The sequence below is a fragment of the Dyella japonica DSM 16301 genome, assembly GCF_001010355.1.
Classification (GTDB): domain Bacteria; phylum Pseudomonadota; class Gammaproteobacteria; order Xanthomonadales; family Rhodanobacteraceae; genus Dyella; species Dyella japonica.
The window spans coordinates 57,031-114,701 of record NZ_JPLA01000030.1 but is presented as its reverse complement, the minus strand read 5'-3'; the positions used below and the strand labels follow the sequence as shown (position 1 = coordinate 114,701).

At 63.4% G+C, this 57,671-nt stretch carries 49 protein-coding genes, 1 tRNA gene and 1 riboswitch (2 of these 51 only partly in view); of the genes, 17 read left to right on the top strand and 33 right to left on the bottom strand.

Features of this window, described 5'->3' with window-relative positions:
• On the top strand, nucleotides 1-337 hold the final stretch of the coding sequence (locus tag Y882_RS12305; RefSeq protein ID WP_244466334.1) for an alpha/beta hydrolase. The gene continues 518 nt to the left of window position 1, outside the view; 337 of the gene's 855 nt are visible here — the last part of the coding sequence; its start codon lies off the left edge, out of view; the stop codon is at nucleotides 335-337.
• 85 nt (nucleotides 338-422) lie between these two features.
• Nucleotides 423-1,244, top strand: a complete 822-nt coding sequence (locus Y882_RS12300) for a class I SAM-dependent methyltransferase (RefSeq protein WP_046972285.1) — start codon at nucleotides 423-425, stop codon at nucleotides 1,242-1,244.
• Between the two features lie 10 nt (nucleotides 1,245-1,254).
• Here the strand turns inward: Y882_RS12300 and Y882_RS12295 are convergent, their stop codons facing one another.
• On the bottom strand, nucleotides 1,255-1,980 hold the full coding sequence (locus Y882_RS12295; RefSeq protein WP_046972213.1) for a hypothetical protein: 726 nt from the start codon (nucleotides 1,978-1,980) through the stop codon (nucleotides 1,255-1,257).
• Between the two features lie 92 nt (nucleotides 1,981-2,072).
• The gene (locus Y882_RS12290) at nucleotides 2,073-2,768 is read right to left on the bottom strand and encodes an SGNH/GDSL hydrolase family protein (protein WP_046972212.1); all 696 of its coding nucleotides are present in this window, start codon (nucleotides 2,766-2,768) and stop codon (nucleotides 2,073-2,075) included.
• 210 nt (nucleotides 2,769-2,978) lie between these two features.
• On the opposite strand from Y882_RS12290, the gene Y882_RS12285 reads away from it, so the two are divergent.
• Together Y882_RS12285 and metK are read left to right on the top strand one after the other, a co-directional pair.
• Entirely contained in the window at nucleotides 2,979-4,799 is a 1,821-nt protein-coding gene (locus Y882_RS12285; RefSeq protein WP_046972211.1) for an FAD-dependent oxidoreductase, read from the top strand.
• A 267-nt stretch (nucleotides 4,800-5,066) separates the two neighbouring features.
• On the top strand, nucleotides 5,067-6,266 hold the full coding sequence (gene metK, locus Y882_RS12280) for a methionine adenosyltransferase (RefSeq protein ID WP_046972210.1): 1,200 nt from the start codon (nucleotides 5,067-5,069) through the stop codon (nucleotides 6,264-6,266).
• Nucleotides 6,267-6,340: 74 nt separating this feature from the next.
• On the opposite strand, the gene Y882_RS12275 is transcribed toward metK, so the two are convergent.
• Together Y882_RS12275 and Y882_RS20885 are read right to left on the bottom strand one after the other, a co-directional pair.
• Nucleotides 6,341-6,862 carry a hypothetical protein gene (locus tag Y882_RS12275; RefSeq protein ID WP_052949963.1) on the bottom strand — a complete coding sequence of 174 codons (522 nt, stop codon included), beginning with the start codon at nucleotides 6,860-6,862 and terminating at the stop codon, nucleotides 6,341-6,343.
• 172 nt (nucleotides 6,863-7,034) lie between these two features.
• Complete coding sequence (locus Y882_RS20885) at nucleotides 7,035-8,156, bottom strand: D-alanyl-D-alanine carboxypeptidase family protein (protein ID WP_046972209.1); 1,122 nt, start codon at nucleotides 8,154-8,156, stop codon at nucleotides 7,035-7,037.
• A 399-nt stretch (nucleotides 8,157-8,555) separates the two neighbouring features.
• Here Y882_RS20885 and Y882_RS12265 point away from each other — a divergent pair, with 399 nt between their 5' ends.
• A complete protein-coding gene (locus Y882_RS12265) occupies nucleotides 8,556-10,424 on the top strand; it encodes an ATP-binding cassette domain-containing protein (protein WP_046972208.1) in 1,869 nt (622 codons plus the stop codon).
• Nucleotides 10,425-10,513: 89 nt separating this feature from the next.
• On the opposite strand, the gene ppc is transcribed toward Y882_RS12265, so the two are convergent.
• Complete coding sequence (ppc, locus tag Y882_RS12260) at nucleotides 10,514-13,219, bottom strand: phosphoenolpyruvate carboxylase (protein WP_046972207.1); 2,706 nt, start codon at nucleotides 13,217-13,219, stop codon at nucleotides 10,514-10,516.
• Between the two features lie 138 nt (nucleotides 13,220-13,357).
• Nucleotides 13,358-15,853 (bottom strand): S9 family peptidase, encoded by a 2,496-nt coding sequence (locus Y882_RS12255; RefSeq protein ID WP_046972206.1) that lies wholly within the window; start codon nucleotides 15,851-15,853, stop codon nucleotides 13,358-13,360.
• 140 nt (nucleotides 15,854-15,993) lie between these two features.
• A riboswitch (S-adenosyl-L-homocysteine riboswitch) is annotated at nucleotides 15,994-16,095 on the top strand.
• 41 nt (nucleotides 16,096-16,136) lie between these two features.
• Here Y882_RS12255 and ahcY point away from each other — a divergent pair.
• Complete coding sequence (gene ahcY / locus Y882_RS12250; protein WP_046972205.1) at nucleotides 16,137-17,570, top strand: adenosylhomocysteinase; 1,434 nt, start codon at nucleotides 16,137-16,139, stop codon at nucleotides 17,568-17,570.
• 140 nt (nucleotides 17,571-17,710) lie between these two features.
• On the opposite strand, the gene Y882_RS12245 is transcribed toward ahcY, so the two are convergent.
• The 10 genes from Y882_RS12245 to ccoN are packed head-to-tail and all read right to left on the bottom strand — an operon-like array spanning nucleotide 17,711 to nucleotide 26,539.
• Nucleotides 17,711-18,433, bottom strand: coding sequence for a sulfite exporter TauE/SafE family protein (locus Y882_RS12245; RefSeq protein WP_046972204.1), 723 nt, complete (start codon nucleotides 18,431-18,433; stop codon nucleotides 17,711-17,713).
• Nucleotides 18,423-18,629 (bottom strand): cbb3-type cytochrome oxidase assembly protein CcoS, encoded by a 207-nt coding sequence (gene ccoS, locus Y882_RS12240; protein ID WP_046972203.1) that lies wholly within the window; start codon nucleotides 18,627-18,629, stop codon nucleotides 18,423-18,425. The genes Y882_RS12245 and ccoS overlap by 11 nt, the downstream gene beginning before the upstream one ends.
• Complete coding sequence (locus Y882_RS12235) at nucleotides 18,626-21,031, bottom strand: heavy metal translocating P-type ATPase (RefSeq protein WP_052949980.1); 2,406 nt, start codon at nucleotides 21,029-21,031, stop codon at nucleotides 18,626-18,628. The genes ccoS and Y882_RS12235 overlap by 4 nt, the downstream gene beginning before the upstream one ends.
• A gap of 2 nt (nucleotides 21,032-21,033) precedes the next feature.
• Nucleotides 21,034-21,516, bottom strand: a complete 483-nt coding sequence (locus tag Y882_RS12230; RefSeq protein ID WP_046972202.1) for a hypothetical protein — start codon at nucleotides 21,514-21,516, stop codon at nucleotides 21,034-21,036.
• Nucleotides 21,513-23,066, bottom strand: a complete 1,554-nt coding sequence (locus Y882_RS12225) for a 4Fe-4S dicluster domain-containing protein (protein WP_046972201.1) — start codon at nucleotides 23,064-23,066, stop codon at nucleotides 21,513-21,515. Before Y882_RS12225 ends, Y882_RS12230 begins: the two co-directional genes overlap by 4 nt.
• Nucleotides 23,063-23,371: a hypothetical protein gene (locus Y882_RS12220; protein WP_046972200.1), complete on the bottom strand. Its 309-nt coding sequence runs from the start codon at nucleotides 23,369-23,371 to the stop codon at nucleotides 23,063-23,065. Before Y882_RS12220 ends, Y882_RS12225 begins: the two co-directional genes overlap by 4 nt.
• A complete protein-coding gene (gene ccoP, locus Y882_RS12215) occupies nucleotides 23,368-24,303 on the bottom strand; it encodes a cytochrome-c oxidase, cbb3-type subunit III (protein WP_046972199.1) in 936 nt (311 codons plus the stop codon). Before ccoP ends, Y882_RS12220 begins: the two co-directional genes overlap by 4 nt.
• Nucleotides 24,300-24,440 (bottom strand): cbb3-type cytochrome c oxidase subunit 3, encoded by a 141-nt coding sequence (locus Y882_RS19345; RefSeq protein WP_082121094.1) that lies wholly within the window; start codon nucleotides 24,438-24,440, stop codon nucleotides 24,300-24,302. The genes ccoP and Y882_RS19345 overlap by 4 nt, the downstream gene beginning before the upstream one ends.
• A gap of 1 nt (nucleotide 24,441) precedes the next feature.
• Nucleotides 24,442-25,083, bottom strand: coding sequence for a cytochrome-c oxidase, cbb3-type subunit II (gene ccoO, locus Y882_RS12210; protein ID WP_046972198.1), 642 nt, complete (start codon nucleotides 25,081-25,083; stop codon nucleotides 24,442-24,444).
• A 10-nt stretch (nucleotides 25,084-25,093) separates the two neighbouring features.
• A complete protein-coding gene (ccoN, locus tag Y882_RS12205; RefSeq protein ID WP_046972197.1) occupies nucleotides 25,094-26,539 on the bottom strand; it encodes a cytochrome-c oxidase, cbb3-type subunit I in 1,446 nt (481 codons plus the stop codon).
• Between the two features lie 206 nt (nucleotides 26,540-26,745).
• Between ccoN and metF the strand changes: the two genes are divergently transcribed.
• The 3 genes from metF to Y882_RS12190 all read left to right on the top strand — a co-directional run bounded on the left by metF (nucleotide 26,746) and on the right by Y882_RS12190 (nucleotide 29,205).
• Nucleotides 26,746-27,573 (top strand): methylenetetrahydrofolate reductase [NAD(P)H], encoded by an 828-nt coding sequence (metF, locus tag Y882_RS12200; protein ID WP_046972196.1) that lies wholly within the window; start codon nucleotides 26,746-26,748, stop codon nucleotides 27,571-27,573.
• 28 nt (nucleotides 27,574-27,601) lie between these two features.
• A complete protein-coding gene (locus tag Y882_RS12195) occupies nucleotides 27,602-28,210 on the top strand; it encodes a hypothetical protein (RefSeq protein ID WP_046972195.1) in 609 nt (202 codons plus the stop codon).
• A 77-nt stretch (nucleotides 28,211-28,287) separates the two neighbouring features.
• Nucleotides 28,288-29,205 (top strand): branched-chain amino acid transaminase, encoded by a 918-nt coding sequence (locus Y882_RS12190; RefSeq protein ID WP_046972194.1) that lies wholly within the window; start codon nucleotides 28,288-28,290, stop codon nucleotides 29,203-29,205.
• A gap of 103 nt (nucleotides 29,206-29,308) precedes the next feature.
• Here Y882_RS12190 and Y882_RS12185 read toward each other — a convergent pair whose 3' ends face one another.
• The 6 genes from Y882_RS12185 to Y882_RS12160 form a co-directional block, all read right to left on the bottom strand.
• Nucleotides 29,309-30,595, bottom strand: a complete 1,287-nt coding sequence (locus Y882_RS12185; protein ID WP_046972193.1) for a sensor histidine kinase — start codon at nucleotides 30,593-30,595, stop codon at nucleotides 29,309-29,311.
• Nucleotides 30,579-31,265, bottom strand: coding sequence for a response regulator transcription factor (locus Y882_RS12180; protein ID WP_046972192.1), 687 nt, complete (start codon nucleotides 31,263-31,265; stop codon nucleotides 30,579-30,581). Before Y882_RS12180 ends, Y882_RS12185 begins: the two co-directional genes overlap by 17 nt.
• 292 nt (nucleotides 31,266-31,557) lie before the next feature.
• Nucleotides 31,558-32,043, bottom strand: a complete 486-nt coding sequence (locus Y882_RS12175) for a hypothetical protein (protein ID WP_046972191.1) — start codon at nucleotides 32,041-32,043, stop codon at nucleotides 31,558-31,560.
• A gap of 116 nt (nucleotides 32,044-32,159) precedes the next feature.
• On the bottom strand, nucleotides 32,160-33,077 hold the full coding sequence (rimK, locus tag Y882_RS12170; protein WP_046972190.1) for a 30S ribosomal protein S6--L-glutamate ligase: 918 nt from the start codon (nucleotides 33,075-33,077) through the stop codon (nucleotides 32,160-32,162).
• Nucleotides 33,074-33,529, bottom strand: a complete 456-nt coding sequence (locus Y882_RS12165) for an ATP-dependent zinc protease family protein (RefSeq protein ID WP_046972282.1) — start codon at nucleotides 33,527-33,529, stop codon at nucleotides 33,074-33,076. The genes rimK and Y882_RS12165 overlap by 4 nt, the downstream gene beginning before the upstream one ends.
• Before the next feature lie 73 nt (nucleotides 33,530-33,602).
• Nucleotides 33,603-33,676, bottom strand: a tRNA-Gly gene (locus Y882_RS12160).
• A 332-nt stretch (nucleotides 33,677-34,008) separates the two neighbouring features.
• Between Y882_RS12160 and Y882_RS12155 the strand changes: the two genes are divergently transcribed.
• The 5 genes from Y882_RS12155 to Y882_RS12135 all read left to right on the top strand — a co-directional run bounded on the left by Y882_RS12155 (nucleotide 34,009) and on the right by Y882_RS12135 (nucleotide 40,433).
• Nucleotides 34,009-36,339: a FecR family protein gene (locus Y882_RS12155; RefSeq protein WP_046972189.1), complete on the top strand. Its 2,331-nt coding sequence runs from the start codon at nucleotides 34,009-34,011 to the stop codon at nucleotides 36,337-36,339.
• A 92-nt stretch (nucleotides 36,340-36,431) separates the two neighbouring features.
• Nucleotides 36,432-36,632: a sulfur carrier protein ThiS gene (thiS, locus tag Y882_RS12150; RefSeq protein ID WP_046972188.1), complete on the top strand. Its 201-nt coding sequence runs from the start codon at nucleotides 36,432-36,434 to the stop codon at nucleotides 36,630-36,632.
• A 60-nt stretch (nucleotides 36,633-36,692) separates the two neighbouring features.
• The gene (locus Y882_RS12145) at nucleotides 36,693-37,493 is read left to right on the top strand and encodes a thiazole synthase (RefSeq protein ID WP_046972187.1); all 801 of its coding nucleotides are present in this window, start codon (nucleotides 36,693-36,695) and stop codon (nucleotides 37,491-37,493) included.
• 2 nt (nucleotides 37,494-37,495) lie between these two features.
• Complete coding sequence (gene trmB / locus Y882_RS12140) at nucleotides 37,496-38,221, top strand: tRNA (guanosine(46)-N7)-methyltransferase TrmB (protein ID WP_046972186.1); 726 nt, start codon at nucleotides 37,496-37,498, stop codon at nucleotides 38,219-38,221.
• A gap of 394 nt (nucleotides 38,222-38,615) precedes the next feature.
• Nucleotides 38,616-40,433 (top strand): SLC13 family permease, encoded by a 1,818-nt coding sequence (locus Y882_RS12135; RefSeq protein ID WP_046972185.1) that lies wholly within the window; start codon nucleotides 38,616-38,618, stop codon nucleotides 40,431-40,433.
• A gap of 53 nt (nucleotides 40,434-40,486) precedes the next feature.
• Here Y882_RS12135 and Y882_RS12130 read toward each other — a convergent pair whose 3' ends face one another.
• From Y882_RS12130 to Y882_RS12080, 11 genes are all read right to left on the bottom strand, one after another.
• On the bottom strand, nucleotides 40,487-41,509 hold the full coding sequence (locus Y882_RS12130) for an NAD-dependent epimerase/dehydratase family protein (RefSeq protein WP_046972184.1): 1,023 nt from the start codon (nucleotides 41,507-41,509) through the stop codon (nucleotides 40,487-40,489).
• Between the two features lie 9 nt (nucleotides 41,510-41,518).
• On the bottom strand, nucleotides 41,519-42,451 hold the full coding sequence (locus Y882_RS12125; RefSeq protein WP_046972183.1) for a glycosyltransferase: 933 nt from the start codon (nucleotides 42,449-42,451) through the stop codon (nucleotides 41,519-41,521).
• A 24-nt stretch (nucleotides 42,452-42,475) separates the two neighbouring features.
• A complete protein-coding gene (locus Y882_RS12120; protein WP_046972182.1) occupies nucleotides 42,476-43,489 on the bottom strand; it encodes a glycosyltransferase family 4 protein in 1,014 nt (337 codons plus the stop codon).
• On the bottom strand, nucleotides 43,486-45,060 hold the full coding sequence (locus Y882_RS12115; protein ID WP_162207419.1) for a hypothetical protein: 1,575 nt from the start codon (nucleotides 45,058-45,060) through the stop codon (nucleotides 43,486-43,488). Before Y882_RS12115 ends, Y882_RS12120 begins: the two co-directional genes overlap by 4 nt.
• Nucleotides 45,057-46,430: a hypothetical protein gene (locus tag Y882_RS12110; RefSeq protein WP_162207418.1), complete on the bottom strand. Its 1,374-nt coding sequence runs from the start codon at nucleotides 46,428-46,430 to the stop codon at nucleotides 45,057-45,059. The genes Y882_RS12115 and Y882_RS12110 overlap by 4 nt, the downstream gene beginning before the upstream one ends.
• Before the next feature lie 52 nt (nucleotides 46,431-46,482).
• Nucleotides 46,483-47,697, bottom strand: coding sequence for a glycosyltransferase family 4 protein (locus tag Y882_RS12105; protein WP_046972179.1), 1,215 nt, complete (start codon nucleotides 47,695-47,697; stop codon nucleotides 46,483-46,485).
• A gap of 238 nt (nucleotides 47,698-47,935) precedes the next feature.
• Nucleotides 47,936-48,964 carry a glycosyltransferase gene (locus tag Y882_RS12100; RefSeq protein ID WP_046972178.1) on the bottom strand — a complete coding sequence of 343 codons (1,029 nt, stop codon included), beginning with the start codon at nucleotides 48,962-48,964 and terminating at the stop codon, nucleotides 47,936-47,938.
• Entirely contained in the window at nucleotides 48,957-50,408 is a 1,452-nt protein-coding gene (locus Y882_RS12095) for a flippase (RefSeq protein ID WP_052949959.1), read from the bottom strand. Before Y882_RS12095 ends, Y882_RS12100 begins: the two co-directional genes overlap by 8 nt.
• Before the next feature lie 318 nt (nucleotides 50,409-50,726).
• Complete coding sequence (locus Y882_RS12090) at nucleotides 50,727-52,163, bottom strand: undecaprenyl-phosphate glucose phosphotransferase (protein ID WP_046972177.1); 1,437 nt, start codon at nucleotides 52,161-52,163, stop codon at nucleotides 50,727-50,729.
• A gap of 260 nt (nucleotides 52,164-52,423) precedes the next feature.
• Entirely contained in the window at nucleotides 52,424-54,625 is a 2,202-nt protein-coding gene (locus Y882_RS12085) for a polysaccharide biosynthesis tyrosine autokinase (RefSeq protein ID WP_046972176.1), read from the bottom strand.
• Nucleotides 54,626-54,736: 111 nt separating this feature from the next.
• Nucleotides 54,737-55,177 carry a low molecular weight protein-tyrosine-phosphatase gene (locus Y882_RS12080; protein ID WP_046972280.1) on the bottom strand — a complete coding sequence of 147 codons (441 nt, stop codon included), beginning with the start codon at nucleotides 55,175-55,177 and terminating at the stop codon, nucleotides 54,737-54,739.
• A 311-nt stretch (nucleotides 55,178-55,488) separates the two neighbouring features.
• Here Y882_RS12080 and Y882_RS19340 point away from each other — a divergent pair, with 311 nt between their 5' ends.
• From Y882_RS19340 to Y882_RS12065, 3 genes are all read left to right on the top strand, one after another.
• Nucleotides 55,489-55,812: a hypothetical protein gene (locus tag Y882_RS19340; protein WP_156171453.1), complete on the top strand. Its 324-nt coding sequence runs from the start codon at nucleotides 55,489-55,491 to the stop codon at nucleotides 55,810-55,812.
• Between the two features lie 82 nt (nucleotides 55,813-55,894).
• A complete protein-coding gene (locus Y882_RS12070; RefSeq protein WP_046972174.1) occupies nucleotides 55,895-56,995 on the top strand; it encodes a polysaccharide biosynthesis/export family protein in 1,101 nt (366 codons plus the stop codon).
• Between the two features lie 113 nt (nucleotides 56,996-57,108).
• On the top strand, nucleotides 57,109-57,671 hold the 5' portion of the coding sequence (locus Y882_RS12065; RefSeq protein WP_052949957.1) for a YjbF family lipoprotein. 76 nt of this gene lie beyond the right edge of the window; 563 of the gene's 639 nt are visible here — the first part of the coding sequence; its start codon is at nucleotides 57,109-57,111; its stop codon lies beyond the right edge, outside the window.

Here is a 57,671-nt window from a genome sequence, read left to right as displayed (position 1 = left end):
GCAGGATGACGCCATCATGCTCGGTGTCTTCGGCCGCACGGTGGAACAGCAGCGCCGGGGACAACCCGTGTCCTACGTGCGCGGCGCGGAGCCGCCCATGTTGCTGTTGCAAGGCACCGACGACGGCGAAGTGGAACCGTCCAACGCCATCTCGCTGTACCGCGCCACCCAGGCCGTGCACGGCGACAGCACCCTGCGAACCTATCCCGGCGTGGGCCACGAGGCCTTGCTATTTGCGCTGTCGCGGCCGCTGCGCGGTGGTGCGCCGACCCTCAGCGACGTGCTTGCGTTTATCCAGTCGCATCCCCACGCGAAGCCGACCACAACGCCGCGCTGACGCGCTCGCGACACTTTCCCTCGACAGGCGCCGGCGTACCTTGAAAGCCTGCACTCCCCAACCAAGGGACAGGCTCGTGAACAGCATCGTCACCGGCGAGTTTCCCTATATCCACGGCTTTTCGTCCGAGGAACAGTCGCGGCTGACGCGCCAGGCGCGCATGTTCGAAAACATCCTGTTCAACCGCATCGACTTCAGCGAGGCCAAGCAGCTGCTGGAAGTCGGCTGCGGCGTGGGCGCGCAGACCGAGATTCTGTTGCGGCGCTTTCCGCACCTGGAACTGACCGGCGTGGATCGCTCCGAAGCGCAGCTGGCCGCGGCCGAGCGCAATCTTGCTCAGACGGCATGGTGCACCTCGCGCTACACGCTGCAGCAGGCCGATGCCACCGACCTGCCGTTCCCGGATCGCAGCTTCGACGCCGCCTATCTGTGCTGGGTGCTGGAACATATGCCCAGTCCCGCGCGCGTGCTCAGCGAAGTACGCCGCGTGTTGAGTCCGGGCGCGGTGGTCTACGTGACCGAGGTGCTCAATTCTTCGTTCTTCCTCGATCCGTATTCGCCGCATCTGCTGCGCTACTGGATGGCTTTCAACGACTACCAGTACGACAGCGGCGGCGACCCTTTCATCGGCGCGAAACTCGGCAACCTGCTGCTGGCGGGCGGCTATCGCGATGTGCAGACCGAGGTGAAGAGCTTCCACCTCGACAACCGCCAGCCCGGCAAGCGCAAGCAGATGATCGAATTCTGGCAGGAGGTGCTGTTGTCGGCAGCCGACCAGCTGGTGGCTGCCGACAAGGTCGATCCCGCCACGGTCGAAGGCATGCGCGGCGAGCTGCAGGCCGTGCGCAACGATCCGAACGCGGTGTTCTTCTTCGCCTTCGTGCAGGCGCGGGCCTTGGTCTACTGAGAGGAACGCATCAGCCGGCGAGCTTGGACGACTGCAGTTCCTCGGTATAACGCGACGAACGCACGCCCTTGCTGTCGTAATACTCCTCGACGGATTTGACGAAGCGCTTCTGCTCGGGCACGTACCAGAATGCCTTGTACATGCGGCCGCTGGCCGTGTGCGGACGGGTGATCTGGCTCTGCGACAGACTCACTGCCCCGTCTGCATCCACATGCCCGCGCGAATCGCTGTTGATCGACGGCGCCACCACCGCGCTCCACTGTCCCTGCGCCTCGATCTTCAGCGCCTTGAATGCGCCGGCCGGTACCTGCACGTCTTCCCAGCCCACCACGGTGTACTCGCTGCCGAAGGTTTCGCTGGTGTGCTGCCGGTTGGGATTGGCTTCGGTGTAATCCACGCGCCACTTCTTGCCCTGCGCGAGCGGAAACGCCAACGGCCGATTCACCACCAGCTGCTTGCCATTCACATCGCGCGAACGGCTCCAGTCCAGGCCGACCAGATGCTCGACCGCCGGCTGACTCGAGCCGTCCTGCTTGTTGGCGATCAGCACGCTGTCGCCTTCGATCCGCTCGACGGTGACGATTTCATTCTTGCGCGACCATCCTTGCGGTCCCGACTCCACCGTATCGACGTAGACCCAGCTGTCGCCCGCCTTCAATGCCGGCGCCTGCACCGACTGCGCGCACACCGTGCCGCACAGCAATCCCGCTGCCACAAACCACCACCGTCCGCTCATGACTTCCCCCTGTTGGTTGCTGGCGCAGGCTAGCCCAACACCCGAGCAGGTTCATGCGACGTGGACGCAGGAAGGTGTGCGCCGCCAGGGCATCAAGCGTGCGGTTTCACCACGAAGCCATACGCGGCCAGCACGGGCTTCAGTGTCGCAATCCACAACGCGTAACCGGCCGGCAGCATGTGCAGGCCATCGGGGCGGAACAGTTCGGGGCGTGGCTTGCCTTGCGCGTCGAGCATCTCGGGCGCGATATCCACGAAGCGCACGTTTTTCTGCGTGGCCGCCCAATCACGGATCTCGTCATTGGCCGTCTTCATGCGCGGCCACAGCGAAAGACGCGCGAGGCTGGGCTTGATCGAGATATAGACGATCGGCACGCCGGGCACGCCCTCACGCGCACGTGCGACGAACTGCTGGAACGAGGCGAGCACCTGTTCGGGCGTCGCGCCATCGTTGATGTCGTTGTCGCCCGCGTACATCACGATCAGCCTGGGCTGGTAAGGCCACACGATGCGGTCGGCGTAATAAGTCGAATCGGGCAGCGCCGAACCGCCGAAGCCGCGGTTGATCACCGGAACGCCAGGGAAATCCTGGGCCAGCGACTTCCAGAACTGGATCGAGGAGCTGCCGATGAACAGTACGCCATGCTGGGCCGGCGGATGCTCGTGGTCAGCGGCGACAAAGGCGGCGATATCCGGCTGCCAGTGCGAGGGCGGCGCGCTGTCCGCGTGCGTGCTGGCCGCAGCCAACAGGGAGATCAGGCCGAACGCCAGCCAGCTCAGTCGCTTCATTCGCTCGCTCCTACATCGGGTGGGGAGCGTTCGATTATGGATGTCTCGACAGCTATGTCCACCTTGGCTGCCCCAAGTCGGCGGTCGAGGGGACGATCCGGTCACGGCCAGCCCGCCGCTTGTCCCAACAGCGCCGCTATTGGTCACTCCACGCTTGTCCGGCATGCTCGCTGGGGCAAAGTGACGACATCCATCCCGCCGGAGTCCGCCATGCATCGTCGCGATCTGCTGAAGGCTGCCCTCGCCCTGCCCTTGCTGCCATGGGCGCTGTCGCCCTCGATCGCCACCGCGCGTGAGGCGCTCAAGGGCGTCACCCATCTGTATGCGCGCGTTCGTCCTGGCGATCCGGGCTGGCCCAGCGAAGCGCAGTGGGAGCAGCTCAAACATGCCGTGGGCGGTCGCCTGCAACGGCTGCAATCACCGTTCGAGCACTGCGAAGCCAGCGACGCCGCCTGCCAGGAAGCGCTAAAGCAGGTCAAAAACCCTTACTACCTCGGCGACACGCCCGCGCTCACCCAGACCAGCGGCTGGGTCGACGCCTGGACCTCACGTCCCAGCGCCTATGCGGTCGTCGCCGAACAGACCAGCGACGTCGTCGCGGCGGTGAACTTCGCCCGCGAACATCACCTGCGTCTGGTGGTGAAGGGCGGCGGCCACAGCTACCAGGGCACCTCGGACGCGCCGGACTCGTTGCTGATCTGGACGCGACATATGAACCACATCGCGCTGCATGACGCCTTCGTGCCGCAGGGCTGCGCCAGTTCGCAGGCGCCACGTCCCGCGGTGACGGTGGAAGCGGGCGCCATGTGGGTGGACGCATACACCGCGGTCACCACGGAAGGCGGGCGCTATGTGCAGGGCGGCGGCTGCCTGACGGTGGGCGTGGCCGGCCTGGTGCAGAGCGGCGGCTTCGGCGGCCTCTCCAAACGGTTTGGCACGGCCAGCAGCAACCTGCTGGAGGCCGAGGTGGTTACGGCCGACGGCAAGGTGCACGTGGTCAATGCCTGCCGCGAGCCGGAACTGTTCTGGGCCATCAAGGGCGGCGGTGGCGGCAGCATCGGCGTGCTGACCAGGCTAACCCTTCTCACGCACGATTTGCCCGACACCTTTGGCGCGGTGTTCGGCGCCATCCAGGCCGACTCCGATCAGGCGTTCCGCGAGCTGATCGGACAGACCATGCGCTTCTATCGCGACGCCTTGTTCAATCCGCACTGGGGCGAGCAGCTGAAGTTCCATGGCGGCAACACGCTGCATCTGTCGATGATCTTCCAGGGGCTCAGCCAGCAGGAGGCGGAGCAGGTCTGGGCGCCCTTCTTCGCCTGGATCAAGGCGCGCCCGGCCTATCGCTTCAAGGAAGACGTCCGCATCATCGCCCTGCCCGCGCGGCATTTCTGGGATGCGGAATTCTTCCGCCAGCACGCGCCGCAACTGATCGTGTCCGACAGCCGCCCAGACGCACCGCGCAATCACGTGCTGTGGGCCGGCGACGAAGGCCAGGTCGGCCAGTTCATCCACGGCTACCGCTCGGGATGGCTGCCCCAAGCCTTGCTGGATGATCAGCACATCGATGCGCTCGCCGACGCCATGTTCGAGGCAACGCGCCACTGGGGCTATTCGCTGCACTTCAACAAGGGCCTGGCCGGCGGCTCCGCCGATGCCATCGCCCGTTCACGCGACACCGCCATGAACCCCGGCGCGATGGACGCCTTCGCGCTCGCCATCACCGGCAGCGAAAGCGAGCCGGCCTTCCCCGGCATGCCGGGGGCCGCGCCCGACCTGGACAAGGCGCGGCGCGAGGCGGCCCGCATCGATCAGTCGATGGACGCCCTGCTCAAGGTCGCGCCGGGCGCCGGCTCCTACGTCTCGGAGAGCAACTACTTCGAGCGCGACTGGCAGCGCTCGTTCTGGGGTACCAACTACCCACGCCTGGCCGCCGCTAAACGCCGGTACGACCCCGATGGGCTGTTCTTCGTGCATCACGGCGTGGGCAGCGAAGACTGGAGCGACGACGGCTTCAGCCGCCGCCGTTGAGCGCAACCATCAGCGCCCCTGCCTGCACCCAGCCAGGGCCCCCTGCGACATCCTTGGAGTATTCTGAGGGCTTGCCCCACGCTCTTGGGGCGGCCCAGGCACGCCCGGGAATGCCCCCGGAATAAGCCGCAAAGCCGTCCAAATGGCTGAATCGGCATGAAATCGTCATGTCCCGGCGCCAAGCTGAGGCTGCAATCCCGGGGTAGGCCGTGTATCATGCGCCACCCCCTTTCATCTCTCTATCCGTAAGGAAGGATATATACCGCGATGAGCAACTTCCTCTTCACCTCCGAGTCGGTTTCTGAAGGCCACCCGGACAAAGTCGCCGACCAGATCTCCGATGCCGTCCTCGATGCGATCATCGCGCAGGATCCGCGTGCGCGCGTGGCCTGCGAAACGATGGTGAAGACGGGCGTGGCGATCGTCGCCGGCGAGATCACCACCAGCGCCTGGATCGACCTGGAAGCGCTGACCCGCAAGGTCATCGTCGACATCGGTTATGACTCCTCGGAAGTCGGCTTCGACGGCGAGACCTGCGGCGTGCTGAACCTGATCGGCAAGCAGTCGCCCGACATCAACCAGGGCGTGGACCGCAAGAAGCCGGAAGAACAGGGCGCTGGCGACCAGGGCCTGATGTTCGGCTACGCGACCAACGAAACCAAGGACTACATGCCGGCTGCGATCTACTACTCGCACCGTCTGGTCGAGCAGCAGGCCAAGGTCCGCAAGAAGAAGAACTCGCCGCTGCCGTGGCTGCGCCCGGACGCCAAGAGCCAGGTCACCCTGCGTTACGAAGACGGTGTCGCCACCGCCATCGACGCCGTGGTGCTGTCGACCCAGCACGATCCGAGCGTGAAGCAGAAGGATCTGATCGAAGCCGTGCGCGAGCACATCCTCAAGCCCGTGCTGCCGGCCAAGCTGCTGCACAAGGGCACCAAGTTCCACATCAACCCGACCGGCAAGTTCGTAATTGGCGGCCCGGTGGGCGATTGCGGCCTGACCGGTCGCAAGATCATCGTCGACACCTACGGCGGCTGGGCCCGTCACGGTGGTGGCGCGTTCTCGGGCAAGGATCCGTCCAAGGTCGACCGTTCGGCTGCCTACGCGGCGCGTTATGTCGCCAAGAACATCGTGGCTGCCGGCATCGCCGACCGTTGCGAAGTGCAGGTGAGCTACGCCATCGGCGTGGCCGAGCCGACCTCGATCTCGGTGACGACTTTTGGCACCGGCAAGATCGCCGACGAGAAGATCGAGAAGCTGATCCGCAAGCACTTCGACCTGCGCCCGTACGGCATCATCAAGATGCTCGACCTGGTGCACCCGATGTACCAGCAGACCGCCAGCTACGGTCACTTCGGCCGCACCCCGTACGAAGTGAAGGGTCCGGACGGCAAGACCTACACCGCATTCTCGTGGGAAAAGACCGATAAGGCCGAAGCGCTGCGCGCCGATGCCAAGCTGAAGTAAGCACGGCTTACTCTGCGATGAAAACGGGCCGCGAAAGCGGCCCGTTTTTTTTGCAACGTGTTTCGAAGCGGGACCTAGCGAACGCGCGTGAAGTAGTTCGTCTTCATCACGGGCATGCTGCCTTGCCCGGGATATACCGCCGTCTCGACCATCGTATGTCCATCGGGCAGCGTCGAATAAATACGCGTCGAAACCAGCACACCCTCCTTCTGCAGCGCCATGACCAGCACGTTCGGCGCCGGGTGTTTGAACGTCCCCGTATCTGCCTCGGGACTGTTGGTGATGACCGTGGATGATCCATCGAGCACCGGCGTGCTGATGGAGTGAACCTCCTGCCCCGGCGCATAGACGATATCGACGCTGACCTTCCAGGTGTTGTTGCCCGCATCGTCGAACGTAAAGCGCACGCTCGTCGGACGCTGCCCGGGCGGCACTGGCATGCGCGAGGTATCCAGTGACCAGCTGCCGAGCAGTGGCGCGTCGGGCGCGCGATGCGAGCTGACGTCCGTCGCAGCACCCAGCGGTGCAGCCACCGTCAGCGAGGACGCGAGGGCGACGACGGATGCAACGACCAAGGCCTTCGGGCTGAGCTTCATGTCCTGTCCCTTCCTTGTCAGGTTGGTGGGGTCGACACGCGCAGTGTCATTTAGCAACCTGGGCTGCGCCAAGCCCTAAGACCTGGCATGAGGTGGCGACGGCAGCCGTGCCCCAAAACAAAACGGGCCACCCGAAGGCAGCCCGCTTATCCGATCTGGTTTGAAGCAACGCTTACTTGTCCGGCGACCCACCCGCCGAGGCGACCTTCTGGCCGGCGGCGGCAGCGACCTTGGTGCTGCGGGCGGTGGTGGCGGGACAGGTGGCGCCTTTTTTCTTCTTCGAGCAGGTGGCTGCGGTGGCGACAGTGTCCGCCTTCGAACCGCGGCGATGGTGGCGGCGCGAGGCCGGCGTGGCGTCGGCCAGGGCCGTGCCCTTGGCGGCGACGCTGCCCTTGCCGCGACGGCTCTTGCCGCTGGCCAGGCCTGCCGGTGCTTCGCCAGCCTGCGCTACCAACTCGGACGGCGTTTCCTGGTTCTCGAAGCCGTCGTCGAGCAGGCGTGCCATCAGGCGGTCACGGGTGGCGGCGGTGCGACCGCCCATCACCACCGAGAACAGACGGCGGCCATCCTTGACGGCGGTGGAAGCGAGGTTGAAGCCCGAGGCATTGGTGAAGCCGGTCTTCAGGCCGTCCATGCCGGGATACTTGTCCATCAGGTTGTTGTGTCCGCGCACCAGGTGACCGCGGAACATGAAGTCCTTGGTCGAAAACAAGTGGGCGTACTGCGGGAAGTCGTGATACAGCGCCATGGCCAGCTTGCTCATGTCGCGGGCCGTGGTGGTGTCTTCCGGGTCGGGCAGGCCCGAGGCATTGGCAAAGCGCGTGTTGCTCATGCCCAGCAGTTGGGCCTGCGCGTTCATCATCTCGACGAAGTGACCTTCCGAACCGCCCAGGCCTTCAGCGACCACGGTGGCGGCATCGTTGGCGGACTTGGTGATCATGCCAAGCACGCAGTCTTCGACCGTGATGGTCTGGCCGTTGCGCAGATCAAGCTTGGTCGGCGCCTTGGCGGCAGCCCACGAGGAAACGGGAAGCTCCTGGTCCATCTTGAGCGTGCCGTTCTGGATCGCCTGGAAGGCGAGGTACATCGTCATCATCTTGGCCAGCGAGGCCGGATGGTTCGGTTCGTCCGCATTCACCGCGGTGATGACCTGGCCGTCGGTCTCATTGATGACGATGGCGGCATAGCCCGCATGAGCCACGCTCGCGAAACAGCCGGCGACGCCTACCAGCAGTGCCAGTAGACCTTGGCGCCAGGATGCTCCCCTGGCCAGCGTGTTGGACTTGATAGCCACCCCAGTTCCTCGCTCTCACCACCGCTTCAACCGGCGTTACAAACCCTGAACCGCAACACAGCGCCACGGGTCAAGACAATACTTGAATTAGATCACATAAGTCCATGTTTCCATGGACGATAAAACAGCGACGGCGCCCCGGCGCCGTCGTAACGTAAATTTCACCGTGAAAGCGATGTCTACGCGTCAAGGGAGTGTGCCCGCAAATGACGTATGGCGAAAGGCTTATTTGCGTGTAGGCGCCATCTTTTTTCGTTAAAAAACAATTACTCCGCCAGACGCCTGCCCCATCCAAGGACCACGGCTTTTTGCCCTCTAACTGTGCCTATCGGCAGACGTGCGTCGGTATTGAGCAGCAAAAGCGAACGATCGACACGATGCATCCCCTAAAATGGCGGGATGTCCCTAATCCAACTTCAGCGCGTCGACTTCAGCATCGGCGGCCCCCTCCTGCTCGAACATGTCGACCTCTCCATCGAGACGAACGAGCGCGTGTGCATCGTCGGTCGCAATGGCGAAGGCAAATCCACCTTGATGAAACTCATCGCCGGCGAACTCAAAGCCGACGATGGCGAAGTGCGTGTGCAAAACGGCGTGGTCGTTGCGCGCATGGCGCAGGAGGTGCCGCAAGACACCGCCGGCAGTGTGTTCGACGTGGTCGCGCAAGGCCTGGGCGATCTGGGCCAACTGCTCGCGCGCTATCACCACCTGCTCGCCGAGGGCGACATGGATGCGCTCGGCGATGTGCAATCGCAGATCGAAGCGCAGCATGGCTGGGATCTCGACCGACGCGTCACCGATGTACTGACGCGACTGGAGCTGCCCGGCGACACCGATTTCGCTGCGTTGTCGGGAGGCATGAAGCGTCGCGTGCTGCTCGCGCAGGCGCTGGTGCGCAAGCCTGATGTGCTGCTGCTCGACGAGCCCACCAACCATCTCGACATCGAAGCCATCGGCTGGCTCGAAGCGTTCCTGCGCCAGTTCGAAGGCAGCATCATCTTCATCACGCATGACCGTAGTTTTCTGCGCGCACTGGCCACGCGCATCGTCGAGATCGATCGCGGTCAGCTCACCGATTGGCCCGGCGACTACGACAACTACCTGCGCCGCCGCGAGGAACGCCTGCATGCCGAAGCCCAGGCGAATTCGCACTTCGACAAGAAGCTGGCGCAGGAAGAAGTGTGGATCCGCCAGGGCATCAAGGCGCGCCGCACGCGCAACGAAGGCCGTGTACGCGCCTTGAAGGCCTTGCGCGTGGAACGTTCGCAGCGCCGCGAACTGTCCGGCAACGTCAAGATGACGATGGCCAACGCGCAGGCCTCGGGCAAGAAGGTGATCGACCTGGAGCACGTGCACCAGAGTTACGGCGGCCGCGTGCTGATCGAAAACCTGAGCACCACCATCATGCGCGGCGACCGCGTGGGCATCATCGGACCCAACGGCGCCGGCAAGAGCACGCTGCTGAAGATCATGCTGGGCGAACTCAAGCCCGATCGTGGCCACGCCACGCTGGGTACCGGCATCCAGATCGCCTACTTCGACCAGCACCGCGTGCAGCTCAACGACCAGCTCAACGCGCTGGACAACGTGGCCGAAGGCCGCGAATTCATCGAACTCAACGGCTCGCGCAAGCACATCATCGGCTACCTGCAGGATTTCCTCTTTTCGCCGGAACGTGCGCGCGCGCCGATCACGCGCCTGTCGGGCGGCGAACGCAATCGCCTGCTGCTCGCCAAGCTGTTCGCGCAGCCGTCCAACCTGCTGGTGATGGACGAACCGACCAACGACCTGGACGTGGAAACGCTGGAGCTGCTGGAAGAACTGCTCACGCAATACCAGGGCACCTTGCTGCTGGTCTCGCATGACCGCGAATTCCTCGACAACGTGGTGTCGAGCACCCTGGTGCTCGAGGGGCAGGGCAAGATCGGCGAGTACGTCGGTGGTTACACCGATTGGATTCGCCAGCGCCCGTCGGCATTGGCGCCGTCGATCAAGTCGCTGGAAAGCAAATCCGTCGCCCCTGCTCCCGTAGCGCCCGTGGTAGAGGCCAAGCGCAAGCTCAGCTACAAGGATGCGCGCGAGCTGGAGCAGTTGCCCAAGCGGATTGAAACGCTGGAAGCGGACATCGCGGCGCGCAGCGAGGCGATGAATGATCCGGAGTTCTTCCGGCAGGACAGTGCGGCGCTTACCAAGGCGAATGAAGCGCTGTCCAAGTTGCAGGCGGAGCTGGATACGGCTTATGCGCGTTGGGCGGAGTTGGACGGCTGAGGTCGCGTGTGTCGCGCACAGGGTGCGCTCCCACAACGAGCGCTGCCCTTTGTGTTTGGGAGCGCACCCTGTGCGCGACTGCCTCAGTCTTAACCCGTGTTCTGCAACCCTTGCGACACACCATTCACGCAGGCCACCAACGCGGCGAGCAACGCATCATCGCTTTCGCCGCCTTCACGCCAGCGCCTGAGCAGATCCACCTGCAACAGGCTCATCGGATCCACATAGGGATTGCGCAGGTCGATCGAGGTCGCCAGCCTCGGCGCATTCTGCAGCAGGCTGTCGTTGCGCTTGAGCTGCATCAGCCAACGGCGGGTGCGCTCGAATTCCTCGCGGATCAAACCGAAGAACGGCTCGTGCAGCGGGCCGGCGAGTTGGGAGAAGGCCTCGGCGATGCCGAGGTCGCTCTTGGCCAGCACCATCGAGACGTCGTCGAGCATATTGGCGAAGAACGGCCAGTCATGCGCCATCTCTGACATCGCCTGCTCGCCGTACTGTGCAGCGCCAAACTCCAGTGCGGTGCCCAGTCCATACCAGCCCGGCAGGATCGAGCGGCACTGCGTCCATGCAAACACCCACGGAATCGCGCGCAGATCCTGCACGCCGCGCATGCTGCGGCGGCGCGCGGGGCGCGAACCCAGGGTCATGCGCTCGATCACGTCAATCGGCGTGGCCGAGCGGAAGTAATCGACGAAACCTTCGCGATCCACGAAGGCCCGGTAATGCTCGCGGCTGCGCGCGGCCAGCAGGCTCATGCGATCGCGCCAGGTGTCCTCGCGCGCCTCATGCGTGCGCGGACGCAGCGAGGCGCGCAACACGGCGCCCACGGTCTGTTCAAGATTGCGCAGGGCCAGCGCGCGTATCCCGTATTTGCGGTGGATCACCTCGCCCTGCTCGGTCACGCGCAGCACGCCGGCCACCGAACCGCGCGGCGACGACATCAGGGCGGGCGTGATGCGCGAACCACCACGACTGGCCGAGCCACCGCGACCGTGGAAGAACGACAGGCGGATATCGGCGTCCGCCGCCACCTCCAGCAACTCGACTTGCGCGCGCTGCAATCCCCAGCGCGACGCCAGCGTGCCGCCGTCCTTGCCGCTGTCGGAATAGCCGAGCATCACCCACTGGCGATTGCCGCGCGAGGCCAGATGATCGCGATAGACGGGATCATCGAGCAGCGCACGCAAGGTCGCCGGTGCATTGGTCAGGTCGTCCACCGTTTCGAACAGGGGCGCCACGTCCAGCGGCACGCGACCCTCCTTGCTGAGTCCGCCGTAACGCGCCAGCGCCAGTACCGCCAGCACGTCCGCGGCGGAGCGCGCCATGCTGATGATGTACAGGCCCAGCGAGTCCGCCCCGTAGCGAGCACGCGCCTCGCGCAGCGTGGCAAACACGTCGTGCAGTGAAGTGACGGTGGCGTCGTCACTCCCGGGCAGCGAGTCCTGACCGCCGGCGTACGGACGCAGACGCTCGGCGCGCTCCTGCGCATCGCGCGACGACCACTCCTCGTCTTTCAACAATTGGCCCAGCGCATCGTCGTGCACGCGCGAATCCTGCCGCACGTCCAGACGGGCGAGATGGAACCCAAACGTACGCACGCGCCAGATCAGGCGGCGCACGGCGTAGGCGCCGGCGTGCAGTCCATGATGATCGATCAGGCTCACGGCGATCAGGCGCAGGTCTTCCAGCAGTTCGTCCGCGCAGGTGTAGCCCTCGGGATGGTCGTCCTCGAGCGTGGCCTGCAAGCGCGCACCGATGATGGTGAGCAGGCTGCGGTAGGGCATGTCGGCATGGCGCGGCCGCACCTTGGCGGCGGCCTCGGGGAAACGCGTGCGATAGTCGAGCAGGCGGTTGGCCAGATCGTTGCCCACGTGGACGCGATCCTCCGTCTGGCTCAACAGGCGCGCGAGGCCGGCGATATCCTCGATGTAGTGTTCGAGTACATGCGCACGCTGGGTGGACAGGCTATTGGCGATGGTGGCGGCGCCGACATTCGGATTGCCATCCATGTCGCCGCCCACCCAGGTGGCGAAACTCAGCAGGCGCGGAATCGGCACGGCCACGCCGTAGACGGTCTGCAGCGCGTCGGCCAGGGATTCGTACAGCGCCGGCACGATGCGATAGATGGGATTGGCGAGATAGAAGCCGACGTGGTGATGCTCGTCCTGCACGGTCGGACTCACCGACGAGGCTTCGGCCGTCTGCCAACCGGCGCTCAAGGCCATGAAGATGCGGTCGTCGTCTTCCTTGCGTTCCTGCGGCGTGCGCGTGGGGTCGAAGTTTTCGACCAGGGCGCGCACGATGGACTGTTCCTTCTCCAGCAGCGAGCGACGCACGGCTTCGGTCGGGTGTGCGGTGAAAACTGGTTCCACCTGTAACCGTTCCAGCCATTCGATCAGCTCGCCCGCTTCCACGCCTTGCGCCTTCAGCCGCATCAGCACGTCGAGCAATGATTCGGGCTGCGGTGCGCCGCCTTCACGCTGGTAGTCGCGGCGGCGGCGGATGCGATGGATGCGTTCGGCGATATTCACCGCCTGGAAATAGGTGGCAAACGCGCGCGCCAGCGACTCGGCCTTGTCCGTGTCCAGCCCGGTAAGCAGGCTGCCCAGCTCATCCAGCGGCGCCTCTTCCACGCGGCGCTCGATGGCCGCGGTGCGGATACGCTCCACTTCCTCGAGGAAGGCCGGCGAGATCTGCTCGGCCAGCATATGGCCGACCAGGGTACCGAGGCGGCGGACGTCTTCGCGCAGAGGTGCGTCGTGCGGGGAGAACTCAGGACTGCGGTGCTGGTTCATCGATGCCACGTTGCGGATGTCTGGACGTCCAAGACTACCCCAAGCGGAGAACTTTTGTGCATTGCCACAAACGCGGTCGGCGACGTCAAGAAAGCGAGGCGGCGACACCGCCCCGCTCCCCTGTTCAAGCGTTACGGATTACGGCGCCGCCATGGCCTTGTCCGCAGGCTTGGCCTGTTTGACGTAGGTCTCCAGCCAGCTATTCATCTCCGCCAGCATCTGCATGATCGATTCGCGTGCGCGATAGGCATGCGCCTCGTTCGGCAACAGCACCAGGCGCGAGGTGCCGCCCAGGCCCTTGATGGCGGCATACATGCGCTCGCTCTGGATCGGGAAGGTGCCGGAGTTGTTGTCCTGCTCGCCGTGGATCATCAACAGCGCGTCCTTGATGTTCTCCGCGTAATTGAACGGCGACATCGTGTTGTAGACGTCCGTTGCCTGCCAGTAGTTGCGCTCTTCCGACTGGAAGCCGAACGGCGTCAGCGTGCGGTTATAGGCGCCGCTGCGTGCGATGCCCGCCTTGAACAGGCGCGTATGCGCGAGCAGGTTGGCCGTCATGAACGCGCCGTACGAGTGGCCGCCCACCGCGATGCGGTTGCGATCGGCCACACCGCGGCGCACGACTTCGTCCACCGCGGCTTCGGCGCTAGCGACAAGCTGCGGGATATACGTATCGTTGGGCTCCTTGCTGCCCTCACCCACGATGGGCACGGAGAAGTTGTCCAGCACCGTATAGCCCATGGTGAGGAACGCCTGCGGGCCCCAGTAGCTGATGCGGTTGAACCGGTACGGCGAGTCGGTGACCTGACCGGCCGCATCCGCCGATTTGAACTCGGCCGGATAAGCCCACATCAGCATCGGGCGCGGGCCATCCTTCTTCGGATCGTAGTTGGGCGGCAGATAGAGCGTGGCGGTAAGTTCCACGCCGTCCTTGCGCTTGTAACGAATCTGCTCCTTCTTCACGCCCTTCAACTGCGGCAGCGGATTGGGGAAATGGGTGAGCTCATGCAGCTTGCCGTTCGCCGCCAGGTCGCGCACGTAGTAATTGGTCGGCTCGGTCGGCGTTTCGCGCGAGGTGAGCGCACGCGTGCCTTCCGCATCGAGCAGGACCTGCGGGGCCTCGTAGTACGGCGCCTGCGACTGGAACAGTCGCGTGCTGTTGCCCGACTGCAGGTTCACGCGATCGATGAAGGGACGATCGCCTTCGGGCGAAGCGCCTTCGCCAAGGCGGTAGATGTTTTGGCCGTCGGCCGTGACCATGAGGCGCGATTGGCCGTGCTCATCGAGCATGGTCGCGGGCGTACCTGGATCGCGGTAACGATCTTCCGAGGAACCCTCGCGCACCAGGGCCGGCGCCTGCGCCGGATGATCGGGCGACACGCGCCATTGCTTTACGCGGCGGGTCTTCCACCAGAACTCATCGATCAGCGCCAGATCGCCGTTGGCCCAGTACGCACCCGCGTAGCGACTGCCAAGCTTGGCCAGCGTGACCGGTGCCTGATCGAACGGAGCCGCCTGCATCTGCACGAGGTCGCGGATGTCTGTCTTGCGTGCCGGATCGCCGCCGTCCTGCGCCTCGGCCCACACCAACGTGGCCGGTGCATCGGCGCGCCAGGTGATCTCGCGCACACCAGCGGGTACGGCGTCGTTGCCGGTGGGCAGGCCTTCCACCAGGGGCAGATGCGCGATCTCCTTCACCAGCTTGCCGTCGCGATCGAGCACTTCGATACGACGCGGGAAGCTGTCCACCGGAACAAGATAGGAGAAGGGACGCTCCACCCGCTCGCGCAGCAAATAGCGGCCATCAGGCGACGGTGCGAGTCCGAGCGTCAACGCGGGTTCGCCGAGCTTGGTGACCTTGCCGTCCAGCGACACCAGCGCGGACTGCGAGCGCAGGTAGTACTCGAACAACTTCGCGTCGTCTTCGTTGCGCAGCATGTCCTCGTAGGTGCGGATGGCCTTCACGCCACTGCCGGCCTGCGTCTGCTGCGTATCGGGACCCGTCGGTATGCTGCTGGCGACCGGCGCTGCGCCCTGCCCTTCCGGCTGCAGTTGCACCAGCAACTGCGAGCTGTCCGGCATCCAGCGGTAGCCGCGGCCCGCCACGGTGTTCAACGGCAGCGAGATCAGGCGACGGGCGGAGCGTGCGCCGATATCGACCACCCACAGCTCGTTGCTGCCGTCGCGCGCATTGACCTGGTTGAAGGCGAGATAGCGCTGATCCGGCGACCACGCGGAGGTCGCGATGGACAGCGGCTTGGGCAGGCCCTGCAGGCGGATTTCCTTGCCTGTGGCCACGTCCATCAGCCACAGGTCGCTGCCGAACACGAAGCGGCTCTGCGCATAGGTGCGTGGATTGATGCGCAGGCCGGCCAGCTTCAGTTCCGGCTGCGCCACCACGTCGATGCCCGGCAACGGCGGCGTCTGGGTGAGGGCCAGCAGATCGCGATGCGGGCTGATCGACAGCTGCGGCGGCCGCGGCGCATCCACCAGCGCCTGCAAGGGCGCGGGCGGTGTGAGATAGCCCGACGCCGGCGCGGTGGCAGGCGCGGGCGCCTTCGAATCGGCGAGCACGAGCGGTGAGGCGACCAGCAGCAAGCCGGCAAGAATGAAACGGCGCAGCGACCTATCCATACGAGGCAGTCCCCTGTGTCATGACTCCTGCGACATTAACCCCTGAGCGGCCGGCGGAACCAGGCCATCGGTCATGGTTCGGCTGAACCGGACGGACGCCGGCCACGAAACCATCATCGAGGGACGCTATACTCATGCGTCCCGTCGAGGGGCGCTGCGACCGCGGCTCCGTGCACACCTAAGCGTGTTCCACGAACCCGGCCAGGCTCGACGGATTTTTCCCGTAACGGCGCCCGGTTAACGATGCGACTCTTTTTTGTCGCAACACCCGGAGCTAAGCCAAATGAACGCAGTTACCAAGGATTCCGCCTCGCAGGACTTCAAGGTCCGCGATATGTCGCTCGCCGATCTCGGCCGCCGCCGCATCCGCATGGCCGAAGAGGAAATGCCGGGCCTGATGCAGATCCGCGCCCGCTACGCCAAGGACAAGCCGCTCAAGGGCGTGCGCCTGTCCGGCTCCCTGCACTGCACGAAGGAAACCGCCGTGCTCGCCGAAACCCTGCGTGAGCTTGGTGCCTCGGTCCGCTGGGCCTCGTGCAACATCTTCTCCACCCAGGACGACGTGGCCGCCGCACTGGCCGCCGGTGGCCTGCCGGTGTTCGCCTGGAAGGGCGAGACGCTGGAAGAGTATTGGGAATGCACGCTGGACATGCTGACCCACCCGGGTGAGCTCGGCCCGCAGCTGATCGTGGACGACGGCGGCGACGCCACGCTGTTCATCCACAAGGGTGTGGAGCTGGAAGACGGCAGCGACTGGGTCAACACGCCCAGCGGCAACCACGAAGAGCAGGTCATCAAGGATCTGGTCAAGCGCACCGCCGCCGCCCGTCCGGGCTGGTTCAAGAAGATCGCCGCCGAATGGAAGGGCGTCTCCGAAGAAACCACCACCGGCGTGCATCGCCTCTACCAGCTCGCCGAAGCCGGCAAGCTGCTGGTGCCGGCGATCAACGTCAACGACTCGGTGACCAAGAGCAAGTTCGACAACCTCTACGGCTGCCGCGAATCGCTGGCTGACGGCATCAAGCGCGCGACCGACCTGATGGTCGCCGGCAAGGTGGCCGTGGTGTGCGGCTACGGCGACGTGGGCAAGGGTTGCGCGCATTCGCTCAAGGGCTTCGGTGCCCGCGTGATCGTGACCGAGATCGACCCGATCAACGCCCTGCAGGCCGCGATGGAAGGCTTCCAGGTCACCACCATTGAAGACACCCTGGGCCTGGGCGACATCTACGTCACCACCACCGGCAACAAGGACATCATCACGCTCGAGCACATGGCGGCGATGAAGAACAACGCGCTGGTGTGCAACATCGGCCACTTCGACAACGAGATCCAGATGGATCGCCTGAACACCGCCAAGGGCGTGTCGCGCGAAACCATCAAGCCGCAGGTGGATCGCTACACCTTCGAGCAGACCGGCCGCAGCATCTACATGCTGGCCGAAGGCCGCCTGGTGAACCTGGGCTGCGCCCACGGCCACCCGAGCTTCGTGATGTCCAACAGCTTCTCCAACCAGACGCTGGCCCAGCTCGACCTGTGGGCGAACAAGGACTTCTACGACAAGACGGTCTATCGCCTGCCCAAGAAGCTGGACGAAGAAGTGGCTCGCCTGCACCTTGAGCAGATCGGCGTGAAGCTCACCAAGCTGACCCCGGACCAGGCTGCCTACATCGGCGTGCCGATCGATGGCCCGTACAAGCCGGATCATTATCGTTATTGATCGTTTGCCTTCGGGTAATGGAAGAGGCCGCCGAAAGGCGGCCTTTTTTTGTGGCGGTGAGGCGAACGGCGTCGCGCACAGGGTGCGCTCCCACAAGTTGGCGCGGCCGCACATCTGTGGGAGCGCACCCTGTGCGCGACTCAACGAAGCGGTCCGCACCCCAACCACCCCATGACCCCATGCAGCGAAGGCACCTGCATCAGCCACGGCCCCGCCATCGTCACCACACCCGCCAGCAGCACCAAAGCCGCCACACTGCATCGCGCCCCTGCACGTTGCAACCACCGCCCAACACGTGCACCCGACCATGTGAGCGGCACCATCACCAACCAAGTACCCAATCCAAAGGCAGCCATGGTGGCGCCACCATTCAACGCACTCGCCTGCAACCATGCCGCCGCCAGCATGGTGGCGCTGAGGCCGCAGGGCATCCATCCCCACAACACGCCGGCAACGATGCGACGCGGTGCCGTATGCGCGGGAAGCAGGCGTCGCTGCAACGGTTGCAGCCAGCGCCACAGATGCACGCCGGGGCGCTGCAGTAAGCGCAGGCGTCCCTGCTGATCCAGCAGGCGCAGCGCAGCGAATACCAGCACCAGGCCCATCGCCATGCGCGTGGCCATCGCCAGCGCATGCCACTCGAACAGTCGCAACACGCCGTCGCCGATACCGCCGACAAGTGCGCCGGCGAACACATAGCCCAGCACGCGACCTGCATTCAGCTGCACTGACGCGAGCAGCCCATGGCGCGGCGACCACATCGAAAACCCGGTCGCGATACCGCCGCACATCGCCGCGCAATGCACGCCGCCCAAGACGCCGGTCAATAGCGCCGCCGACACCGCGAGTAGATCAATCGACATCGGCGCCGACCTTCCTGGGGTCTTCCCTCTGCGACACGGCAGGCGGTGGATCAGCGTGAATGTCGTCGCGCAGGATATCCAGCGCCGGCGTATCCATATCGTCGAACTGCCCTTTGCGCACGGCCCACACGAAGGCGCCGATCGCAAACGCGAGCAACATCAGACTCAGTGGCACCAACATGAGCAGGATGATCACGACTTCATGCCCGCCTTCGGTGGCCGCACCAGGCGCAACGCGTTGAACGTCACGATCAGCGATGACATGGCCATGCCGAGCGCGGCCCATGCGGGCGTCACATGCCCGGTGATGGCCAGGGGCAACGCAAGCAGGTTGTAGCCCACCGCCCACGCAAAGTTCTGGCGGATGATGCGCTGCGTCCGCCGGGCAAGCGCGATGGCGGCAGGAATGCGCAGCAGCGATGGCGAAGTCAGCACCATATCGGCGGCGCGCTGCGCCAGCGAGGCGCCCTCGCCCATGGCGATCGACACATCGGCGCCGGCGAGCACCGGTGCATCATTGAGGCCGTCCCCCACCATCGCGACCAGACGTCCTTTCGCCTGCAACGCGCGCACCAATGCCAGCTTGTCTTCCGACGACTGGCGCGAATGTGCGTGGCCGATCCGCAACTCGCGCATCAGACGCTGCACGGCGACAGCTGCATCACCGCTGGCCAGATGGATCTCGATGCCCAGGGCGCGCAGCGCCGCGATGGTCTCCGTCGCATCGGGGCGCACGCTCTCGCGCAGACAAAACCTGGCGACCGCACGCTTGCCGTCGCCCAGCCAGAGTTGGCCGTCATCCTCGCGCGACGCAACGAACGAGGCGCGCCCAAGCCTCCATCGCTTACCGTCCAGATGACCCTCGACACCGTGCCCCGTGACCGTGCGCAGGTCATGCGCGTGCAGCGGGGTGGGCGTGCCGGCAAAGGCCTGCGCGATCGGGTGGCCACCGTCGCGCTCCAGCGCAGCCGCCATCTGCAAGGCGGTGACTGGCGGGATATCGGCAAACGTCTGCACCTCGCCCACGGCAAGCTGCACGCTGGTCAGCGTGCCGGTCTTGTCGAACACCAGGTCGCTGACCTTGGCGAGATGTTCCAGACCGCCCGCGCGGATGGACAGCACGCCCAGCCGCGCCAAGGCTCCATGACTCGCCGCCAGTGCAGTCGGCACGGCCAGCGACAGCGCGCATGGACAACTGACCACCAGCAGCGACAGCGTGACTTCGAACGCACGCGCCGTGTCATGCATGCGCCAAACGCCGTAGACGATGACCGCCAATACGATCAGCACCGATACGAAGACACTGCCGACGCGATCGGCGACGCGCGCCAGGCGTGGCCGTTGCGATTGCGCCTGCTCGACCAGACGTGCGAGCTGCGACAACCGCGTGGCCGCTCCCGTCTGGGTCACGTCGATGCGCGCGGGGATCTCGCGACAGACCGTGCCCGCGTAGATCGCCGCTCCCTGCGCACGGGTCATAGGCCGCGACTCGCCTGTAAGCAAGGCCTCTTCAAAAGAGGCTTCCGCGGTGAGCAGGCGCCCATCGGCAGGCACCACCTCGCCCACCGCTACGCAGACGATATCGCCCGCCTGCAACGACGCCACGGGTACGGATTCCCTGCTGCCATCGGCGCGCTCGCGCACTGCCAGGGTCGGGCGCGCCCGCGCAAGCGCGTCCACCTGCGCGCTGGCGACGCGGCGCGCACGCTGTTCCAGCAGGCGCGCGGTGAGCAGCAGGAATACGAACATGGTTGCGGCGTCGTACCAGATCTGCGCGCCGCCGCGGGCGGTCTCCACCACGCTGGCGAAATAAGCCAGCAGCGTCGAGCTGGCGATCAAGGTGTCCATGCCGGGATGACGCTGCCGCAGCTCGCGCCAGCAGCCCTGCAGGAACGGCCAACCCGAGAAGAACACCACCGGCGTGGCCACCAGCAAGGCGACCCAGCGAAAGAAGTCGCGCGTCGGAGCGGCCATGTGATGGCCGAAATCCAGGTACAGCGCCTCGGAGAACATCATGGTCTGCATCGCGCCGAGACCGGCGATGCCCAGGCGCATCAGCCAGCGGCGCTGTTCGGCCACGCGCTCCCGCTCGCGCAGCGCGCCGGTGGCCAGATACGGGCGGTAACCGAGCATCGCCAGTCGGCCGAGCAACTGCGACAGCCGAACCTGCGCCGGATTCCAGCCGATGCGAATGCGTCCGGTCACCGCATTGGCGCTGGTGTCGAACACGCCCGGCTCACGTTGCAAGGCTTGATCGATCAGCCACGCGCAGGCCGCGCAACGCATGCCGTCCGTCAGCAAGGTGATTTCCAGGCCGCCGGCGACGGGCAGCGCGTGTTCGCCCAGCAGGTCGTCGCGGTCCCAGCTGGCCAGGTCAGGCACGTCTTCAACGCGCGTTGCCGCAGCGCTGCGCAGACGGTAGTAGTCGCCGAGCTGCGACTGGCGAATCCACTCGGCGGCGGCAGCGCAGCCGTGACAGCAGAAGCCCCGCGGCTCGCCATCGACGTCCAGTTGCAGGGGCGTAGGCGGCAACGCTTCGCCGCAGTGGTAGCAAAGCAGTGCGCGACCGCCAGGGTCGGCTTCGACGGCGCGGTCCACGATCAGGGCGACAGGCGAATCGCTCGCGCCTGCGCCGTCCAATGTCCGCGCAGCGACCAGGCCGCGTTGTCCGGACTCAATTCGACCATCCAGTCATGCCCGCCGTCCAGCGAGCCGACGCCGCGCCAGCCCAACTCGCTGGGCGATAGCTCAACGCTTCGTTCCGCCGCCTGCGAGTCACTCGCCCTGAGCGTAAGTCGCAGCTTGCCGCCGCGCGGGAAGTCGCCGTCCACGGGTACCGCCTCGATCATGTCGCCTTTCAAGCGGAGCACCAGGCCCTTGGTGGCGACTTCGGTGGACGGCTCGTCCTGCGCGGACACCAGTAGCTTGCCCACTCGCGTGGCCTGCGTGATGGTGTCCATGTCTTCGCGACCGGGACGCACGGCCGCGAACAGCAAGGCGAAGCCGATCGCCACCGACGCCAATGGCAAGCCCACCAGCATCCACACCATCGGTTCGCGCCAGGTACTGCGTGTCTGGTTCATGGCAGGGGTCCAAAGAAACTGCTTTTGACGTCGACGCCGACGTTGGCGTCGAGATCGCGCACGTGGAAGATCACCTCATGGCGGCCGGTGATGTCCGCCGCCGTCGTGACGGTGATAGGGACGGACAGCACTTCGCCGCTCTGGGCACGCAAGGTTTGCACGCCACCGCCCAGTCGCAACGCGCTCAGATCGGTCGAGCTGATCTCGATGGCGAAGCGATGCGGCTGTTGCGCCTTGTTGACCAGCTTCACCGTGTAGGCATTCTGGATATTGCCCTCGGCATCCTCGCTGTACATCGCATTGCGATCGCGCAGCACTTCGGCCATCAGCGGGCTGCGATGGGTGATGCCGTACAGCCAGCCCCCTATCAGGGCGAGCAGCAACGCGCCGTAGACCAGCACGCGGGTGCGCAGCAGCCTGGCCGGCTTGCCATCGATCTGGTTCTGGGTGGTATAGCGGATCAGACCTTGCGGATAGCCGACCTTGCCCATCACCTCGTCGCAGGCGTCGATGCAGGCGCCGCACGCGATGCATTCGTACTGCAGGCCATTGCGTATATCGATGCCGACCGGGCACACCTGCACGCAGATCGTGCAATCGACGCAGTCGCCCAGTTCTTCCAGCGCGAACTTGGGCAGCGGCTTGGCCTCTTCACCGAGCGCTGCCAGGGTGATCGTGCCGCCGGCCTGCGCGCGATGGTCGGCCGCAGACGGATGCTGGCTGGCGCGGAACACATAGTCGTAGGCGGTGATCGTATCGAGCAGACCGCGCGCACGTTCAAGCACGCTGGCCAGGCCGCGCTTGCGCGGTCCACGCGGCTCGCCGCGCATGGGGTCATAGGCGATCAGCAAGGTGTTGCGGTCGAACATCGCGCTCTGGAAGCGTGCGTACGGACACATGTACTTGCAGACCTGCTGACGCAGGAAGCCGGCATTGCCCCAGGTGGCGAACGCATAGAATAGGATCCAGAACGCTTCCCACCCGCCCCACGCCCAAGGCGTCCGACGCGCCAGCTCACCGATCGGACTGAAGTAACCCACGAAAGTGAACCCGGTCCACAGCGAGAACACCGCCCACAGCGTGTGGCGTGCGCTCTTGCGCAGGATCTTCTCCCGCGTCCATGGCGAGGCGTCGAGCTTCATGCGCTTGCTGCGATCACCTTCGCACCAGCGCTCGATCCATAGCGACACTTCGGTCCACACCGTCTGCGGGCAGGCGTAACCGCAGAACAGACGGCCCGCCAGGGCGGTGAAGAAGAACAGCGCCAGCGCCGCGATGATCAAAAGCACCGACAGAAACAGGAAATCCTGCGGCAGGAACAGCCATCCAAACACATGGAACTTGCGCGCGGGCAGATCCAGCAGGACGGCCTGTCGCCCCTGCCAGGTCAGCCACGGAAAGCTGTAGTACATGCCCAGCAGCCAGATCACCGCGGCCACCCGCAGGCGGTTGAAGCGGCCGGCGACGTCGCGGGGATAGACCTTGCGTTCGCTGACGTAGTACGAATCGCTCCCGTCATCGATGACCTGGAGCGGAATGCGGCGACTCATGGTGTCTTACCGGAACGTGGCAGGGATCGCACCGCGCGGCTGGGGCGCAGCAGGATCCAGGTAAACAGGCTGGACGAGGCCGTCGCCAGCCAGATCAGAAAGAATCCCAGCGTGTAGCCGAGTTCGCGCCCGATCCTCAAGGAGGGAAAGGTGATGTCGCGCAAGGCGATCGGATCGATGAAGGCAAAGAACACCATCGTCACCACGCCGGCCACGAAGAAGCTTGGCCAGAGCAAGGCGCCAAGGTTCTGCGAGAACGGCGTCGGCTCGCGTCCGCGGGTGACGGTGGTATTCCGGTCGATCATTCGGCGACCACTGCACCTGCCGGTGGCCCATCCGTGTGCGGCGACAAGGTCCACACATAGGCACCGACCAGACGCGTACGCGTATCGCCGAGCACTGGCTTCCATGCCGGCATCACGCCCTGGCGACCTTCGTTCAGCGTCTTGTGCAACGAGGCCTTGCTGCTGCCGTAGAGCCAATAGCTATCCGTGAGATCGGGCGCACCGACCACCTGGTTGCCCTTGCCCTGCGGACCATGACAGGCCACGCAGATCGTCTGGAACAGTTTCTCGCCGCGCTCGCTTGCCTCGTCCCTGGCCTGCGCCGGCTTGGACAACGACAGCACATAGGCAATTGTGTCATCGACGGCGGTCGGTCCACCCTGCGCGGTGAGCGTGGTCGCCCAGGCGGGCATGACTGCCTGCCGGCCTTCCTGGATGGTTTCCAGAATGCGGTGTGGCGTGCCGCCCCAATGCCAGATGTCATCCGTCAGATCAGGAAAGCCGGTGGCACCGTGACCCGTCGAGCCATGGCAGGCCGCGCAGCGGTTGATGAAGATGTTGCGGCCCAGCGCCACCGCCTGCGGGTCCTTGGCCAGCATGTCGATGGGTTTGCCGGCATACAACTTGAGCGTGTCGTCGAGGCGCGCGTCTTCGGCCGCCGTCTCCAGCGCCCACTCCTTGTGCGAGCTCCAGTGTCCGAAGCCACGGAAGGTGCCCACGCCGAACCACAACAAGTAGCCCACCGAAAACACGATGGTGATGTAGAACAGGTTGATCCACCACTTCGGCAACGGCTTGTTGTACTCGGTGATGTTGCCATCCCACACGTGCCCCGTTTCGTCAGGCTTGGGGTCGGTGGGGCTGCGGCGCGTATTGGCGCGCAGCAGCCATACGCAACCGATCAGATTGATCACCGTGATGGCGATGACGTACCAGGTCCATCCGGAAGTCATGCGAGTTCCTCCTTGTCATCTTCCAGCGGCATGAGCGCGGCGGCATCCATCGCGGGCTTGGTGCCCGGCCGCCAGATCCAGATGCAGGCGCCGACAAAGAGCACCAACAAGAAACCGGTAATCAGTCCTGGAACCATGTCACTCCGCTCCCTCGGCAGCCTGCATGTCGGCCTGCGACACATGCGTGCCCAGCGCCTGCAGATAGGCCACCACGGCGTCGAGCTCGGTCTTGCCCTCGACGGCCTTGGCTGCGCCCGCGATGTCTTCCTCGCTGTACGGATCGCCGATGCGCTTGAGTGCCCGCATATGCGTGGCCACCTCATTGCCATCGAGCTTGTTGTCCGCCAGCCACGGATAGCCGGGCATATTGGATTCCGGCACGACGTCGCGCGGGTTGTGCAGATGGGCGCGATGCCAGTCGTCGGAATAGCCGCGCAAACCGACGCGCGCCAGGTCCGGACCGGTGCGCTTGCTGCCCCACTGGAACGGATGGTCGTAGACCGATTCGCCGGCCAGCGAATAGTGACCGTAGCGCTCGGTCTCAAAGCGCAGCGTGCGCACCATCTGCGAATGGCAGTTGTAGCAGCCTTCGCGGATGTACACGTCGCGGCCCGCCAGTTCCAGCGCGGGATACGGCTTGATGCCGGGTAGCGGCTTGATCGTTTCCGCCTGGAACATCAACGGCACGATTTCGGCGAGACCGCCGAAGGAGACGGCGACTGCCACCAGGATGCCCATCAAGCCGATGTTTTTTTCGAGTTTTGCGTGTGTCTGGCTCATGTCTGTTCCTTCAGGCACGGGCGTCGGCGGCGTCGGGCGCAAGCAGCGGTTGCGGCTCGGTGCTCGCGGCGGCCAGGCGGAATGTCTTGAACGTGTTCCATGCCATCACCAGCATGCCGGCCAGCACGATCACGCCGCCGCCCACGCGCACCACGTAATACGGCTTGGTGGCATTGAGTGCTTCGACGAAGGCATAGGTCAGCGTGCCGGTATCGGGATCGGTGGCGCGCCACATCAGGCCCTGCGTGACGCCGGCAATCCACATCGCGGCGATGTAGACCACCACGCCGATGGTGTGCAGCCAGAAGTGCACGTCGATCAATTTGACCGAGTACATCTTGGGCAGGCGCAGCAGGCGCGGCAGCATCGCGTAAATGGAGCCGATCGAGATCATCGCGACCCAGCCCAGTGCACCGGCATGCACGTGGCCGATGGTCCAGTCGGTGTAGTGGCTGAGCGAGTTGACCGTCTTGATCGACATCATCGGTCCCTCGAACGTGCTCATCATGTAGAACGAGAGCGAGACGACGAGGAACTTCAGGATCGGATCGGTGCGCAGCTTGTACCAGACGCCCGACAGCGTGAGGATGCCGTTGATCGCACCGCCCCACGACGGCGCCAGCAACACCAGCGAGAACACCATGCCCAGGTTCTGCGCCCAGTCGGGCAGCGCGGTGTACTGCAGGTGATGCGGGCCGGCCCACATGTAGATGGCGATCAATGCCCAGAAGTGCACGATCGACAGGCGGTACGAATAGATCGGGCGGTCAGCCTGCTTGGGCACGAAGTAATACATCATGCCGAGGAAGGCGGTGGTCAGGAAAAAGCCCACGGCGTTATGGCCGTACCACCACTGCACCATCGCATCGACCGCACCCGAGTACACCGAGTACGACTTCATCGGGCCGGCCGGGATGGCCAGGTTGTTGACGATGTGCAACAGCGCGATGGTGATGATGTACGCGCCGTAGAACCAGTTGGCGACGTAGATGTGCTTGACCTTGCGCTTGGCAATGGTGCCGAAGAACAGCACCGCGTACGCCACCCACACGATGGTGATCAGGATATCGATCGGCCACTCGAGCTCGGCGTATTCCTTGCCCTGCGTATAGCCCAGCGGCAGCGAAATCGCCGCCGCCACGATCACCAGCTGCCAACCCCAGAACACGAACGAGGCGAGCTTGTCGGAGATCAGCCGCACATGGCAGGTGCGCTGCACGGTGTACAGGCTGGTGGCGAACAACGCGCAGCCGCCGAACGCAAAAATCACCGCATTGGTATGCAGTGGGCGCAGTCGGCCGTAGCTGAGCCACGGGATATCGAAATTGAGGGCGGGCCAGTACAGCTGGGCGGCGATGTAGACGCCCACCAGCATGCCGACCACACCCCAGACCACGGTCATCACGGAAAACTGCCGTATGACCTTGTCGTTGTAACTCCCCTCGACGCCCACCATGAAGCCCACTCCTAGGCATAACTGAACGGGTGGAAGTCTGGGGGCCGGGTGGAAGTGGCCAATTGATCTGGATCAATGGCGAGGCCCGATTCCGCTGCCGCGCTTTGTCGCAGGCGGGGCGGCAGCGGCGGCCCCTCTACAGACATCTCTATATCGCGAGAAAGAGATATATACTCTCGACCACCGCCACCGCAGGGACCACCCCGATGTCGAGCTTCAGCTTTGAGTTCTTCCCGCCCAAGACCGACGAACAGCGCGCCCAACTCGACCAGGCCGCTGCGCTGCTGAAGTCGCGTTCGCCCGAGTACGTCTCGGTGACGTTTGGTGCAGGCGGGTCAACGCTGAGCTACACCGGTGAAACCGTGCATCGGCTGCACACCGACCACGGCTTCAGCGTGGCGCCGCATCTTTCCTGCGTGGGCGGAACGCGCGCCGAGCTGGGCGCACTGCTGGACGACTACCGCGCCGCCGGCTATCGCCGCATTGTCGCCCTGCGTGGCGACCTTCCCTCGGGCATGGCCACGCCCGGCGACTTCCGTTATGCCGCCGAACTGGTGCGTTTCATCCGCGAGCATTCGGGTGATCACTTCCATATCGAAGTGGCCGCCTATCCGGAAATGCATCCGCAGGCCGACGATGCGCTGGCCGACCTTCGCCATTTCAAGGCCAAGGTCGACGCCGGCGCCGATGGCGCGATCACCCAATACTTCTTCAACGCCGATGCGTATTTTCGCTTCGTCGACGACGTGCGGCGGCTTGGCGTGAACGTGCCGATCGTGCCCGGCATCATGCCGATCTCCAATTACTCGCAGCTCAAGCGTTTCTCCGATGGCTGCGGCGCGGAGATTCCGCGCTGGATCGCCAAGCGCATGCTGGCCCATGGCGACGATGCCGCCTCGATCCGCGAGCTGGGTGCCGACGTGGTGGCGCAAATGTGCCGCCGCTTGCTGGAAGGCGGCGCGCCGTCGCTGCATTTCTATACCTTGAACCGCGCACGGGCCACGCTCGCGATCCTCGACCGGCTGCACGGATAAGCAACGAGAGCGGGCGTAAGCTCGCTGGATGAAGCGAATCGGATGTGCGCTGCTGCTGTTCCTGTTGCCGCTCTGCGCCATCGCGCAGGATGGCATCCATCGCTGCATCGGCGCGGACGGCAATCCGTTGTTCACCGATCAGCCCTGCGCTGCCTTGCAGGCGACGCCGGTGGCCACGCCAACCCCCAGCGCGAAACCGCCGGTGACGCAGGCCGTCTCGACCATCCCGACGACCACGCCGCCACCGGTAAGCTGCGCCACCTCGGTGGCCGAGCTGCGCCAGGGCATGATCGACGCGTTCGCGGCGCGCGACCCCAATCGACTCGCCGGCCTGATGATCTGGAACGGCTACGGCCGTGATGCCGTGGTCGCGGATATCCGCTCGCTGGGCTCGCTGATGCAGCGCCCCCTGCTCGACATCGGCACCGCATCGGAAAACGAAGGGCCGCCAGCATCCAGTGACGACCCTCTGTTCACCTCGCCTGGCGCCGATGCGACGCGGTCGCCTCCCGCGTCGGCGGGGGACCAACAGCTGGTCGTACGCACGGCCTCGGCCGACGCCAGCGGCGTGGCGCATGAAACCCGCTTCGGTGTGGTGCGGCGCTCCGGCTGCCTGTGGTTGCGCGCTTCGGGCTGACCCCGCATTGGTGCTGCGCAAAATCGCCCACGCCGCCGCCGCGGTATCATGGCGCGATTTTTCCCCGGAGATCCCCCATGGCGCAGCAGTACCCCGATTGGATCTGGCAGAACGGTGCCATCAAGCCCTGGCAAGACGCCACCACCCACGTGATGGCGCATGCGCTGCACTATGGCTCGTCGGTGTTCGAAGGCATCCGCAGTTATGCCACGCCGGACGGCGCGGCGATTTTCCGCCTGACCGATCACCTCAAGCGCCTCTACCAGTCGGCCAAGATCTACGACATGGTCGTGCCCTACTCGCAGGATGAGCTCGCTGCCGCCTGCCGCGAAGTCGTCCGCAAGAACGGCCTCAACGCGGCCTACCTGCGCCCGGTGGCCTACCGCGGCCTGGGTGGTTTCGGCCTGTCGGCGGAAACGCCGATCGATGTGGCCGTGGCCGCATGGCCGATGGGTCCGTACCTCGGCCCCGAGGCGCTGGAAAACGGCATCGATGCCTGCGTATCGAGCTGGCAGCGCTTTGCGCCCAACACCATTCCGGCCGGCGCCAAGGCCGGCGGCAATTACCTTTCCGGCCAGTTGATCGCGCGTGAAGCACGCCGCCTGGGCTTCGGCGAAGGCATCGCCATGGCTTCCAGCGGCCTGCTCAGCGAAGGCGCGGGCGAAAACCTGTTCCTGGTGTTCGACGGCGTTCTGCACACCACCCCGGCCAGCGCATCCATCCTCACCGGCATCACGCGCGACACGATCAAGACGCTGGCCCGCGAAGACGGCATCGAAGTGGTCGAACGCGATATCCCGCGCGAATACCTCTACCTGTGCGACGAACTGCTGATGTGCGGTACGGCGGCGGAAATCACCCCGATCCGCGCGGTGGACGGCAAGCAGATCGGCAGCGGCAAGGCCGGCCGCGTGACGCGTCGCCTGCAGGAGCTGTTCTTTGGTCTGTTCAATGGCAAGACCAACGACCAGTGGGGTTGGTTGGAGCCGCTTTGATCCGGCCGCCTCTCGATTGAATGTAGGAGCGCACCCTGTGCGCGATCCAACGCCGCGCAAGCGCCGGGTCGCGCACAGGGTGCGCTCCTACAGCGTTGAGGGCTCAGCCGAAGACGATGCTCGCGACGGCACCATTGGTATCGGTGCGTGGACGCATCGACACATCCCAGCCGTAGAGATCACACAAGCGACGCACGATCGCCAGGCCCAGCCCCGCGCCACTGCCACCGGCACCTTCGCCGCGCACGCCACGCTGGAACAGTCGTTCGGCATCTTCCGGTTTGATGCCCGGGCCGGTGTCGATCACTTCGATGCGATCGGCGCTCACCTCTACCGTGACACGCCCTTCGAGCGTGTACTTGATGGCATTGCCGATCAGGTTGGTGAGCGCCACCGCCAGCACTGACGCCGGCGCGTTGATGCTCGCCGAATGCTTGACGCGCAACTCCACTTCCAGCGGCTTGTCGCGCATCTGCGGACGCTGGCTTTCGATCACGTCCGAGGCCACCTTGCACACGTCGGTGGTTTCGCCACGCGTAGGGCCACGGCGTTCCGCACGCGACAGCAGCAGCAAGGCCTCGATCAGTTCGGTCGCCTGACGCGACGAGCGCTCGATGCGCTTGAGGCGCTCGCGCAACTTGTCGGTCAGATCGGGCGAGCCCTGCAGCAGTTCGGTGGTGCTGGAAATGACCGCCAGCGGCGTGCGCAGCTCATGGCTCACGTCGGAGTTGAACTCGCGGTCGCGCTCCACCATCGCGGTGAGGCGTTGCGAGTATTCATCGAGTGCAAAGGCGAGTTCGCCCACTTCGTCATCGGCAAAATGCGGTGCCAGCGGTTCGGCTTTGCCGTTCTTGCGGAAGTCGCGCAATCGACGCGCCAGTTCGCTGACCGGCTTGAGCACCTTGCGCGACAGCCAAAAACCGAGCACCAACGACAACAGACCAAACAGGAACACCGCGGCAATCACGCTGATGACCAGCTGACGCTTGCCCAGCTCTTCACGCGATACGTCGTAGCGGACAAAGCTGATGATGCCGTTCTCGCGATACACCGCCAGCTTGTAGTGGTGCTGCGTGCCGTCGTCTGCCACTTCGTTGATGTCGTGCACACCTGTATCCAGGTTCTGCCACGTCAACGGAGCCTTGTAGAGCGTGCGCTCGCTCTTGGTCATGCCCGTGATCAGACGCGACCCGGGTCCGGGCGCATCGGGATGCGCCTGGGCAAACTGGTTGGCGTATTTCGCATCGTCAATCAGGCTGGAGTTGACCAACTGGTCCTCCACCCGACTGCGAATATTCAACGCCGCAAACGCAAACAACGCGCTGAGGCCGAAACCGAACAGCGCGAAGGAGACGACCAGGCGGAACCTGAGCTTACGCCTGGACTGCATCCGGTTCGACCATTCGATAACCGATACCGTGACGCGTGTGGATCAGCGGCTTGTCGAACGGCTTGTCGATGGCTGCACGCAGACCATGGATATGCACGCGCAACGAATCGCTGTCGGGCAGTTCTTCGCCCCACACGCGCTGTTCCAGGTCCTGGCGGGTCACCACCGAAGGGCTCGCCTCCATCAGGGCCTGCAGCAGCTTCAGCCCGATCGGGTTGAGCTGGATCGACTTGCCTTCACGGGTCACCGTTAGGGTGTCGAGGTTATAGGTGAGATCGCCCACCTTGAGGACGCGGCTCTGCGGACCCTTGCCGCGGCGCGCCAGCACTTCCAGGCGCGCTGCCAGTTCCTGCAGGGCGAACGGCTTGGTCATGTAGTCGTCGGCGCCGGACTCAAAGCCAGTGAGCTTCTGCTCCAGCGCATCGCGCGCGGTGAGCATGAGGATCGGCGTCTGCTTGTGGGCCTCGTGGCGCAGCTTGCGGGCCACGTCCAGGCCATCCATGCCTGGCAGGGTCAGGTCGAGCACGATCACGTCGAAGTCATGCACGACGGCCAGATGCAGCCCCGTGACGCCATCGCCGGCGAAATCGACCACATGGCCGCGGTCTTCCAGATAATCGCCGATGTTGGTGGCGATATCGCTGTTGTCTTCGATCACCAGTACGCGCATGCGTCCTCCATACGCAGCCGGCGTGAGGCCGGCCGAGGCAACAAGCTTAACAAGCTTGTGGTGGGGAAAGGGGCCTCGGCGGCCAGAAAGCTGAACGAGGCCGGGCATCGGGCAAGAAAAAAGCCCAGGCCGCTCGACTCGTGGTCGCTCGCCTGGGCTCAAGCTACTGCCCCGATACCGAAATCTGCTGTCACCAGCCCTTACGGAAGTGCCAACAAATTGCAGTGGGGACTTTATAGGTGCCGTGCAGTTACACGGTGGTTAACCGCTACTCACAACACCGTTAACGGGCTCAGCTGCCGCCACGCGGATTCTGGACCTTCATCATGTCCTGCTTCATCCGCTGTGACTGGTCGTTCTCTTCGTTGATCGCGCGCTGGGTCTTGCACACCGTCTTGGGAATGTTCGAACCCATCGGCTTGACCTGCTCGCACACCTCGCGATCGGCGTCGTTGCGGGTCAGGATCGCGTTGACTTCCGACTGCTTGTTGTAGAGATCGATCTTGGCCGACTGGTCCATCGCGTCGACCGTGCCGAACTTGTCGTACAGCGATTCCATGCTGCTGAGGTCGCGGTCAACCGTCGCCTGGTCGGACGCCTTCACGGAATCAAACCGACCGCCCGGCGCCATCTGCTGACGAACATGGTCGGCTACCGCAGCGAATTCATCCTTGGTAGTGGCCTTGACGTCAGGCTTGGTTTCCTTTGCTTGAACCGTCGCCACCTGCAACACGAGCATCATCGCCGCCGTGACCGGCAGCCAGTACTTCCGCTTCATTGACTCCTCCACCCTGCGGCATCCCCCCTCGGGACGCGCCCTGCAGGAACCCCCATGCTAGGCCGGGATTCGGCGCGGGGTCAAAGGCCAAAAGTGGTAGTCCTGTACAAATGAACTCAACCGGCCCGCTGGGTACGCCGTTTGATGGGGACCGCCGCGGCACCCGACTCGCTTTCCAGCAGCTGGATGATCGCCCCCGCCACGTTGACGCCGGTGGCGGCCTCGATGCCTTCCAGGCCGGGGGAGGCGTTCACTTCGAGGATCAGCGGACCGCGCTTGGAGCGCAGCATGTCCACGCCGGCCACCCCCAGACCCAGGGCTGCGGCGGCGCGTACGGCAATCCGGCGCTCTTCGGCGCTCAGCGTGGCGGCCTTGGCGGTGGCCCCGCGATGGATGTTGGCGCGGAACTCGCCCGGACTGGCCTCCCGCTGCATGGCCGCAACCACTTTCTTGCCCACCACGAAGCAACGCAGATCGGTGCCCTTGGCCTCGGCAATGAACTCCTGCACGAGGAAGTTGGCGTAAAGGCCGCGGAAGGCCTCGATCACGCTCTGCGAGGCGCTGCGCTTCTCGGCCAGCACCACGCCGGTGCCCTGGCTGCCTTCATTGAGCTTGATCACGTGCGGGGGCTCGCCCAGCATGGCCAGCACGTCGGCGGTGTCATCCGGGTTGTCGCCGAACACCGTGGCCGGCATGTCCAGGCCCTTGGCCGCCAGGATCTGCAGCGAGCGCAGCTTGTCGCGTGCGCTCAACACCGAGTCGGAGGTATTGGGCGTGTAGACGCCCATCATTTCCAGCTGGCGCAGCACGGCCGTGCCGTAAAACGTGCTGGTGACGCCGATGCGCGGGATCACCGCATCGATGCCCTTGATCGCCTTGCCCTTGTAGCGGATGGACATATTGCCCGGCGCAATGCGCACGTAGCAGCGCAGCGGATCGAGCACGCGCACCACGTGTCCACGCTCGCGCGCGACATCGACCAGGCGCTGCGTCGAGTACAGACGAGTGTTGCGCGAGAGTATGGCAATCTTCATGAAACACCCGTCGTGCCCGCCCGGATGGGTCGAGGCTGTGTGTAGGAAAGCGCAGGATCCACCGCGAATCGCCCGTGCAAGGCGCTACGCCCGAGCAGCATGGGAAACAGCATATGGCGCCTGTCGGTCAGATTGATGTCGACGGCAAAGCGCTCGCCGCCCAGCACCACGTCGGTGCGGATAAACCAGCGCAGCGTGCGCCGTCCGCCCGTATCGGTGACGGCACGGCGGTCCAGCGCGAGGGTTTCGCAGGTCACGGCGACACGATGGCGCCCGCCCACGGTGACTGAAAAACGCAGCCATGTATCGCCGGCGCGCACGAAGCTTTCCAGCGTGTCCACGTGCAATGAACTGCTACGCGCACCGGTATCGAGCTTGGCCTTGAGCAGAGGAATGCCGAGCATCGGCAATGCCAAGCGCTCCCGCCAGCCGAGGGTAGTCACATCCGCCATGATCAGCGCACGCCGCAAGGGTTACGTGTAGGGAGCTCGGTGGGGTCGAGAGCAACGGGGTCGGGAGAAACAATGGAGCGGGTGAAGGGAATCGAACCCTCGTCAGTAGCTTGGGAAGCTACAGCTCTACCATTGAGCTACACCCGCAACGTTCGGCGATGGTAACCCGCCTCCGCGGGGCTTGGGAACCGCCGATCTTTCCATGACGACGTTCGATCGATGGCCGCGCGCCCCGGGAGCGCAAGCGAAGGGTTCGCGGCGACGATCGCCTGGTATGCCTGGAGTCGGCTTTCCCAACCCGGCGTGAACCGGACATGGCGGCCGGCTGAACCGTTTTTTGACGCAGCCTTGCCAGTCCTTGCGAGGGATGGATGGCTCATCCGCATAATGCAGCCGTCGGCGCCGGCAGTTCCCCAAGCGTTCTTGCGGGCGACGAATCCACCTCGCGATAACCATCGCGTCCAGCTCCGGAGAACCCGATGCGTGTGCTTCCTGCTTTGCTGACCTCGCCGCAACGCTGGCGATGGATGGCAGCGGCCCTGTTGATCTGCGCCAGCGGGCTTAGCCAGGCGCAGACGCAGGCGCCACCCGATGACAATGGCGCCGGCGATCCGCCCTCGCGCGTGGCCCGCCTGTCCTATCGCAGCGGCGACGTGGGCCTGCTCCCCGCTGGCGAAAAGGATTGGGGCGATGCCAGCCTCAACCGCCCGCTGACCACCGGCGACCGCCTCTCCACCGGCGACGGAGGGCGCGCCGAGCTGCAATTGGACGGCGGCACATTGCGCCTCGCGGACGACTCCAACTTCGGCTTCCTCACCCTCAACGACCAGCTCACCCAGGTCGAACTGACCCAGGGCACCGCGAACGTGACGGTGCAGGGGCTCGACGATGGCCAGAGCTACGAAATCGATACGCCCACCGTGGCCCTGGTGATCGATCAGCCGGGCAGCTTTCGCGTGGACATCAGCGAGGACGGCAAGTCCACCCGCGTCACCGACTTCGCCGGCCACGCCACGGTCTATGGCGAGGGCGGCGCGCAGCGCATGGTGGCTGCCGGCCGGTCATACGAGTTCGTCGACTCGTCGCTGGGCGTGGTAACCATCAACGACATCCAGGGTGGCGACGACTTCGACAACTGGGTGGACAGCCGCAACCAGCAATACGCCTCCATGCCCGCCGATCCCAATGTGTCGCCGGACATCGTGGGCGCCCAGGATCTCAATCAATACGGCAACTGGCAGGCCGATCCCGACTACGGCCAGGTCTGGTACCCCGCGAGCGTGGGCGCCGATTGGTCGCCCTACAGCGACGGTCACTGGTCGTACGTCGGCCCGTGGGGCTGGACCTGGGTGGATGCCGCGCCCTGGGGCTTTGCGCCCTATCACTATGGCCGCTGGGCCCATGTGCACAATCGTTGGGGCTGGGTGCCGGGGCCGGTGGGTGTGCGTCCGGTCTATGCGCCGGCGCTGGTGGCCTTCGTCGGCGGCGGTGTGTCGATCGGCGTGGGCGGCCCGGTGGGCTGGTTCCCGCTGGGCCCGGGCGAGGTCTACAACCCGTGGTATCGAGCCAGTCGCGGCTACTACACCAACGTCAACGTCACCAATATCTATGTGCGCAACAACCGCAACCTGGTGATCAACCACATCAACGAGCGCTACAACTACTACCGTGACGGACGCGCGGCGCCCAACGAGCGCTACATCAACCGCGATGTGCCGCATGCATTCCGCGCCATGCCGGGCCAGGATTTCGTCGCCGCACGCAACGCGCGGCAGCATATGGTGGGGATGGATCCGCAGCGCTTCGCCGGCGCCCAGGTCGCCCCGCGCGGCGTCGCCGGCATCGCGCCGGTACGCGGCAGCTTTGCGCCGCCGCGTGCGAACAACGCGCGCCCCCTGCCGGCCGGCGGCTTCCAGCGCGAAGTGGTGGCGCGCACCCCGCCTGCCGCGAACTTTGGCGGTCGCCCGGCCAATGTCGCCGGCAATCCACGCATGACTCCCGAGCGGGACAATGTGCGACTCCTCAATGGCCAGGGACCGGGCATGCGCGCCGGCGCACCCAATCGTCCGCAGGAGGTTGCCGCGGGCCAGCCCAACCCGTCGATGCGCGGCAACCCGGCCGGGCCGATGGCGCGTCCGCAACCGCGCGGCGACAACGAACCGGGCGCCATGCGTCCGGGCGAGCTGCCGTCCTCGCGTTTTGTGCGGCCCAATGGCCAGGCCCAGATTCAGCGCGGCAATGACAACCAGCAGCGACCGGGCGTGAGCTTTATCCCCAACGCGCAGTCCGATCGCATGCGCAGCCAGCAGGTGCCCCCGGGCAGCCTGCCTACGCCGCCGCGCTTCGAACCGGCCCAGCCGCAGCAGGCGCGGCAGGACAATGCCGAGCGGTTCCAGCGCGACAACGCCGCGCAGCAGCGCCAGGACCAGCAGCAACAGCAGATGCAGCAGCGACGGGCCGCGCAACAGCAGCAATTGGAGCAGCGCCAGCAGGTCCAGCAGCAGGATGTCCTGCAGCAGCGCGAGCGCATGCAACCGCAGATGCAGCCCACCGATCCCCAGCAGCAACGGCAGCAGATGCAGCAGCAGGAATTCCAGCAGCGCCAGGCGATGCAGCAGCAGATGCAGCAACGCGACGCCATGCAGCAACGCCAGCAGATGCAGCAGCGGCAGGAGATGCAGCAACGCAACGAGGTGCCCCGCGCCAATCCTCAGCCGCAACCCCAGGCACGGCCGGAACAGCACCAGCCGCAGTCCAACCATGAGGAGCACCGGGCGGCTCCCCGCCGGGACGACCAGCAGCACAATTGAAACGCCCTTGGCTAACCCTCCAGAGGCCCGGCACCGCCGGGCCTCTTCATGCCCGGGGCGGCATTCGGGCCGGCAGCCGCTACAATGGGCAGATGCACATCACGCTCAATGGCAGTCCGCGCGACTGCGCCCCCGCCACCACCGTCGCCCAATTGCTTGAAGACGCCGGCTACGGCCAGCGCCGCGTCGCCGTGGAAGTGAACCAAGAGATCGTCCCGCGCAGCCTGCATGCCAGCCACAGCCTGGCTGACGGCGACCACGTGGAAATCGTCCATGCCATCGGCGGCGGTTGATCGCCCAGGCATGCGCGTTCATGCGACGCCCGGGCGTCGCCGCAGACTGAAGACCTTTCGATGAATATCAAGACGCTCGATGCTTCCGATCCGCTGATCATTGCCGGCAAGAGCTACGGCTCGCGGCTGCTCACCGGCACCGGCAAATACAAGGATTTCGACGAGACGCGCCGGGCCAGCCAGGCCGCGGGCGCCGAGATCGTCACGGTGGCCATCCGCCGCGTGAACCTTGGCCAGGACGCCAGCCAGCCGAACCTGCTGGACGCCCTGCCGCCCGAAGAATTCACCCTGCTGCCCAACACCGCCGGCTGCTACAACGCCGTGGACGCCGTGCGCACCTGCAAGCTCGCGCGCGAACTGCTCGACGGCCACAAGCTGGTGAAGCTGGAAGTGCTCGGCGACCAGCGCACGCTGTTCCCCGACGTGGTGGAAACGCTCAAGGCCGCCGAAACGCTGGTGGCCGACGGCTTCGACGTGATGGTCTACACCAGCGACGACCCCATCCTGGCCAAGCGCCTTGAGGAGATCGGCTGCGTGGCGGTGATGCCGCTGGCTGCGCCGATCGGCTCGGGTCTGGGTATCCAGAATCGCTACAACCTGCTGGAAATCATCGAGAACGCCAAGGTGCCGATCATCGTCGACGCTGGCGTGGGCACTGCCTCGGACGCCGCCATCGCGATGGAGCTGGGCTGCGACGGCGTGCTGATGAACACCGCCATCGCCGGCGCCAAGGATCCGGTGCTGATGGCCCATGCGATGAAGCTGGCGATCCAGGCCGGACGCGCGGCCTTCAAGGCCGGCCGCATCCCGCGCAAGCGCTTCGCCTCGGCCTCCAGCCCGATCGACGGCACCATCGGCTGACCATGAGCGACCTGCACGACCACGACGGCGAGCACGACGGCGCCGAACACCCGCCCTTCATGCGCCGCATCCGCAGCTTCGTGCTGCGCGAAGGCCGCATGACGCCGGCGCAGCAGCGCGCATTCGACGACCACTGGGCCCGCTTCGGCATCGATTACAGCGGCAAGCCGCAGGACTATGCAGCGCGCTTCGGCCGTACCGCGCCGCTGGTGCTGGAGATCGGTTTCGGCAACGGCGAGGCGCTGGCCTGGGCCAGCGAGCACGATCTGGCCCGCGACTTCCTCGGCGTGGAAGTGCACGGCCCCGGCGTCGGCCGCCTGATGAATGCACTGGCCGCACGCGACGCCGGCAACGTGCGCCTGTACAAGCACGATGCGGTGGAAGTGCTGGAAAACGAAATACCGCCCGGCACCCTCACCGAAGCGCGCATCTGGTTCCCGGACCCGTGGCACAAGAAACGCCACAACAAGCGCCGCATCATCCAGCCCGATTTCGTCGCCCTGCTCGCCTCCCGCATGGCCCCCAACGGCCTGCTGCACCTGGCCACCGACTGGCAACCCTACGCCGAGCACATGCTCGAGGTGATGGAAGCCGCCCCCGACTGGCGCAACGACCTCAGCCCCGGCCAATACGCCGAGAAGCCGGCATGGCGCATCGAGACGCACTTTGAGCGCCGGGGGTTGAAGCTTGGTCATGGAGTGTGGGATTTGCTGTATCGCAAGCGCTGAATCGAAGCGCGCCCTGCTCCCTCTCCCCTGCGGGGAGAGGGCTGGGGTGAGGGGCCACGCCGCCTCACCGCGACTTATCGCGAGCTTTGTCAGCACGCATACGAAACGCTCGCCCTAGCCACACCGCCGCGAGCACCCACCCCTCACCCTAACCTTCTCCCCGGCGGGGAGAGGGAATCTGCTGCGCACATCATCGCTTCGAGTCGCACGACAACCGGTACTTCAAGCGCGCATTGCATACGCGGTTCACCAGCCCGCCGCACCACGCGCTTATACTCACGTCTCAAACAGGGACGAGTCGTCGTAGCGTGAAGCTCCCACTGCCCACATCCAGCCGTCATCAGGACGCCCAATTCGGGGGCGCACCCTAGTGGGACTCGCCCTCACCCCTGAAATGATCCTGGTGCTGGGGCTGGTGGGCTTCACCATGCTGATGTTGGTGCTGGAGTGGATCCGCGCCGACATGGTGGCCCTGCTGGTGGTGGTGGTGATCGGCCTCACCGGGCTCATTCCTTCCGACCGCGTATTCAACGGCTTCGCCGGTAACGCCGTGATCGCGATCATCGCGATCATGATCATGGGCGCGGGCCTGGACCGCGCCGGCGTGCTCACCCTCACCGCCAGCTTCGTGATGCGCATGGCGCGTGGCGTGGAATCGCGCCTGGGCGTGGTGATCAACCTGGTCACCAGCCTGTTCAGCGCCGTGATTCCCAGCCAGGCGCTGGCGGCCTTGATGATCCCCGTCACCAGCCGCCTCGCCGCGCGCACCGGCGTGCCGATCTCGCGACTGCTGCTGCCGATGGCGTTCTGCATACTCACCGCCACCAACACCACGCTGATCGCCAACTCGCCGCTGATCGTGCTGAACGACCTGGTCGCCAGCTCCAACGCCAACCTGCCGGCCGGCGCGCATACGATTCCCAAGTTCGGCCTTTTCAGCGTTACGCCGGTCGGCCTGGTGCTGGCCCTCACCGGTGTCGCGTTCTTCTATTTCTTCGGCAAGAAGCTGCTGCCCGAACGCGAAGACGAACGCCTCAAGGTGACCCCGGGCCGTACCGAGAGCTACTTTGCCGACACCTACGGCATCGTCGGTGAAACCGCGGAGCTCACCGTCACCGCCGAAAGCCCGCTGGTGGGCATGAGCATCGGCGAAGTCGAGCAGCTGTACGGCGCGCCGCTGATCCTGGCGATCAAGAGCGGCAACGATGCGCGCATGGCGCCGCCGGCAGATCACGTGATCTGGGTGGGCTCGGTACTCGGCGTACTCGGCCCGCGCGACCAGCTCAACCAGTTCGCCAACAACCAGCTGTGCAAACTCTCGCCGCGCATGCGCCAACTGGGCGAGCTGTTCAACCCGTCGCGCGCCGGCATTTCCGAAGCCGTGATTCCGCCGAGCTCGCGCTTCCTCAAGCAGACCGTCGGCGATCTGCGACTGCGCAAGCGCTACGGCATCTCGGTGCTGGCGGTGAATCGCGGCGACCAGGTGTATCGCGACGACGTACGCTCGGTGAGCCTGCGCGCAGGCGACACGCTGGTGCTGCATTCGAGCTGGCGCGATCTGGTGCTGGCGAGCGAAGACCGCGACCTGGTGATCGTCACCGACATTCCAAAAGAAGAACAACGCCCCGGCAAGATCTGGCAAGCGGTCGGCTTCTTCCTGCTCGCCAAATGCCTTGCGCTGTTCACGCACCTCGACCTTTCCGTCGCCATGATGACCGGCGCCATCGGCATGCTGCTCACCGGCGTGCTCAACATGGACGAGGCGTACAAGGCCATCAACTGGAAGACCATCTTCGTCACCGCCTGCCTGATTCCGCTGGGCTGGTCGATGGACGCCACCGGCGCCGCCGCATGGCTCGCACAGGAAGTACTGCAACACCTGGGCCACACCAACCACTGGATCCTGCAGCTGTCGCTGGCCATCCTCACCCTGCTGTTCTCGCAGGTGATGTCCAACGTCGGCGCCACCGTGATGATGGTCCCCATCGCCATCAGCGTCGCGGTCGCCACCGGCAACAATCCATCCGCCTACGCGCTCATTGTCGCCGTCTCCTCCTCCAACACCTTCCTGCTGAGCTCAGGCCACCCCGCCCTGATGATGATCGCCGGCCCCGGCGGCTACCGCGGCAAGGACTTCCTGCGCGTCGGCCTGCCGCTCACGGCGATCGTGTTGGTGTTGACCTTGGTGACGATTAATTTGATGTATCACTGAGCCCAATCAGTCGTCGCTGGTTTGATGCGACGTTGGCAGATACCGCAGCCAAGTTAATTCCACTCTCCGGGGCAGTCCTGCTTCCAGTCGCGCATCGCCGTTTCCAACGAGTAGAGGTATGGGTAGCTGTTGTCGACGAGGAACTTGGGAAGGATGTTGTTTGAGCGCACCAGCTTGCGGATGCGCACGGGACTGAAGGGGTGACTGACCCGAAGGGGTCGGGCAACCAGATCGATGCCATAGGCGGCACAAAGAAGCAGGGAATAAGGCACGTTGGCAACAAGCCGCTTAATGCCTGCCACTTTGCCTACTGCTTCGACATACTCGGAAATCGACGGCCCGGGGTTCATCGACCCGTTGAACAGCAGCACGCCGTTACCCGGCCTTGACTGCAACTGGTGAACCCACCAGATCGCATTGCAAAGCTCTTTCACGTAAATGCCGGCTTTGCGAGTCTTGCGGTTCGCCATGTAAAAGAAATAACCGCGGCGCACCGCTTTTACCAATCGAGTGACATTGCCACCTTCACCAGGCCCGAACACCACGCCAGGCCGAGCGATCACCAGTTTGCGCCGCGCACTGTCCGAGGCCTGCCATGCCAGGTGGATCTTTTCCGCAGCCAGCTTGGACGAGCCGTAGGCCGTCACTGGCACCGGCAGCGTCGTTTCGTCCTTGACGTCCTCGCTGATGCCATAAGGCGAAATGGACGAAGTAAAGGCGATATTGGGGCAGTCGACCTCGCTTGCCCACGCCGTCACGTTTTCGGCGCCGTACAAGTTGGTTTCGAAGTACTCCCGGTCCTCGTGCCCCGGCTCGCGATGGACGGCGGCGAAATTGGCTACGAATCCAACCGGCTCAACGGGCTTCCATGCAATGTTCTGGCGAACATCACCGCAGACGAATTCGAGTTTCTGAGCGTGCTTGGACAAGAGCTCGCTGCGGTAGGGGAAAGGCTTGTCCTCGTACGACACCAGATCGTATAGGTACACCTTGTCAAACAGCTGGCTCTTCAAAAGATAGTCGGCAAAGTAGCAGCCAATGAATCCGGAGCCGCCGAAGATTACTGCACAAGTCATATCAATCCCTCAAAGCCAGCCCAGCAGGGCCGCAACGGCAAGCACCGCACGATCAGAGGAGCGACGGCGCCCTCGCATGAAAAGAACACGGGCCAAATGTACGCGGCGCTTGAGATCGCGCTGGCGTTTCCAGATCGACAGAAAATCCGAAGGAATCAATGCGCCCGTGGTATCCAACACGGAAATTGCTGCGATCACTTGCCGTACCTGATTCGCATACCAACCGTCACTGATCAGACCAATGCGCTTTCTCACACCGGCGAATGCGCCTCGCGCGCCCGTATCATTGCCATCGTGCTGGCGATAGCGCATCGAAGGCTCAGGATCGAACGCCCAGCGCTTCCCCAGCGCACGCGATACCGCGTAAACCAACCAGTCGTGGTAATGGATCGCACCGAGAAGCTCTTGGTGTTCGCGCACGTACCTCTGGACCTGCCTGGCAAATTCACCGCGCAAGACAAAGGTGCAGCCCTGGCCTGCCCCTTCGAACAAGAAGTCCAGGTCAGTCTGGTTCGAGTTCTGACTTAGCACCTGTTCGCGACCATCGGGCCAGAATGCGGTGACGGCTGAGGAATACCCATCGGCGCATTGGCTATCGAGCATGGCAGCGGCACGCGAGATTTTATCCCCGGCCCAGACATCGTCTTGATCGCAGAAGGCAACGAAATCAGCATCAGCCAGTTCGGCGTCTCGCATCAGCCGAAGGAAGCTCTGGCCCGCTCCTCCCGAAGGTTCCCGGTATTGAACGACCCGCAAGCGATCCTTTCCATCGAGGTGCCGAAGCACTTCAAGCGTGTGGTCCGCCGAATTGTCGTCGCCAACAATCAGCGTCAACTGGGCACACTGCTGGGACAGCACGGAATTGACCTGCTCGGCCACATGAGCGCCACCGTTGTAAGTGGCCATCAGCACGACGCTGGCGGGATGCGTATCTTCAATCATCGCTGTCTATCCAGGCTCGACTGCTCAATGCCCACGCGCCGAGGAACGAACGATCTTCCAGGTATGCGCGGCAGCCTTGTCCCATGAGAACGCTGCGGCACGTTCAAGACCTTTGACAGTCAAATCGGCGCGCAGCCCGGAATCGGAAACGAGTCTGTCCATGGCGGCGACGACTTCGCCAAGGTCACGAGGTGGCACAACCAAAGCTGCATCGCCTGCAATTTCCGGCATGGACGAAACGTTGGAGGTCAATACGGGCGTACCGACGGCCATGGACTCCACGATCGGCAGGCCAAAACCTTCGTACAGTGAAATGAATGCCGTGAACGACGCGCCGCGATACAACCCGGGCAGATGCTCGTCGGGAACAAAGCCCATGAACACCACGTCTTTGGCAATCCCCAGGGTGGCGATCGTAGCGTTCAACTCCGGCGTCCCTGTCCCCGTAAGTACGACCTTCAATCCGAGCGTACGCAATGAAGACTGTGAAAAGGCACGTAGAAGCATCTCTACGTTCTTATAACTGCGCATGTTGCCCGGATAGAGGATGTACGGATAACCCGGACGATACGGCTCAACTTGGGCATTGAATCGCGACGAAACACCGTTGTGCACGACGTGCACCTGGTCCGGATCCATGCCCGACCAATCGATGAATTCGCGGCGCGTGTATTCCGAAACGCAGATGATCGCCGAGCAGCGCCGATACATCGGCCTGAACACGCTGTTGTAATAACGCACGTGCAGCGATGAGTAGAAATGCAGGTGGGTAAGGTCGTGAACCGTCACCACACTTGGAGCGCTCGACCAGGCGGGGGGAACAAAACCGGGATTCCAGAACACCTGGTGCTTGGTTCGGTGCAGCGCAAGCCTTGCCGCCAACTCGAAGGGAGATGCAGGGTGGCCGATGCCGCTGGTGAGCGGCAATGCGCGGGCAGCCATATCGACCGGCATGCGCGCCAGATACTCGGACGCACACACACCGATGCCAGTCCCCTTGGGCCACCGAATGTCGGCTGCAACAATAAGACTATTCACCTGACTCTCTCTAGCATGTCTTTCGCCTTAGCTATGTCCGCATCGGAGATCCAGACATAGACCAAACCGTCAGTAAGTGGCACACGACCATCGACCATCTTCAGATCCCTTCCGTCGATGCCCTCACATTTCGCAACGGGAAAGGGAACGCTGAGCCAAGGCCGGCTGCCGCTGGATTCCTTCTGGTGTATCACCAGCACTGCGCCATTCGGCGTCTTGAATAGGGCGCCGACGCCGTCTTCCGATAGATTGCCCAAAGACGATATGGCAGACGAACCCGAAAGCGCCTTGGCCGCCTGTGCGTAGGCTGCCAAACTGCGTAGCGGTGTCCGTTCCTTGCCGGTCATCCCAAAATTCTTTTCTTTCTCTTCGTAGTACGGATAGACGAACGGGTAGTAGCGCTCAATGCCCATGGCATAGGCGACCACCGCTTTACCGGCCATCTGCAGGGCGGACGCCTGGTCTTGATCGAGCGGAGGACGCCCCGGTCCTCGTTTCCAAGGCCATCCGGCCTCCGTAATCCAAAGTGGCATGTCCGGCACTCCCGAGCGCAGAAGCCAATCTCTATATGTCCCAATATCTCTACGCAGCGTCTTCGGCTCGACGTAGGTGTGGAAGCTTATGGCGTCCACCGACTGAGTAAGACCGGCGGCCGCAATGCCATCAGCAAACTTCGAAGAGTCCAACTTGTCTCCCGACAAGGCGAACGCGAAGGCTCCGCCAACAACGCGAGCGGCTGGCACGACATCCTTGATCTCTTTCGAGGCGAGCGACGCGTAGCTCGCGTACTGCCTCTGATACTGACTCTGCTCGGCCGGCGATAGCTTGTCGTAGACGCGATTGTGATCGGGTTCGTTTGCAATCTCGACTCCGTTCCAAACCTTCCCCCAACGCCCAGCCATCTCGGAAATCATCGACACAGACGCTTTGGAGGACGGGAAGTAGTCCGCCGAATCCCCTGGAAGTCCCTGCAAGACGTCGAGAACCTTGATTCCATGCTGGCTGTAGAGCTGGCGCAGGTCATCAAACTGATGATGTCCCGCGCCATTCCAAGACTGCTGGTCGGGCTGCAATTCATTCCAACTGATGCGGTCGCGCACCGACATGATGCCTAAGCGCGACAACTGCCCGACAAATTGCGCCCTCTTGTCGGCAGACAACTCCAAGTATGAGAAGGCGGTGTCAATGCCAAAGAAGGCAGAAACACGCTCGTTCAATTGATGCAACGCAATGACGCCAAAAGCCGCATTGAGCGCCGTAAAACGGATTTCGTGATATCCACGAGGGAGCTTTACCAACAGCTCGACCGTGTTGTCGGCTCTACATTTGGCGCTACCTGAGCTCTCTTCTGCGCCGACATAGTCTTGGACTACATAGGCGATGCTCGCCTGACAGGCAGCGGCATCTGCCTGAAATCCCAGGGTGACTGAAGATCCGGCAGGCACGATGAACTGTGCGACGTCGACAGGCACCAGAGATGGCGCCTCGCCTCCAGAAACGGTGCACGCACATGACGCTATCGCCAGCAGCAGCACGAGCAAGCCTTGAGTTGTCCGTCGCTTTGCGTTCATGCCTGCGGCGCGCCTACGAGCTTGTGCCGCGATGTACCCATCGATCGACGAACAAACCTGCTTTTGCCCAAGCGTATGCAGAAAGCGACCGTTAGGCCTGTTGCCAGCGCCGTGGTTCCACCCTCGATGCAACTGACCGTCCAGCCCTCCATCAAAATGGATACGCCGAGAAACCAAAAGAGCGTGCTCATGCGATCTCCAGTGAACTTCAGGCGACTCACCGCACGGGTGAACACCCAAATGACCACCAGCGCGAAAACCCCGAACACGGCGTAGAGATACAAGTAGAGATTGTCGGCGGGCGAATAGAGGTCAGGCTCGAAGATCTTCTGCGCCGAACCAATTCCCCCGAGCCCGCGCCCAAGGAGGGCGCTGCCGTGCTTGAAAATCAAAGTGAACGTATCCGGCCACATCTGCGCCAGCCGCATCCCGAACGAAACGAGAAGAGTGCCGGAGTCCTGGTTGGCGAAACCCGCGCCGACCTTCGAAACCAAGGTACTTGCCGGGAGCAGGACACCTATCAGTGCCATGGTCCAAGGCACCATCGGCCCGATCACGCGCTTGAATATGCTCGGAGCGGCGCGAGGGGCCATCAACGGCAGCAGGATGGCCAAGAAGAAATACAGTCCAAGTGTCGTCTTCGTCGTCGTTACAGCGATGAGTATTCCTGTCGAGATCCAAACGATGAATGCGATGACTTTGCTGCGCACCAAGATCGAACAAACCAGACCAAGGAAAAGCAACTGCATGGCCGCCTCGAAAGAAGCTCGCGCGAAGCCTGCGATGCGCTCGACGCCGAAGTAGCTCCAGTCGCGAGACACTTCGACCTCGGCATCACCCAACTGGTAGGTAAAGCCGGTCCAGGGCATCGAATGGAAAAAGTTGATGCCTACGCCCACCGCCACACACAACCAGAGCACAAGTGCATAGGGAAGGCAGCGCTCACCGAGGCGCGAAAATGCGGGTTCGGCGATGACGCCAAACAGCACGGGTATCAACGCGAAAAGTCCCATCACGGGCTGGCCGATGCCGTGCGTGAAATAGACCCCCACGGCCGCGAACACTGCAAACCCGGCAAGCGTCCCCATCACGGTCTTGTCTAGCCGAAACGTCCACAGGGTCCGGATAAGAAGAAAGAAGAAGGCTAGGGCCATAAGGCCTTTGGGGGCATAGGCCAGGACTACGCCGCCCATCATCGACAGGTAGTAGCGCAGGGGCCCCTGGAGCACTTCAAATATCAGGAATATGAAAATCGTTGAGAGGATGAAAGCATCACCCTGCCGCAAGGCCGCTTGATGGCTAACATCAACGTCACGTCCTGGCTGCGACGTTCGCTCTCTTGGATACACAGATGAACTTGGCAAGGTCATCTTTTATCGCCCCCAAGCGTACGCGAGCTGTCGATCCGAACCTTCGCAAGAGTCATGCGTTGATCGCCCCGGAAATCTCTGCATATAGCTCCAAGTATTTAGTTGCCCACGCCTCAGGATCAACAAATGCTCGCCCACTTTCACGAGCTTTTACGCCCATGCTCAGTCGCAATGCGGAGTCGTGTGCAACTGTTTCGATTGCTCGGACAAGCTCGCCCACGCTCTCAGAATCAAAGAGGAGGCCGTTTTCGCCATCCACGATCATCTCGGCAATACCGCCGCGCCGCGCGCCGAGGACTGGCTTGCCAAAGGCCATGCTTTCCGCAACAACCATCCCCAGGGGTTCCTCCCAAAGAGATGGAACAACCGTGATATCCACGTTGGGATAGAACGCGCTCTGAGGCACCCTGCCGAGAAAGCGGACCCGCTTGGATACCTTCTGGCTTCGCAAGAACTGCTCGTGATCGGGTTGACCGCTACCAGCGATCCAAAGCTCAGCGTTGCCGGCGTCGGCCTTGTCGAACGCCTGCAGAAGGAGTTCGATTCCCTTGCTTGGATCCAGACGGCCGATGTAGCCGATTCGGAGCGGCTCGTCTGACGCCCGCTCTGTTGCGGCCGAACCAAGGCCCAAGGTTCGTGGATCACGGGCATTGTGGATGACACGCCGTATCGGAACATCGCAGAAGTAACCCTGTTCGAGGTGTCGATCAAGAGTGAAGGAACTGACTCCAACCACAGCGTCGGCGTGCCGGCTCAAGCGTCGATGAGGCAACCGGAATAGATGACATGACTGACACTGTGATCCGCAGTTCTTTCCGCTGTGGTACATCGTTGATCGAACACAGATGTACTCATACCCGTGCAAGACTTGCACGATAGGCAGTCGTGCGCGCCTGAGCGTCTGCATGGCGAGCACCGACCAGCCGTTCAAGCAATGGACCGAGGCGACATCGGGCCGTTCCGCGGCGATGACTTCCTTCAGGAACCCCTGCATGAAGGGGTTGGCGGAATCGAGTGCATGCCACAAGGCCTTTTGCAGCGCCGGGCGCTGCTTATTGTGCTGGGGAAGATAGACATTTCGGAGCTTCGCGCTGTACACGGTTACACCGTCGACGACCTCTCTCCTCAACCCTTCCCGGTCTGACGCCGCCAAAAGCACGCACTCATGCCCGAGGCGCGTCATGGCGCGCATCAAGGTCCACAGAGTTACTTCAGCTCCGCCTCCCGCATGAGGGTCAGCGAGCGCGTGCACAAATAGAATCTTCATGTTCTGGAGTTGCCGTCTGAAAATGATCTCTTCTTTGAGAAGGACGTCGGCGCCACTAACTCACTCAGAAATCTGGCTTGATCACTGAGTTCGGCATGCTGTCGACGGAGACCTAATGGAAGCGCCTGCCCACGCGGCGTCGAATCCGGCGGGCCGCTCCAGACATTTGAGTTCCGAGCCAACAGGACATGGCACGGACCAATCGAACGCATGTAGTTGAAACCCGCGAGTACCGGACTCATGACAACGGAAGCTCAGGCTCAATACCGAGCGACGATGCCTGGCCATCCCTAATAGCGCGCATCAACAGACGTAGGCGGGCCGGACTACCCGTGCGCTTGGCGTAGAACTTCAGCAGACCAATAAAGATGAGCTGGTTAATCCGATACTCAAGCGTTGAAGTGACCCATCTGTTTCGATCGAACCAAACTTGGTTGCGCAGCCCGTAAAACGCCCGAAGGTCTGATTCACCCTTGAGCCAGCCGATGAAGGCATTCGGATGCCGGCTCTTCAAGTTCCACGAGCCTTCCATGTCATCGAGTTCTGCACCGGTCATTACCTCGATGGCCCCACCGCTAGCAGTTATTCGGTAGGTGTACTCGGTATCGTCCGCGTAGAGCACCAGCTCCCGCTTGGGCAGGCCGATGCGTTCAAACAGGTCACGTGACGCGAGTAATCCTCCGTAAGGTGCATAGGGCAACCTTACGGTCTCGACTGGCCCACTAGACCCAAGGCGCCCGCGGATCAATCGTCGCCAAATCTTGAACGGAATCTGGCGATAGTGAAAACCAATGAAACTGGAGCGTGGCGGAACCGCCTTTGACGCAACCACACCTGCAGCGATGTCTGCCTGATGATCCGGACGGAAGCCCAGCACGGCAGCGCGATCGCGACCAAACTGTGCGGCGAGTTCGTCCAGCTTTCTGTGCAGCACACCGAGCGCCCCGGGCTTGGGAGCGTTGTCGTCATCCATCAGCCACAGATAGCCTGCACCAGCCTCCAGGGCCGCCCGGATCCCTTCGGCGTAGCCGTTGGCCGAACCAGTGTTCTCGGCCAGCCGAACGATACGGATGCGCGAGCCCCACTTCTCCTCCAACTTAGAGAGGTCCGAGCGCGATGCGTTGCTGACGATCAAGGCGTTGGCCAAACCCTCTGTTTCAAAAGCGCGATGGAGCAGCTCCTGAAGGAAGTGCATGCGATCCGCATAAGTGACCGTCACGAGCGTTGTGGACGCCGATTTCAATGGAAGGCTGGCGGCGTCAATCATGGCGGCGGATCCGGCTGAGGGTGTGCAACGCATAGAAAAGGCTCGCTGCTGAAATGACGACGCACGCGATCGCCCTCGGCAGCATTGCCCCCACCGCACCGACGCCAAGGATGATGCACACGCCCCCGGCAACCGCACCCACAACGAGCACCGATCGACGCTCAAGTCCAGGAATGATCGAATTGGCGCAGAGCACGAGCAGCAAGAAATCAAGAGCCATTCGCCCTGCCCAGGCTATCGCCGCGCCCAGGATCCCGTAGTGCGAGAGCAGTAGCCAAAGTCCGAGTGCATAAATCGGCAACTCCATCAAATGCAGCTTCGCGGTTGTCGAAGGCCTGCCAGTAGCCTGGAGAAGTGCGTGGGGGACGCGGGCGATGCTATTGACGAGCAGCCCGAGGGCGAGCCAGCGCAGCAAAGGCGTTGATTGTGACGAGAAGTTCTGCCCCATCCATAGGGTCAGACCTTCGGGAGCGAAGGCATACAGGCACAGCGCAGCAGGAAACAGCGCGGCACACATGGCCTTGCTCGCACCCGCGTACATTTCAGGAATCGCCTCTCGCTTGCCAGATGACCAGGTTGAGGCGAAAGCTGGAAAGAAGACTCCGACCATCGAGATGGGCGCAAAACTGAAGCGGTTCACCAGGTCCGCGGGAACGGAGTAGAAGGGCAGTAGGGCAAGAGCGACGACCGCACCGATCACGAGCTTGTCCATTTGCGCCATCAATGGACTGATGAGGTTGCTCAGGGTGATCCAGCCACCAAAGCCAAGCAGCTCCCTGATGTGATGCTTCTTGAAACGGCCGTGGGAGGCGCCAACGGAGTCGAGCCGCCTTACTCGCGAAAAGTACAGGACGGTCGTTATCACACGCGAGATAGCCAGCGAGATGGTGGCTGGTACCAAGTGATTCGACCAATGCAACATCAACAGCGGCGCGGCAAAATTCAGCAGACCCATGGCCAGGCGGATCACGTTGATTGATCTGAATTGCCCGTGCGCTTCCAGAATGCCAATGAGTCCCGCCGACAAAATGACAAACGGGATGCTTAGGGCGAGAACGCGCAGGCTGGTGATTGCTTCGTCCAGCAGCGACGCATCGATCTTGAGTAGTCCCACCAGCCACGGCGCGATCACCAGAATCATGGCGGCTGCAAACACGCCAAGTATCATCATCACGCGCAGTCCAGTGGCGGTGACGTCCGGAATATCGTGAGTGCTGCTGGTGCCCAGGCGATCCGAAACAAGCTTCGTAAGCGCACGACCGATGCCAAAGTCGAAGATGCTGAAGTAGCCGATCAGCGACCAGACAATTGTGAGGAATCCGAAGCGCGCATTGCCGTAGCCCGACAGGAGTGTAGGGATGGCAAGAAAGGCAAAGGCCAGCGGAACGCCCGCCCCGATCAGATTCCAGGCGACGTTATGAGTGAATGAGCGCTGCTTAGACATCAGAGCGGCACGCGGCAGATCCGGGGACCTTGCACTCGATGCGTCGGATCTTGATCGGGACAGGAGTTCCACCAACGACACATGCAGGCAAGTTTGCGTCGCCAGTTTTCGATGCCAGAGTACGCGTAGCCAACCGCTTCGACTGGCATCGCGCGCTACCTTTCCGGCTTGAACTGACTACTACTGATTTCACGATTGCGAATGCACTTGGCTGCTGGTGGGACAAACGAACAATGAGTCGAGGCGTGGGACCCTAGGTAGAGCCAAGCACGCCCGGAGGTAGCGCTGCAGAACGCACCGTGCCCATCGATGCAACGTTCAGAAGGCGTTGTTGCGTTTCAAAAGTACGTAGGGCGTGGTCAGGATGATCTTGAGATCCAGCCACAGAGACCAATGCTTGATGTACGAGATATCGCACTCGACGCGACTGGCCATTTTGTCCAACGTATCCGTTTCACCGCGGAAGCCTTTGATCTGCGCAAGCCCGGTAATCCCCGGCTTCATTCCATGCCGCTGCATGTAGCCGCGAAGCTTTTCGCTGAAGTGATGGTTGTGCTCTACCGCGTGCGGTCGCGGACCGACGATGGACATATCGCCGCGCAGCACGTTGATCAGTTGCGGAAGTTCATCGAGGCTGCTGGAACGCAGGAAGCGACCGAAGCGCGTTACGCGCGCATCGTTCCGTTTAGCCTGAGTCACTGCGCCTTGGTCTTCCGAGTGCATCCACATTGAGCGGAACTTCAGTACCTCGAATTCCCTGCCTCCCAAGCCGTGACGCCTCTGCTTGAAGAAGACAGGACCGGATGAACTTACTCTCACTCCCAGTGCGAGCAAGAACATCAGAGGGCCAAGCAACACCAACAGAAGGAAGGCGATGGAACGATCTTCAATCGCCTTCAAGATACCCGCATGGCCTTCCACCCGGCTCGAACGCAGCGTGATGACAGGTACGCCCGCCATGGACACCGTGTGATGATTGATGAGTTCGTATCCAAAGAAGTCGGGCACGAGGCGCACGGTCGTCGGCGTATCCAGCGTCAGCTGGAGAACGTTTTGTATCGTCTCTTCCGCCCGCATGGGGAGCGCGATCCATATCTGGTCCGGCGTGTACTCGGTGATCTTCGCGGCAAGCTCAGACAAATCGCCAAGCTCGGCAACGCCGGCAATATCCACCTGATCGTACGGCGTGCTGATGTAGCCAAGCACGTCCAGACCCATCCACGCACTGCTGCGCGCAGCAGCAACGATGCGCTGCCCCGCCTGCGTGCTGCCAATCAGCAGAACGCGACGCGAGTCAACGCCACGCATGCGGATATGGCCGAGCGTCCAGCGCAGCAACATGCGATCTAGCGTCAGCACAGCACCGGTCGCGATGAACCACGCGCCGGCCGCGATGCGCGAATAGGCATCGGTGGTTTTGAGCGCCCACGCCATGGCCAGCAGAATGACCATGACGCCGGACCATGCAGCCCATAGGCGGACGATTTCCTGCAGCAGGTTCTCGCCGCGCCAGCTGCGATACAAGCCCGCAGCAGGAAAGACGACCAGCGCGACCAACACCGTCCGCATCAAGCCGGAGGTGTAGTGGATGCCCATCTCAAGATTTCCGAACTCCAGGCGATAAACTGCCAACGCCACCAGAGTGATCACGAATACATCGCTCACTCGAAGCGCAATGTCCAGAAGAGCCGCGTACTTCGAAAAGAAATGGGATTCCGCCCGTTTCAGCTGCGGAAGACCTGGAATCGTCAACATCACCGCACTCCATCCATGTAGCCGTCTGCGACCGTTGTAATTGCGCGGCAACGCCACCTCAGGCACTGCTGCGGATCACATGCGCAAGACTGCCCTTCCACCGGGCTGCGCCACTTGCTTTCATTGCCCCTCATTCACTCCCCCCGTGAAAGAGTCGCGAGATCATCACTGATCGCACGTCAAGCAACCAATAGACTGTTCGTACTACCCGGACCCGCAGGCCCGGTCACAATGTTCCACAATAATTTTCTTGAACCTGTTTACGCGGGACTGCTGCTGTACTCGTAGTAACCGTACGAGTAGTAGCCCGTGCTCCTGCGTTCCACGGCGTTGAAGACGGCGCCCTTGATTTGCACGCCGTTCTGTTCGAATCGCTGCTTGGCGAGTGCGATTTCGCGTGCCTGGTTGAGGCCGAAACGGATCACCAGCAAGCTGGTTCCCACGTGGTGCCCCATGATCGCGGCATCGGTTACCGCGAGAATCGGCGGCGTATCGATGATCACCAGGTCGTACTTCGGCTTGAGCGTTTCAAGCAGATCCGCAAAGCGCGCGTGCATCAACAGCTCGGACGGGTTGGGCGGTGCCTTGCCGCGCGAGATGAAGTGCAGGCCTTCGACATCGCCTACGGTACGGACGGCGTCATCCAGCGAAAGCTGGCCCGCGATCAATTCAGACAAGCCCTTGTCGGGACGGCCGCCAATTACGGTGTGCAATGCACCTTTTCGCATGTCGCCGTCGATCAGCAGCACGCGCTGGCCACCCTTCGCGATCACGGCGGCCAGGTTGGACGAGATGAAGGTCTTGCCGGCACCCGGGCTCGCACCCGAGATCATGAGGATATTGTTCTTGGCCTCGATACGCGCGAAGTGCAGGCTGGTGCGCAGGCTGCGTAGCGCTTCCACGGCCAGGTCGGCCGGTGCGTTGACCGCAAGCAATTTTTGCTTGCCATCCCCACGCCCGCGGCGCCCCTGCAGGAAGCTCTGCTTCTCGGCCACACTGCTGGGCACCGATGCATAGACGGAAAGACCCAGTTGCTCGATCGCCGACGGATCTTCCACGCCACGGCTGAGCATTTGGCGCACGAGTACGAAAGCCACCGCCAGGAAGCCACCAAGGAAGGTGCCACCCAGGGCAACCAGCGCCTTTTTTGGCTTTGCCGGCTTGGAGATATCCACGGCAGCAGGATCGATCACGCGGACGTTGCCCACGGTGCCGGCGCGCGCGATGTCGAGCTGCTGCGCCTGATTGAGCAGGCCTGTGTAAGTGGCGTTGAGGACTTCGACGTCGCGGGTGAGGCGCAGCAGTTCCTGCTGCGTGTCGGGCAAGCCGCCCACCTGTTTGTCGATGCCGTTCTTTTGCCCCTGCAGCTGGGCGATCTGTTCAAGCAGCGCCTTGTACGCCGGATGTTCGGCGGTGAAGCGGCGCTCCATGTCCGCCTGCTGCATGCGCAGCTGCTGGATGCTGGTCTCGATGGCGACGACCTGGTCGAGCAGGCCCTTGGTCTGCAGCGTGATGTCGACCGAGTGCGCCTTGGTCTGGAAGGCATTGAGCGCGCTCTGCGCCTTGTCCAGGTCCTGGCGGATACGAGGCAGCTGTTCGCGCACAAACTTCAGGCTATTGGCGGCCTCGGCGGAATTGCGCTCGACGTTCTGCTTGACGTAGGCCTGGCTCACATGATCCAGCAGCTGGGCGGCCAGCACGGGATCTTCGTGGTCGTACATGAGCTGGATGATGCCCGAATCCTTGCCCTGCTCCGTCGCGTTGATATCCAGCTGCAATTGATTGACCACGGCAAGCGCGGTGTGATGCACCACGGCGAAGTGCGTACCAGGGTTGGCGCGCAGCTCGCGCACTTGCATGGTGAAGCCATGTCCCGTGGCTACGTTGCCCACCTGGCCGGTCAGCATGACGTCACCGCTGGAGTACAGCGTGTAGCTGCCGTGCTCGCCCGCGATGAGCACCAGTTTTTTCTCTTCCAGCGAGGCCGGCACCTTGAGCTGGAAGATGTCGAGCCTGGAGCCGCCCCAGTCGTAACGGCTAAAGCCCATGAGCGGCGATGCTACGTCGGTAGGTTGATCCGGTACGTAGTGACGCGCCATCCAGCCGCCGAAAATCGGAAAGTGGTAAGGCGCGACCTCGACCTGCAGATTGAGCTCGTCCACCGCCTTGCCGATCACCGAGCGCGACGTGATGAGAGCGATCTCGGTGGTCGCCTCCGAGCTCGACGCACCCAGCGTCTGCGTGATCGCGCTCAGGCCCGGCAGATCCGGCACCTTCTGCTCCACCTGCACCATGGCGTCCGCTTCGTAGATCGGCGTGCCGAGCACCGCATAGCCCACGCTGAGCACGAAGAACACGCCGGTGACGATGCCGATGAGCCACTTGTGATCAAGCAGCGTGCCCAGCAGTTCGCGCAGGTCGATCTCATCGTCTTGCGGCGCGGTGGTCTGTGATGCGGTCATGCTGAGCTAGTCCAGGAAGGTCAGATAGGATGGATCAAGTTCGCAATGCCTCATATCGGAATGCTCCGACGCTACTTCTTTTCGGCACTGTCTTACGTTTTTCACGGGCGACTAAGTACGCAAATACGGCAACCAGCTCTGCACGGCGCGATCGATCAGCTGGTAGACGTGGTCGAAGGCTTCGCGACTCTGGCGATAGGGATCAGGGATATCGCCGCCCTCCCCCCATCGATCCAGCAACATCACCTTGCCGCTGGCCTCGGGCGCCATGCGCATCAGGCTGGCAACATGCTCGCGCTCCATGGCCAGCACCAGGTCGGCATCGCGCAGCATCGATGCGCTGATTTGCCGCGCGCGATGTTCGCTGCCATCCACGCCGTGTTCGCCAAGGATCTGCAAGGCCTGCGCATCCATCGGCTTGCCCACGAGCGCGCCCAAGCCGGCGCTTTCGATGGAAGCACCAGCCGCGGAAAGGTGATGACGGAACAGGTATTCAGCCGTAGGACTACGACAGATGTTCCCCACGCAGACGATCAAGATCCGTTTGAACACAGATACCAACGCTTCTTCCAATACGCATCCACTGCCCACGCGCCAGCCTCGCGCCAAGCGCGTGCTTTGTCGTTCTGGCAGACCCCTGTAAAAACGCGTCGTATGCCGATCTTGTTATCCCGACGGGCGAACACACCCCTGGCCCGTCAAGTGAAGCAGATCACAAAATAGCCATGCATCTCTTGCGCTCAGCTTACAATCATAGCCACAAGTTTGATGGCCGTCACCGATTTGGAATCAGGATCGTCCCGTTCATTTTCCGGTAAGGTTGTGTTTAGATGTATCCGGATTACCACCAGAATGGAGTTCTCGTGAAGAAGTTGCTTGCTGCTGTTTTGATGACGGCCATGATCGGCCAGAGCTTTGCCCAGACCGCTCCCGCTCCGGCCGCTCCGGCTCCGGACGCAGCCCCGCAGGCTGGCGCGGCTGGCGCAGCCGGTGCTTCCGGGGCAGCCACTGGCACCCTGACGGCTGCCTATGTTGGCGCTGCCGTACTTGGCGCAGCCGCAGTGGCTACGGCCGTCGGCGGCGGTGGCAGCGACAGCCACGGTAGCCAGAACACGCCGCCGAGCGGCGGTGGTACCGGCGGCACGGGCGGCACCACGGGTACGACCGGCACCACCGGTACGCACTAACCACTCCGCAGTACACGACACATCCATGCTGGATTCGTCCGGCATGGATGTGTGCTGTCTGTAACCCAAAGAAACCGAAGTCATGAACGTACGCACTGCCGTGGCGCTCGCCGCCGCGACCCTACTGCTGCACGGCTGCATCTGGGCGCCGGGCCAGCACATGTCCACTCACAGCATGACGCGCAGTGGGGACGAAAACAGTCGCGTCGACATCGTGCCCATCACGCCCAAGCAACTGGCGATGGACAAGGCGGGGCTCGCGGCAGCGGCGCTACCGCCGGAGCTGCTTGCCTACAAGCCCGAGTCGTACCGCATCGGCGCAGGCGACACGCTGTACATCACGGTGTGGGATCACCCGGAGCTGACCTCGCCTGCCGGTCCGCAGCAACAGACCCTCGCCAACGGCCGCCTGGTGCGTTCGGACGGCACGCTGTTCTACCCGTATGTGGGCGAACTGAAGGTGTCCGGCCTGACCATCGAGGAACTGCGCAAGGCCATCAGCGACAAGCTGGCCAAGTACGTGGAGAAGCCGCAGGTCGACGTCAACGTCATCGGCTATGGCAGCCAGCGCGTGACTTTCCAGGGCGCCTTCGTCAAGACCGATCCTCAACCGATCACGGCTATTCCCACCACGCTGGCGCAAGCGCTGGGCGCAGCGACGATCAATACCGAGCAAGCGGATCTTTCCGGCCTGGTGCTCTCGCGCGACGGCCACGATTACCGCATCGACCTGGATGCGCTGAACACCAACAAGTCGATGGCCCAGGACGTCTATCTGAAGCCCGGCGACCGGTTGTTCCTGCCGTACAATGACCACCACGAGGTTTACGTCATCGGCGAAGTGAACCGCCCGATGGCGCTCACCTTCAAGACCACCAACCTCAGCCTGACCCAGGCGCTGGGCCGCGCCGGTGGACTCAATCCGACCACCTCCAAGGGCAAGGCGGTGTATGTGATCCGCGGCATCGAGGATCTGGAAACCGCCAGGGGCACCGTCTATCAGCTGGACGCGCGCTCGCCGGATGCCTTCATCCTGGCCGATCAGTTCAAGGTGAAACCGGGTGACGTGGTGTTCGTCGGCCCTGCCGGCGTGACGCGCTGGAACCGTTTCCTGTCCCAGCTGCTGCCTTTGACCGGCATCATCAGCAACGCGGCCAACGCCTCGTACAACCTCGACCACTGATGTTGTCGCGGCGCCCGAAACACGGCCGGCGCAAGCCGGCCTTGGCGATGCCCTTGCGTCCAGCGCGAGGGCGTCGTTCGTTCGCGCGTCGATGCGTGGAGCAGCTTTTTCTGATGGCTGCGGCCAGTCTGCTGCTCGCCAGTTGTACGAGCGTTTCGCGCTCCACCGTGGACACCATGCGGCTGGTTTGGCAAGGCACGCCGAAGCTCTCGCCCACCGCCGAACAGGTGCAGGCCAAGCCTTATTTCCAGATGCGCGCGATGACTGCGCATGGCGACGCGATCCTGGTCCTCGGCAATATCGTCGGTGCTCGCCAGTATTGGTACGGCACCAGCGGCGTCGCCCTGGTGCTGGAAGACGGCCGCGTCGTACAGACCATCGGCCTTGCACAGAACCTCGATGGCAGCCGTATCGAGCAGGACAACGATCCGTTCGTCCATGGGCTGCAAACGCTGGCCGCCGGCACCAGCTACGACCGCATCGACGACTGGTCGCCAGGCTATCGCTACGGCATTCCGGTGCACGCGACACTGAAGCCCGCCGGGGAAACCAGCATCGACATCCTCGGCACGGCGCATCGCGTTTTGCTGGTGAATGAAGATGTGTCCGCCAAGGCAGCCGGCTATCGCGCCAGCAATCGCTACTGGGTCGACCCCAGCGACGGCTTCGTGTGGAT

Excerpts from the sequence above, each read along its gene's own strand:
- Y882_RS12095 (WP_052949959.1), bottom strand. The coding sequence starts at position 50,408 with ATGTCTAAGCAGCGCTCATTCACTCATAACGTCGCCTGGAATCTGATC.
- trmB (WP_046972186.1), top strand. The coding sequence starts at position 37,496 with ATGAGCGACCTGCACGACCACGACGGCGAGCACGACGGCGCCGAACAC.
- metF (WP_046972196.1), top strand. The coding sequence starts at position 26,746 with ATGTCGAGCTTCAGCTTTGAGTTCTTCCCGCCCAAGACCGACGAACAG.
- Y882_RS19345 (WP_082121094.1), bottom strand. The coding sequence starts at position 24,440 with ATGGTTCCAGGACTGATTACCGGTTTCTTGTTGGTGCTCTTTGTCGGC.
- Y882_RS12135 (WP_046972185.1), top strand. The coding sequence starts at position 38,616 with ATGATCCTGGTGCTGGGGCTGGTGGGCTTCACCATGCTGATGTTGGTG.
- ccoN (WP_046972197.1), bottom strand. The coding sequence starts at position 26,539 with ATGGTGGGCGTCGAGGGGAGTTACAACGACAAGGTCATACGGCAGTTT.
- Y882_RS12165 (WP_046972282.1), bottom strand. The coding sequence starts at position 33,529 with ATGGCGGATGTGACTACCCTCGGCTGGCGGGAGCGCTTGGCATTGCCG.
- Y882_RS12125 (WP_046972183.1), bottom strand. The coding sequence starts at position 42,451 with ATGATTGAAGATACGCATCCCGCCAGCGTCGTGCTGATGGCCACTTAC.
- Y882_RS12290 (WP_046972212.1), bottom strand. The coding sequence starts at position 2,768 with ATGAAGCGACTGAGCTGGCTGGCGTTCGGCCTGATCTCCCTGTTGGCT.
- Y882_RS12085 (WP_046972176.1), bottom strand. The coding sequence starts at position 54,625 with ATGACCGCATCACAGACCACCGCGCCGCAAGACGATGAGATCGACCTG.
- Y882_RS12255 (WP_046972206.1), bottom strand. The coding sequence starts at position 15,853 with ATGGATAGGTCGCTGCGCCGTTTCATTCTTGCCGGCTTGCTGCTGGTC.
- Y882_RS12155 (WP_046972189.1), top strand. The coding sequence starts at position 34,009 with ATGCGTGTGCTTCCTGCTTTGCTGACCTCGCCGCAACGCTGGCGATGG.
- ahcY (WP_046972205.1), top strand. The coding sequence starts at position 16,137 with ATGAACGCAGTTACCAAGGATTCCGCCTCGCAGGACTTCAAGGTCCGC.
- thiS (WP_046972188.1), top strand. The coding sequence starts at position 36,432 with ATGCACATCACGCTCAATGGCAGTCCGCGCGACTGCGCCCCCGCCACC.
- metK (WP_046972210.1), top strand. The coding sequence starts at position 5,067 with ATGAGCAACTTCCTCTTCACCTCCGAGTCGGTTTCTGAAGGCCACCCG.
- Y882_RS12245 (WP_046972204.1), bottom strand. The coding sequence starts at position 18,433 with ATGTCGATTGATCTACTCGCGGTGTCGGCGGCGCTATTGACCGGCGTC.
- Y882_RS12100 (WP_046972178.1), bottom strand. The coding sequence starts at position 48,964 with ATGATTGACGCCGCCAGCCTTCCATTGAAATCGGCGTCCACAACGCTC.
- Y882_RS12130 (WP_046972184.1), bottom strand. The coding sequence starts at position 41,509 with ATGACTTGTGCAGTAATCTTCGGCGGCTCCGGATTCATTGGCTGCTAC.
- Y882_RS12185 (WP_046972193.1), bottom strand. The coding sequence starts at position 30,595 with ATGCAGTCCAGGCGTAAGCTCAGGTTCCGCCTGGTCGTCTCCTTCGCG.
- Y882_RS12110 (WP_162207418.1), bottom strand. The coding sequence starts at position 46,430 with ATGACCTTGCCAAGTTCATCTGTGTATCCAAGAGAGCGAACGTCGCAG.
- Y882_RS12230 (WP_046972202.1), bottom strand. The coding sequence starts at position 21,516 with ATGAACCAGACACGCAGTACCTGGCGCGAACCGATGGTGTGGATGCTG.
- Y882_RS12145 (WP_046972187.1), top strand. The coding sequence starts at position 36,693 with ATGAATATCAAGACGCTCGATGCTTCCGATCCGCTGATCATTGCCGGC.
- Y882_RS12225 (WP_046972201.1), bottom strand. The coding sequence starts at position 23,066 with ATGAGTCGCCGCATTCCGCTCCAGGTCATCGATGACGGGAGCGATTCG.
- ppc (WP_046972207.1), bottom strand. The coding sequence starts at position 13,219 with ATGAACCAGCACCGCAGTCCTGAGTTCTCCCCGCACGACGCACCTCTG.
- Y882_RS12180 (WP_046972192.1), bottom strand. The coding sequence starts at position 31,265 with ATGCGCGTACTGGTGATCGAAGACAACAGCGATATCGCCACCAACATC.
- Y882_RS12220 (WP_046972200.1), bottom strand. The coding sequence starts at position 23,371 with ATGATCGACCGGAATACCACCGTCACCCGCGGACGCGAGCCGACGCCG.
- Y882_RS12175 (WP_046972191.1), bottom strand. The coding sequence starts at position 32,043 with ATGAAGCGGAAGTACTGGCTGCCGGTCACGGCGGCGATGATGCTCGTG.
- Y882_RS12190 (WP_046972194.1), top strand. The coding sequence starts at position 28,288 with ATGGCGCAGCAGTACCCCGATTGGATCTGGCAGAACGGTGCCATCAAG.
- Y882_RS12195 (WP_046972195.1), top strand. The coding sequence starts at position 27,602 with ATGAAGCGAATCGGATGTGCGCTGCTGCTGTTCCTGTTGCCGCTCTGC.
- rimK (WP_046972190.1), bottom strand. The coding sequence starts at position 33,077 with ATGAAGATTGCCATACTCTCGCGCAACACTCGTCTGTACTCGACGCAG.
- Y882_RS12115 (WP_162207419.1), bottom strand. The coding sequence starts at position 45,060 with ATGAACGCAAAGCGACGGACAACTCAAGGCTTGCTCGTGCTGCTGCTG.
- Y882_RS12090 (WP_046972177.1), bottom strand. The coding sequence starts at position 52,163 with ATGTTGACGATTCCAGGTCTTCCGCAGCTGAAACGGGCGGAATCCCAT.
- Y882_RS12275 (WP_052949963.1), bottom strand. The coding sequence starts at position 6,862 with ATGAAGCTCAGCCCGAAGGCCTTGGTCGTTGCATCCGTCGTCGCCCTC.
- Y882_RS12105 (WP_046972179.1), bottom strand. The coding sequence starts at position 47,697 with ATGAAGATTCTATTTGTGCACGCGCTCGCTGACCCTCATGCGGGAGGC.
- ccoO (WP_046972198.1), bottom strand. The coding sequence starts at position 25,083 with ATGAGCCAGACACACGCAAAACTCGAAAAAAACATCGGCTTGATGGGC.
- Y882_RS12070 (WP_046972174.1), top strand. The coding sequence starts at position 55,895 with ATGAACGTACGCACTGCCGTGGCGCTCGCCGCCGCGACCCTACTGCTG.
- ccoP (WP_046972199.1), bottom strand. The coding sequence starts at position 24,303 with ATGACTTCCGGATGGACCTGGTACGTCATCGCCATCACGGTGATCAAT.
- Y882_RS12265 (WP_046972208.1), top strand. The coding sequence starts at position 8,556 with ATGTCCCTAATCCAACTTCAGCGCGTCGACTTCAGCATCGGCGGCCCC.
- Y882_RS12295 (WP_046972213.1), bottom strand. The coding sequence starts at position 1,980 with ATGAGCGGACGGTGGTGGTTTGTGGCAGCGGGATTGCTGTGCGGCACG.
- Y882_RS12285 (WP_046972211.1), top strand. The coding sequence starts at position 2,979 with ATGCATCGTCGCGATCTGCTGAAGGCTGCCCTCGCCCTGCCCTTGCTG.